A 44341-nucleotide genomic window follows, 5' to 3' on the forward strand; every position below is an offset into this window, starting at 1 on the left:
GCCCTTGCCCGCCCACCATCGCGGGACACGCTGCAAGTACGTCCATGTAGCTCCGTGGCGGCATCCATGCCGCCAAGAGTCCCGCGACGGTGGGCGGGCAAGGGCCAGTGGAGATGGTCGGTGCGCGCAGGTTTCAACAAGCAGTCTGCAAGCTGTCGACGCGACATTTTTTTCAACAAAACCACCAGCCGACACTCGTTGATAGTAGCGCCCCACCTACTTCCACGTAAGACTGCCTTAGCAAAGACACTGCCACCCGTTTGCTCGCAGCCCTCACCCCAACGAACGCGCGGTATTGATCACGTTGATGCCATCGAAGCGTGCGGTGGACGATCCATGCGAGACTGCCGAGACCTGGCTCGGTTGGCCCTTGCCATCGAAGAACGAGCCGCCCAGGCGGAAATCGCGTTGGTCGCACACCGCACTGCAGGCATTCCAGAACTCCGGCGTGCGAATCTGGTAGGCACCGTCTTCCACCAACCGCGTGACCTGGCCATTTTCGATTTCGTAGAACAGTTGCCCGCCGAACTGCGCGTTGTAGCGCTGCTGATCGATCGAGTACGAACCGCGCCCGTGAATGTACAAGCCGCGCTCGACGTTCTTGATCATCTCGGCAACACCAAGCGGTTGCTTGCCTGCCGCCAGCGCGACATTGGGCATGCGCTGGAATTGCACGTTGGACCACGAGTCGGCGTAACTGCAGCCATCGGAGGCCGTCTTGCCGAGCAGGTGCGCCTGATCGCGCGTGCATTGGTAGTCGACCAGGATACCGTCGCGCACCAGATCCCACTGTTTGGTCTTGACGCCTTCATCGTCGTACCCCACCGCGCCCAGGCTACCCGGCTGGGTGCGGTCGGCGACGAAGGTCACCGCGTCGCTGCCCCAACGGAACTTGGCATCGCGCTTGTCCAGCGTAGCGAAGCTGGTGCCGGCGTAATTGGCCTCGTAACCCAGCACGCGGTCGAGCTCCAGTGGGTGGCCAACCGATTCGTGGATGGTGAGGAACAGATTGCTCGGGTCGATCACCAGATCGTACTTGCCGGCTTTCACCGACGGCGCGGTGAGTTTGGCGCGCGCCTGCCTGGCCGCGGCAATCGCATCTTCGCGCGCGTCGTAGCTGTGGCCGTAGCCGATCAGCCCACCTGGCAGGTGATGCTTCTGGCTGGCATCGCCATCAAGGTATTCGTAACCCATGCCCATCGGCGAAGACAGCCCGTCGCGGGTGCGGAAGGTGCCGCTGGCCTTGTCCACTGCGGTAACAGTGAAAGGGAGCCACAAACGATGCACGTCCTGATCGATGTAGGAGCCATCGCTGCTGGCAAAATATTTTTGCTCGTTAATCGCAAACATGCGCGAGGCCACAAAGGTGGCACCAGCGTTGAGCGCCGCGGCATTGACGTCCATCAACAGCGCCACCTTGTCCTGCAGCGGCACTTCCATGGCGTTCTTCCGGATCGGCGTCTTCCAGCTGACCTGCCCGGCCGGCGTCACCGGCGCCAGTTGCACCGGCGTGCCGCCCAAGCGCGCATTCGCCTTGGCGATGGCCACCGCCTGCCGCGTAGCCGTGGCCACGCCGTCGCTGGTCAACGTGTTGGTGGCCGCGAAGCCCCAGGCGCCATCGGCCAGCACGCGCACGCCCACGCCACTGGATTCGGCATTGACCACGTTCTCCACCTGCGCCTCACGTGTGATCACGAACTGGCGCAGATAGCGCCCCACGCGCACATCGCAGTAGCTGGCACCGGCGGCCTTGGCGGTGGTGAGCGCGGTGTCGGACAAGCGCCGGTTGCGGGCCGCATCGTTCGGCGCCAGCAGCTGCTCGGCAGCGATCAGGCGCGTATGCGGCAGCAGCAGCCCGGCAGCACCGATGCCGGACAGGGTGAGGAAGGTACGACGGTCCACGGCGGTTCTCCGTTGAAGGCCAGCGGCACGACTCCCCGCCGCGCCAGCCCCCGAGACTGGCCCGTGCAGGCGACGGCGGTCAAGGGGGCAATGCCGGCTTGGCGTCCGGCAGCTCCACCTGCAATGCGGAGACGTTGGCGCCGTCGGCAGGGCCGTGGCCCGAAGGCAATGCGGGCATGCCAGGCTCGATCGCCGTCACCGAAGAGACCGAAAGGTCGCTCGCAGATGATCCACAAAGACCGACGGGTTCTCCATCGCCGCAAAATGTCCACCCCGCTCCGCTTCGCCGAAAAAGCGGAGGTCGGCGAAGCGTCGTTGTGCCCAGCGCTGGGAAACGCGCACCTGCTCCCCAGGAAACATGCTAATGCCGGTTGGCGTGGGCATTGGATGCGAAGGCAGCTCCGCCTTGGCCTCATGCGCGGCTTCCCAGTACAGGCGTGCAGAGCTGGGCCCTGCGTTCGTGAGCCAGTACAGCATGATGTCATCGATGAGGTGGTCCAAGGCGAACACGTTCTCCGGGTCGCCGTCGCTTTGTGAGACATCCTGAAAGAGTGCATAGATCCATGCAGCCAGGCCCACCGGGGAGTCAGCCAAACTGAAGCCCACCGACTGCGGACGTGTGCTTTGCAGCTTCATATAGCCGGAAAATTCGGTGTGGTAGCGCTGGGCGTCTTCCAGCATCTTCTGCTCGGTCGGTGTGGCTTCGGCGATTTCCTGCGTGGTGGGTTCGAACATCACCATGTTCAGATGGATGCCCACCAGGCCCGGTGGCTGCATGAATCCAAGCGCGGTGGTGATCGCACTGCCCCAATCGCCGCCCTGTGCGGCCCAACGCTCGCCATACCCCAAGCGGCGCATCAGTTCGACCCATGCGGCAGCCGTGCGCCCGACGCCCCAGCCACGGGCGGTTGGCTTTGCAGAGAAGCCAAAACCAGGCAAGGATGGGATGATGAGATGAAACGCGTCCGACGCCTGCCCGCCATGGGCCACCGGGTCGCTCAACGGGCCGATCACCTCGCGGAATTCGAGCACTGATCCGGGCCACCCGTGCGTCAGCAGTAAAGGAAGCGCATCGGGCTCCGGCGAGCGTACATGCAGGAACTGGATTTTCAGTCCATCGATCGTGGTGCGACTGCTGTTCCAGCCATTCAACAACCGCTCGGTCGCACGCCAGTCGTAGCCAGATTGCCAGCGGTCCACCAGGCGCCGGATGCGCTCGCTCTGCGGGCCTTGGCTGTGGTCCTCCACGGTTTCCCTACTCGGCCAACGGGTTTGCCCAAGCCGTTGTGCGAGGTCATCCAGCTCCGCTTGTGCAACCTGGATGTGGAACGCTGCAATGCCATCGCGCATCTCAAGACTCCCGTGCATACGTGTTGGCCAGTGTCTGGCGGGCTGTTTGCCAGGAGCGCGCACCGTAGCGATCGTTATCCAGTGGGGCCAGTTTGCCGCGCCCGCTCATCATGTCGCGCAGATATTGCATGCCCTGCCAGGGAGGGAAGGGATCATCGCTTGCGGGCGTGAGTGCACGTACCGCACTGATGATTGCCGACATCGTCCCGAGCCCGCCGGGCCTGAGCGTGCGATAGCGCTGCCCGGTGAGTTGGGTGAGCAGTTGCGCGATGTCGTTGGGTGAAATGCTGTTGCCGGCAATGCGCAGGTCCCTTGGGGCCTTGGAATCCAGTGCGGCCGCCGCCGTGTAGCGGGCAACGTCATCTTTGGCGGTGAAATCGAGCCGCTGGTGTGCGTCGCCAAAATGCATGACACGACGGCCCGGCACCACGAGGCGCGCACTGCCCTCAAGAAGCTCCAGAAAACCACCGCACAGAACCGAGGTGGCCGCGATCGGCGCGGTATCCAGTTGATCTCTGAACCAGCGCCGGAGATCCAGGTTTCGATTGTCGCCCGGCCGTGTCTTCGTATAGTCCAGAGAGAAATCAGACGGGATGAAGCGAGGCACGCCGGCGCTGACCGCTGCATGCAACAGCTTTCCCTGTTGACCCAGCATGACGTTTTCCAAACCGTTGAGCGCAGACACGACACATGCCGCATTCTCGACCGCTTCACGCAATGATTTGGCGTCTTCCATCTCGACGTAGTGAACCTCGATCTTCCTGCGTTGCAAGGCCGCAACACGGTCCTTCCCGGCGCCTTGGCGAACAAGGGCAACGACAGCGGCTCCCTGGTCCTTCAGCGCAAAGGCGATCCGGCCACCCAGGTCGCCGGTGGCGCCTGCAACGACGATTTGGGATCTCACATCTGGCGTCACGACTTACCTCTCGCTTGGGTCTTTTGCGCCAACGACGGCAACGGGAGCTGCAACAGAAGATGCAAACTGTCTGTCACGCAGCATCCAGGTCATTCGCCGGCTTGGCAGACCATGCAGCGAATAACTGAACGATAACGTTCAGTTGATGGGGATGCAAGCGGCGTGTAACTTTTCGCGCATGAAAGCGGGCAAGCAAAAATCAAAAGGCGGACGGCCGCCACTCGATAAGGTGGGTGATGTCGAACGCCGCTTACTCGATGCGGCACTGCAACTTTTCCTGGAACGCGGGTTCGAGAACACCTCGTGCGAGGACATCGCGCGGCTGGCAGGCGCGGGCAAGGCAAGCCTTTACGCGCGCTATGGCAACAAAGACGCCATTTTTGAGGCGGTGGTCCGTCGTGATGTCGACACCCAGCCGCTGCCTGCTGCAGCCAACGTCCCCATGGATCTGGAGGGGCGCCTGAGACACGCAGGACAGGCGATGCTTGCGCATGCATTACAGCCCCAGACGGTGGCCATGATGCGCCTGGTCGTCGGCACCTCCATTCGTGCGCCAGCGCTTGCCGCTGAAGTCAACCGCATCGGCTGGGAAGGCGGGCTGCGGCGCGTGCAGCTGACGATCCTGGACGGCCCGGATCAACCGGCCAATCCGTCTGCGTTGGCAAGCCACTTCGTCGACCTGGTCTTTGCCCCGCATCAACTGCGCGCGCTGCTGGGCGAGCACCCGGACGACCTGATCGCCACCGCATCGGCCCGCGTGGAGTGGGCGCTTGCACTTCTCAAGGATGCTGGCCAGCTGGAGACCGGAACTGCGCAGTGATACCCTTCACTTGCAGGAATCCTTGAACAACGCAACGGAACAACGCAACTTGATGGCGTATTCGGCGGGTAGCGGACATGCGCATGTTGTCCTTACTCGCAGCGGAGAAGTGGAACTTCCCAGTGCTGTGGCATCGTGAGGTGGCTGATTACTTTCTGAAGTCGGTAGGACGTTCCAGTTGGTAGATCGCCTCACCCAGGTCGTCCAGCTTGCTGGCAACGATAGCCTGCGCATCGTAGACGCCCCGATTTTAGAAATAGGCTCCCACCTCCTCGGCGAAGAAATCCAGCAGAAACTCCGCATCGAAGCGGCCGATCTGCTGCTTCAGTTCCTCACTGAAATACCGTTGGATCTTGCGCGTGATCGCCGCCCGCTCGCCTTCGGTGAATTTGATGTCGGTCATGGGCACTCTGGTCTGCTCAACTACGTATCCGGGCGATTGACGTTACGACACAGCAAGCTCAGGCGGATCCGTGCTGTTGAACCCGAACGCTTGCCCGGCCGGCATCGAGATTGAGCATCAGCTGACAACGGGCCAACAGGAAGGCCTGCCTGCCTGAATGTAGTCAAGGTAGTCGGACTCGGCAATTCCGACGTTGGTCCAGCGATCGGGATACGCCGCCAGGTGTGTACGGGCATACGCGACGGCGGCGGCTGCGTCCGGAACAACGGCAGCAGGGGCATGCTGCTCATCCGGTTCGAATGCGGGAAATCATACAGATCGAAGTAGCCTTCGCTGCCAACGTCCTCAACGCCATGAATCCACAGCTCGATCGAATCGTTTGCTGGTCGTAACTCGATATGGCGAATGTACGTCGGGTCGACTGGACGTCTCCCGAGGAACTGCTCGACTGGCTTGCTGCGCCGTAATGTGGCTGAAATATCGATCGATAAAAGATGTCGCATACAGGCTCCTTGCCTTCAAGCCGCTGCTGCTCCACAGACACGTCGAGCCGCGCCGTAATGTGGCGCGGCTCGACGTCGCTTACTTGGTTTGACGTTGCGCGCGCTTGAAGTACGCCGTGCGCATCATCGGGTTGCCGTCCTTGAAGTAGGCTTCAATCTCGGTCATGACCTTGCCATCGGCGCTGACCGTATAGGTGCGTGTGGATGCCGGGACGCCTTGATACATCAACTGCATCACCAGCACGCCGGGCTCAGGCATTTTGACGGCGGCACGATCGACCAGGTATGTACCCGAGGCCTCACCCGGCGTACCGTCCAGCAACAGCGTGGAGTGTGCCTCTAGCCTCTTGTTGTCGTGTTCGGTGATCTCGGCGCTGGTTGCCCACTTGTTGCCTGGAACCTGTTTGAACTCCAGGACGACACGTTTGGGGCGTACCGCCGCCGGCATCGGTAGGCTGGTGGTATCCAGCAGCCAGGTTCCGACCAGTGGCGATGGCGCGGTTGATGCGGAGAAGGCGGGTGTGGCTTGCAACATGACGGCAGCCACCAGTGCGACGCATGCGGTCTTCATGTGAACTCCCTGATCGATAAGTGATCCCTGCGGGCAGTCATGCGACTGGTTGCAAGGCACTATGAGTAGATCAACTTCCCGTAGACCGTCCCACTCCGGCCTGAGCGCGGTATACATCTCTGCCCGGAGCGGAGTCAATTGAGGGCAAGAAATGACGGTTGGCGCGATGCTCTCCGGTCGCCACGTCATCGTGTGCTGCGCCGTCGGTGATTGCCACACATAAAGACACCCGCACTGGGCGGGTGTCCTGGGTGAATCAGTGCTGCGTGTGGCTTGCGCCGAAAATCAGTCTTACGCCTTATCCGCCTCCAGGTGATATCGCGTCGCCTCAGCCACCTCATTCTTCGAGCCCAAAAATACCGGCACGCGCTGATGCAGCTGCGTCGGTTGAATATCCAGGATGCGCTCGCGCCCGGTGGTTGCGGCGCCGCCGGCCTGTTCCACCAGCATGCTCATCGGGTTGGCTTCGTACATCAGGCGCAGCTTGCCGGGCTTGGACGCGTCCTTCTTGTCCCACGGGTAGATGAAGATGCCGCCGCGAGTGAGGATGCGGTGCACGTCGGCCACCATGCTGGCGATCCAGCGCATGTTGAAGTCCTTGCCGCGCGCGCCGTCCTTGCCGGCCAGCAGGTCGCCCACATAGGCCTGCATCGCCGGTTCCCAGTGCCGCTGGTTGGACATGTTGATGGCGTATTCGGCGGTGTCGTCGGGCACGCGCATGTTGGCCTGGGTCAGCAAGAAGCTGCCTTCCTCGCGCTCCAGGGTGAAGGCGTGGGTACCGTGGCCGAGCGTAAGCACCAGCATGGTGCTGGGGCCATAGATGCAGTAGCCGGCGGCGACCTGTTGGGTGCCGGGCTGCAGGAAGTGTTCGTCGCCGGGCTTTTCGGTGCCCTTGGGCGCACGCAGTACCGAGAAGATGGTGCCGACTGAAACGTTGACGTCGATGTTGGAGCTGCCATCCAGCGGGTCGAACAGCAGCAGGAAATCGCCGCTGGGGTACTGGTCGGGCACCGGCTGGCTGTGGTCCATTTCTTCGGAGGCGCACGCGGCCAGATGGCCGCCCCAGGCATTGGCTTCGAGCAGGATGTCGTTGCTCAGCACATCGAGCTTTTTCTGCGCCTCGCCCTGCACGTTGCCGGTGCCGGCATCGCCGAGCACGCCGCCCAGGGCGCCCTTGCTCACGGCAATGGAGATGCGCTTGCAGGCGCGCGAGACGATGGTGATGAGCTGGCGCAGTTCCGCATCGATACGGCCGGCATGTTGCTCTTCGATCAGGAAGCGGGTCAGCGAGGGACGCGACATGGAGCGGGCAGCCTGTTGTAGGAAGTGGGCCGCCATTGTCGCCATTGCGCCGTTAGATTTCGATCACTTGCTGCGCGGTTTGTAGCGTGGCTGATCGAATTTGTGCGAATGGCGCCGGTGATGGCGATGCTTGCCCTCATCCGCCCTTCGGGCACCTTCCCCCGCGGGCGGGGGAAGGGAGCGGCGTCTGCGGGCATAAGAAAACCGGGAGGCTGGCGCGCTCCCGGTCTGCAGTACGTCGATGCGGCTGCGCGCCGCGTCGGCGCCGCTTACACCCGGCTGACGGTCGCCACGGCCTGGGCCACGTAGTCCAGGTTGCGCTGGCTCAGGGCGGCCACGCAGATGCGGCCAGTGCCCACGGCGTAGATCGCAAACTCGTCGCGCAGGCGGTCCACCTGGGTCTTGGTCAGGCCCGAGTACGAGAACATGCCGGCCTGGCGCTGGATGAAGTCGAACTCCGGCGCGCCCAGCGTGGCGAGTTTGTCCACCAGCCCTGCGCGCAGGGCGTGGATGCGTTCACGCATTTCGGTGAGTTCCTGCTCCCACAGATCGCGCAGCTCCGGGCTGGTCAGCACGCCGGCGACGAGTGCGGCGCCGTGCGTGGACGGGCTGGAGTAGATCGTGCGGATGATGCGCTTGACCTGCGACTGCACGGCCTTGGCTTCGGCGGCGGTGGCCGAGACCACCGACAGCGCGCCCACGCGCTCGCCATACAGCGAGAACGACTTGGAATACGAGCTGGCGACCACGTAGCTGTCGATGCCTTCGGCGGCCAGCAGACGTACCGCATACGCATCGGCCTCGATGCCCTTGTCGAAGCCCTGGTAGGCAATGTCGACGAACGGGAACAGGTTGCGTTCCTTCAACAGCCCGGCCACCTGCTTCCACTGCTCGCGGGTCAGGTCGGCGCCGGTGGGGTTGTGGCAGCAGGCGTGCAGCAGCACCACCGTGCCCGGCTCCAACTTGGCCAGGTCGGCGAGCATGCCGTCGAAGTTCAGGCCATGGCTGGCGGCATCGAAATAGGTGTAGTCCACCACCTCGAAGCCGGCCGCGCCGAACACCGCGCGGTGGTTTTCCCAGCTGGGGTTGCTGATGGCGATGGTGGCCGTGGGCAGCAGCTTCTTGAGCAGGTCTGCGCCAACGCGCAATGCGCCGCTGCCGCCGACGGTCTGCGAGGTCGCCACGCGCCCGGACGCCACCAGCGCCGACTCGGCGCCGAACAGCAGTTCCTGGGTGGCCTTGTCGTAGGCGGCCAGGCCGTCGATGGGCAGGTAGCCACGCGGTTTGGCCTCCTGCGCAAGCTGCTGCTCGATCTTGTGCACGGCGCGCAACAGCGGGATGCGTCCGTTTTCGTCGTAATAGATGCCCACGCCCAGGTTGACCTTGGTGGGGCGGCTGTCGGCGTTGTAGGCCTCGGTCAGGCCCAGGATGGGGTCGCCTGGAACCTGTTCCACGTTTGCAAAGAAGGACACGGCATGACTCGCTGAAGGACGAAAGAGTGGGGTACTTCCGGGGTGCTCGGCCGCGGCTGGGCCAAACCACTTCATCGTAGCAGCCCATGGCGGGCGTAGCATGCTTCGTTCCGTACGCAACGATGCGGCCACAGTACGGATAAGGGACACTATCCCCATGCCCAGACTCACCCTGTTGGCCGCCGCCTGCGGCCTGTTCGCCACGAGCGCCACGCCGCTCGTCCTGGCCGCCGATCCGGCGCCTTTGCAGGTCCTTCCCACCGTGCAGGTGGACGCCGCCCGCGTGCACGGGGTGGACGACTTCGACCTGCCGGCCTCGTTCACCGTGGTGTCGGCCGACGACGACAACCGCCGCGGCGCGCAGGTGTCCGAGCTGCTGGACGGCATCCCCGGGCTGGTGGCGCGCGACCGCCAGAACTACGCGCAGGACACCCAGCTGTCGATCCGCGGCTTCGGCGCGCGCTCCACCTTCGGCGTGCGCGGCGTGCGGCTGCTGGTGGATGGCATCCCGGCCAGCATGCCCGACGGGCAGGGCCAGCTCTCGCACTTCAACGTGCTGGGCGCGCAGCGTGTGGAAGTGCTGCGCGGGCCGTTTTCGGCGTTGTACGGCAACTCCTCCGGCGGCGTGCTGCAGCTGTGGAGCGCTGACGGCGCCCCAAACGACCCGTGGCGGCTGCGCGCCACCTATGGCAGCAATGCCACCGTCAATGTGGGCGCGCAATTGCTCGGCCAGCAGGGCGCGGTGCACTACAACCTGGCGGCCAATCATTTCGACACCGACGGCTTCCGCTCCCATAGCCGCGCAAAGCGCGATTCGGTGAACGCCAAGCTGGGTTTCGACCTGGCGCCCGGCCGCCGGCTGGATCTGGTGCTCAACTATCTGGATGCGCCCGACGCGCAGGATCCGCTGGGCCTGAGCCGCGACCAGTTCAACGCCGACCCGCGCCAGGCCACGGCGGTGGCCACCCAGTTCAACACCCGCAAGTCGGTACGCCAGAGCCAGGCCGGGGCCATCTTCACCCAGCAGGTCGACAGCCAGACGCTGCGGCTGATGGCCTATGGCGGCACGCGCAGCGTGGAGCAATTCCTGTCGGTGCCGGTGGCGGTGCAGCGCAACCCGCTGCACGCTGGTGGGGTAATCGATCTGGACAGCAATTATGAAGGTGCCGACGCGCGCTGGGCCTGGCAGGGGCAGGCGCTCGGCCGGCCCCTGCAGCTCACCGTGGGCGCCAACGTCGATCGCCAGCGGCAGCACCGCACCGGCTACGAGAACTTCGTCGGCGATACGCTGGGCGTCAAGGGCGCGTTGCGCCGCAACCAGCGTGACCAGGTGGAAAACATCGACCAGTTCGCGCAGGCGTGGTGGCAGTGGAGCGAGCGCTGGTCCGCGCTGCTGGGCGTGCGCCATAGCCAGGTGCGCTTCGATTCGGACGACCACTACATCGTCGGGCGCAATCCCGACGACAGCGGCCAACGCGATTATTCGGCCACCACACCGGTGGCCGGCATCGTGTTCCGTGCCACCGACGATCTGCGCTTTTACGCCTCGGCCGGGCGCGGCTTCGAAACGCCCACCTTCAACGAGCTGGGCTACCGCAACGACGGCGGCGCCGGCCTGGCGCTGGACCTGGGTGCGGCGACCAGCCGCAATTATGAGATCGGCAGCAAGTGGCGCGCGCAAAGCGGCGCGGCGTTGCAGGTGGCACTGTTCCGCGCCGACACCGACAACGAACTGGCAGTGGCCAGCAACACCAATGGCCGCAGCACCTTCCGCAATATCGGCGCGACCCGCCGCCAGGGCGCGGAACTGAGCTGGCAGCAGCCGGTGGGCGCCACCCAGCAGCTGCAGCTGGCCTACACCTTTGTCGACGCCACAGTGCGCGATGGCTACCTCACCTGCGCCAGCAGCGGCTGCGCGGTGCCCACCGCGCCGGTGGCCAGCGGGTCGCGCCTGCCGGGCGTGCCGCGGCAGCAGCTGTTTGCGCGTTGGCAGTGGCAGCCGATGCAGTGGCAGTTCGCCGCCGAAACGGTGGCCTCCGGCGCCACCGTGGTCAACGACCTGGCCACCGAACGCGCACCCGGCTATGCCCTGGTCAATCTGGAAGCCTCGCGGCGCTGGATTACCTCGCTGGGCGCACTGCGCATCTTCGCGCGCATCGACAACGCGCTGGAACGCCAGTACGTCGGCTCGGTGATCGTCAACGACGGCAATGGGCGCTATTACGAGCCAGGTCCTGACCGCACCTATACGGTGGGACTGCAGTGGGATTTTGGTGGGTGAGCAAACAACCGACGCCCCGCACGACAACACGCACCCTGCTGTTGTAGGAGCGCCCCCGGGCGCGCATCGCTCTGCGCTGCTGGAGATCATCCTGTTCCGGTCCGAGTCGATCCGCAGCGAGTCCAGCGATGCCAGAGCGCGTGCTAGCCTCTGCCACTCATTCTCGGCATGGAGTGCACTGATGATGACCTGGAAGCGAATGGTGAACGTGTCGGCAATGGTCGCCGGCCTTCTGCTGTGCAGCGCAGCGTGGGCAGACCACGTGGATATGCGCATCGTGCGTGACTATCCAGCCGGCTCCCCCGCCATCGCAAACATACACGCCTGGCTGCAACAGCAATCCGGGCTGAGCACGCAGCCCAGGCAGACACCGCCGCCGGCCGATGCCGCCGCGCTGGGGCCTGTACGCATCAGCACCGCCCTGTTCAATCGTCCGCTGAGCACGCGCGCCGACACCGCGAGTGACGCGGCCCCGCTGCCGGTGCGTGGCCAACCGCGCGACGAGATCACCATCGACGCCTGCAATGGCGATCAGCAGTACCACTGGGTCTACGTGTGGGCAAAGACCGCTGCCACCACTGCGTGGCAGTTGCGCTCCTATCAGCAAAAAACCGTGGCCGATTGCAAGGCATCGCCGGATGCAGCGCCGGCCACGGCACATGCCGCTGCACCGTGATCGTGCGCCCGTCACCGCCGCGTACCGGCGGTGACGGGCTTGGACCGATTGCGTCATAGCCATCGCATCGTTGCGGCGTCGTCGCGTTGCCCACGCATCGGCGCGATGACGCGCTGCAGCGCATTCGGGTGACCGCACCCCGCTCTGCGCCGGCTGCGTGGTGACGCAGCGCAACAGCCCGCGCGCGGGGATTGCACTGGCACCTGGCTGGGTATACACGTGGCTTCGCCTTTCCTGCCGGAGACCATGATGAACGCGCAACCCGTCACCAAGCCGCTCAACACCGACCCCCAATCGATCTTCAAGCCGCGTTACGACAACTTCATCGGTGGCAAGTGGGTTGCGCCGAACAATGGTCAGTACTTCGACAACACCACGCCGATCAATGGCAAGGTGTTTACCTCCATTGCGCGTTCCACCGCGCCGGATATCGAAGCCGCACTCGACGCCGCGCACGCGGCCAAGGACGCGTGGGGCAAGACATCCACTACCGAGCGTTCCAACGTATTGCTCAAGATCGCCGACCGCATCGAGCAGAATCTGGAACTGCTCGCCTACGCCGAGACCTGGGACAACGGCAAGCCGGTGCGCGAAACGCTCAATGCCGACGTGCCGCTGTGCGTGGACCACTTCCGGTATTTTGCCGGTGCCATCCGCGCGCAGGAAGGCGGCATTTCCGAGATCGACAGCGACACCATTGCCTACCATTTCCACGAGCCGCTGGGCGTGGTGGGGCAGATCATTCCGTGGAATTTCCCGCTGTTGATGGCCTGCTGGAAACTCGCACCGGCTCTGGCCGCCGGCAACTGCGTGGTGATGAAGCCGGCCGAGCAGACACCGGCCTCGATCCTGGTGTTGATGGAAGTCATCGGCGACCTGCTGCCGCCCGGCGTGCTCAACGTGGTCAACGGCTTTGGTCTGGAAGCCGGCAAGCCGCTGGCCAGCAACCCGCGCATCGCCAAGATTGCCTTCACCGGCGAAACCACCACCGGCCGGTTGATCATGCAATACGCCAGCCAGAATCTGATCCCGGTAACGCTGGAGCTGGGCGGCAAATCGCCCAACATCTTTTTTGCCGATGTCATGGCCGAAGACGACGATTTTCTCGACAAGGCGGTGGAAGGCTTTGTCATGTTCGCCTTCAACCAGGGCGAAGTGTGCACCTGCCCGTCGCGCGCGCTGATCCAGGAATCCATCTACGACAAGTTCATGGAAAAGGCGCTCAAGCGGGTGGCCGCGATCACGCAGGGCAACCCGCTCGACCCCAACACCATGGTGGGTGCGCAGGCGTCCAGCGAGCAGCTGGAAAAGATTTTGTCCTACATCGACATCGGCAAGCAGGAAGGCGCCGACGTGTTGATCGGTGGCGAGCGCAACACGCTCGATGGCGAGTTGGCCGAGGGCTTCTACGTCAAGCCCACCGTGTTCAAGGGTCACAACGCGATGCGCGTGTTCCAGGAGGAAATCTTCGGGCCGGTGGTGTCGGTCACCACCTTCAAGGATGAAGCCGAGGCGCTGGCGATCGCCAACGACACGCTGTACGGCCTGGGCGCCGGTGTGTGGAGCCGCGATGCCTCGCGGCTGTACCGCATGGGCCGCGCAATCCAGGCCGGCCGCGTGTGGACCAACTGCTATCACGCCTATCCGGCGCACGCTGCGTTCGGCGGCTACAAGCAGTCGGGCATCGGGCGCGAAAACCACAAGATGATGCTCGACCACTACCAGCAGACCAAGAACCTGCTGGTGAGTTATTCGCCAAAGGCGCTGGGGTTCTTCTGATCGCATCCCGCCGCGTCACCCGGCAAGCGCCGGTGCGGTAGCGGCGGTCCGTGCACATTGCCCGCGTGGGGGGCGCTTGCGCCCTCGATGGAGCGCGTGCGGGTCGGGCCATTTGACTTCGATCAAGGCCACGCCTGGGCGAGGCGCCTAAGGTGGCTGCAATCTCGGTGCGGAGCGTGGCGATGGACATGACAATGCAGGCGGCGGTGGTGCGGCAGTTCGGGGCGCCGTTGGTGATCGAGGAGGTGGCGGTGCCGCGGCCGCAGGCCGGCGATCTGCTGGTGAAGATCCAGGCCTGCGGGGTCTGCCATACCGATCTGCATGCCGCGCAGGGCGACTGGCCGGTGAAGCCGAATCCGCCGTTCATTCCCGGCCACGAGGGGGTGGGGTACGTGGCTGCGGTGGGCGCGGGCGTGCGTCACATCAAGGAGGGCGACCGGGTCGGCATTCCGTGGCTGTATTCGGCGTGCGGGCATTGCACGCATTGCCTGGGTGGCTGGGAGACGCTGTGCGAGGCGCAGCAGAACAGCGGCTATTCGGTCAACGGCGGCTTTGCCGGCTACGCCCTTGCCAATGCCGAGTATGTCGGGCACCTGCCCGCCGAGCTGGGCTTTGTCGAGGTTGCGCCGATCCTGTGTGCGGGAGTCACCGTGTACAAGGGACTGAAGATGACCGATACCAAGCCGGGACAGTGGGTGGTGATTTCCGGCATTGGCGGGCTGGGCCACCTGGCGGTGCAGTACGCCTGTGCAATGGGCCTGCAGGTGGCCGCGGTGGATGTGGACGATGCCAAGCTGGCGCTGGCACGACGTCTTGGCGCGACGGTGACGGTCAATGCGCGCACCACCGACCCGGTGGCGTTCGTGAAACAGCACATCGGCGGCGCCCATGGCGCGCTGGTCACTGCGGTCTCGCCCAAAGCGTTCGAGCAGGCCATCGGCATGGTGCGGCGCGGCGGTACGGTCGCGCTCAACGGCTTGCCGCCGGGCGACTTTCCGCTGGATATCTTCGGCATGGTGCTCAATGGCATCACCGTGCGGGGCTCCATCGTCGGCACGCGCCTGGACCTGCAGGAATCGCTGGAGTTTGCGGCGCACGGCAAGGTGGCGGCCACGGTGTCGACCGACCGGCTGGAGAACATCAACGCTGTCTTCGCGCGCATGCACGCAGGGACGATCGAGGGGCGTATCGTGCTCGACATGGCGGCCTGAGGTGGCCGCAGGAGACAGCCGATGCACCACACCACTCCGCGCGTTGAGGTGCCGCCACAGGTAATGGCCACCCTGGCGGCGTCGCAGTTGATCGACACGCTGCGCGCGCGGCACGGCGATGTGCTGTTCCATCAGTCCGGTGGCTGCTGCGATGGGTCTTCGCCGATGTGCTTTGCGGTGGGCGAATTCATCGTGGGCGACCGCGATGTCCTGCTGGGCGAAATTGCCGGCGCACCGTTCTATATCAGCGCGCCGCAATTCGCCTACTGGAAGCACACCCAGCTGATCATCGATGTGGTGCCAGGACGCGGCGGCATGTTTTCGCTGGAGAACGGCGAGGGAGTGCGCTTCCTGGTGCGGTCGCGTCTGTTCAGCGATGAGGAGATGGCGCAGCTGCAGGCGGCCGGGCGCGTGTGAGGTTAGGCGTGTGGATCGTCACCACGGTCTTGATGTGACGGTCCGGCGGTCATGGCCGCCGATGTTTCGACGAACGCCTGTTACCGCACCTGCAGATGAGAGAAAGCCGGCAGCACTGGGCGCGTTGCGCTGCCACGGACAGGTGGCGCGTCAACTCAGGGGATGCCAGCGCCAGGTTGCGCCATGTCACGCGCGCCCCGCGCCTCGATGCCCCGCGCCACGGCCGGTGCTGCGCATGCCGGGCGCACACACCCGGCCATGACGGCGAGCGGTTACGGCGCAGTGCCGGGTTTCTTGGCCGGGGTGGTGTCGTCGGCCGGAATCAGCGTCTCTGGCGCGTCGCCGGCGCCGCGGTCTTCGTGATGCTCGGCATCGCGCTTGCCGTGCTGTTCGCCCGGGTGAGCGGGTTGGTCGCGCAAGGGGTCACGGGACATGCAGGGCTCCTGTTTCGATGAGGGGCGCCAGTTCACCGCGCGCGCAGTGAAGGTCACGCAAATCGCAGACCATGCGGATTTCTCACGCATGGATCACGTCAGCGGCGTTACTGATGTGACCCCCCAATGCCGCACCGTGGAGCAGACCATGCGCCCCCTGGACCGTCGTCCCGATCGTCGCCTGTTCAGTGCGCCTGCCGACCCCACGTTGCCCAAGCGAACGCATCGCACACGGGCTGGGGTGGACGCCGATGGCGTGGCGCAGGACTTCCGGTGTTACAGCCGTGCCGATTATCACCGTCGTCGCCGACGCGGCGGGCCGACCTGGGGCGATCTCGCGCCGGCCTACGCGTTTGCGCGCGTCACCCACGCCGCAGACTGGCCGCGTGGCGCCGATGCGCAGTGCGAGCAGGCATTGGCTGCGCACTGGGACAGCATGCGCGGCGGATCGCGTCTGGACTGGCCGCACGTGCGCGCCATCGTCGAAGACGCGTGGTTGGCGCTGGACCACATTCCCGATGCTGCCGTCCATGGAGTGGCGCACTGATGGCCCGACCGATCTGGACCGGAACATTATCGTTTGGCCTGCTCAATGTGCCGGTGTCGCTGATGTCGGGCGAGCGCAAGGTGGACCTGCACTTTCGCATGCTCGATTCGCGCGACAAGAAGCCGATCCGCTTCGAGCGTGTCAATGCCGACACCGGCGATGAAGTGCCGTGGAAGGAGATCGTCAAGGCATTCGAGTACGACAAGGGCAGCTACGTCATTGTCGAAGAGCAGGACATCCGCTCGGCCGCGCCGGAAAGCCACGAGACCGTGGAGGTGGAAACCTTCGTCGACGCGGCCGATATCGACCCGCGGTATTTCGAAAAGCCCTACATCCTGGTGCCGGGCAAGAAGGCGGAAAAGGGCTATGTGCTGCTGCGGGAAACCTTGCGCGACACTGGCAAGGTCGGCATCGCCAAGGTGGTCATCCGCACCCGCGAATATCTGGCCGCCGTCATGCCGCAGGGCGATGCATTGATCCTGTTGCTGCTGCGCTACCAGCAGGAGGTGGTGGACCCGCAGGACTTCAAGCTGCCGGCCGGCGCGGTGGGCGAGTACCGCATTACGCCCAAGGAGCAGGAGATGGCCAGGCAGCTGATCGAGTCGATGTCTGGCACCTGGCAGCCGGAGGACTATCACGACGAGTTCCGCGGCAAGCTCGAGCAGATCCTGCGCAAACGAATCAAAGAGAAGGCCGGCACCACGCAGGTGGACATCGAGCCCACCCAGCATGAAGACGCCACCACCAACGTGGTGGATTTCATGTCCTTGCTGCAGAAGAGCCTGCAGGCCAACACGCGCACGCCGGCAAAGAAGACCGGCGCGGCAGCGGCGGAGCAGCCGCCGGCCAAGAAGGCCGCCACCAAGAAAGTGGCCAAGAAGGCCGCCAAGAAAACCGCGGCAAAGGCCACCAAGAAGACCGCCGCCAAGGCTGCGCCGCGGCGCAAGGCCGGCTAAGCGATGGGCCTGCGCGATTACACGGCCAAGCGCCGCTTCGACCAGACCCCAGAGCCGGCGGCAGATGCGCCGGTGCCTGCCAGCGCCCAGCCGGTCTTTGTGGTGCAGCTCCACCATGCCAGTGCGCGCCACTACGATTTCCGTCTGGAAGCCGATGGCGTGCTCAAGAGCTGGGCCGTACCCAGGGGGCCGTCGCTGCGGGCCGGAGAAAAGCGCCTGGCCGTGCAGGTGGAAGATCACCCGTTGTCCTACGCCGGCTTCGAAGGCGACATCCCGCAAGGCCAGTACGGCGGCGGGCATGTGCAGATCTTCGACCACGGCCACTGGCACTGCGATGGCGACGTGCTCGCTGCACTGGACGCAGGCAAGCTGGAATTCACCTTGCAGGGCGAGCACCTGCAGGGCGGTTTTGCGCTGGTGCGCACCCGCATGCGCGGCGGCAAGCCGCAGTGGCTGTTGTTCAAACGCACCGATGTGTTTGCGGCAGACCTGGATGCCGATGCCATCGTGGAACGGACTGGCGACAGTGCTGCCGCAGTACCTGGCAGGCGCGACAGGCCCAGCCGTGCACAGCGGCAGCCGGCCAGGGCGGTGGCACAGCAAGCACCCAGGCCCGCACGCAAGCAGGCACCCGCGCCGCGCGCTGGCGCGGAGGCCGATGCCGCATGGCGCCGCCGCGCGCTGGCGCTGGATGGCGCACGTGATGGCGCGTGCCCCATCGGCCTGCGCGCGCAGCTGACCTTGCTGCGCGACCAGGCGCCGGATGGCGAGGCCTGGCTGCACGAGATCAAATGGGACGGCTACCGACTGCTTGCCGATCTGGTCGACGGCAGCGCGCAGCTGCGCTCGCGCAACGACCAGGCGTGGACGGAGCGCTTTCCCGACGTGGTCGCCGCATTGCAGGCGCTGCCGGTGCGCGACGCGCGGCTGGATGGCGAGCTGGTGGTGCTGGACGCGCACGGGCGCACCGATTTCTCTGCACTGCAGCGGGCCATCGATGGCAGTGCCCGCCAACCGCTGCGCTATCTCGCGTTCGACCTGCTCGGCGTGGCCGGGGTGGACCTGCGCGACACGCCACTGCTGCAACGCAAGCAGCTGCTGCGCGCGCTGCTCGGTGAGAAGCCGGGCACGCTGGCCTACAGCGAGCATGTCATCGGGCGCGGCCCCGAAGTGTTTGCGGCAAGCGCGGGCAAGGGCTGGGAGGGCATCGTGAGCAAGCGTGCCGACGCTGTGTACCGCGGCGGGCGCAGTGCCGACTGGGTCAAGACCAAGCACGAAGACAGCGACGACTTTGTGGTGGTGGGGTACACCGACCCCAAGGGCGCACGCAGCGGCTTTGGTGCCTTGCTGCTGGCGCAGCCGGACGGCGACACGTTGCGCTACGTCGGCCGGGTGGGCACCGGTTTCGACGGCGCGCTGCTTGGGCAGATTGCCGCGCAGCTGCAGGCCTTGCAGAGCGACACCGCCACGCTGGAGCTGCCTGCGCATATCCCCGGCCGCCCGCGCGATGTGCATTGGGTGCGCCCGCAGCTGATCGCCGAGATCGCATTCCGCGGCTGGGCCAAGCAGGGCTTGCTGCGGCAGGCCGCCTTCAAGCGTCTACGCGAGGACAAACCGATGACCGATCTGGGCGGCGACCGCGCAGCGCCCGGCACGCCTGCGGCCGGCAAGCGCGTGACCCCGGCAAAAACACGCACTGCCACCCGCAAGACCGTGACCAAGACGGTTGCAAAGACGGTGAGCAAGGTGGCCACCAGGACCGCACAAAAACGCGCGGGCAAGCGCGCTGCGGCAGCTGGCGCGAAGTCTTCAACCGTGGCTGCGTCTGCGGTGTCCACCGCATCGGCCACCCTGTCCGTGGACGCGGTGAGCATCACCCATCCCGAGCGCGTGGTCTTTCCCGCATCGGGCATCAGCAAGGGCGATGTGGCGGCGTACTGCCGTGCGGTGGTGTCGCTGGTGGTGCCGGAGGTGGCGCGTCGTCCGCTGTCGTTGTTGCGCTGCCCGGACGGCGTGGGCGGCGACTGCTTCTTCCAGAAGCACCAGGGCCGCCAGTTGGGCGCACACATCAAGGCGATTCCGCTCGAACAGAAGAGTGGCACCGAGGACTACCTGTATATCGAAGACGCCGCCGGGCTGCTCGAGCTGGTGCAGATGAATACCCTGGAGCTGCACCCCTGGGGCGCACGGGTCGACGACCCGGAGCACCCGGACCGCCTGGTGTTCGATCTGGATCCGGGCGATGCCGTCGCCTGGCCGGAGGTGGTGGCCGCCGCTCGCGAGATCCGCGCCAAGCTACGCGCCGTGGGGCTGGAAAGCGCGGTGCGGCTGTCCGGCGGCAAGGGGCTGCATGTGGTGGTGCCCATCGTGCCCGACGCGAGCTGGGACCGGGCGCGCGACTTCTGCGAGGCGTTCGCGCAGGCCCTGGCCACGCAGGCACCGGAGCGCTACGTGGCCACCATGAGCAAGGCCAAGCGCCACGGCGTGATCTTTGTGGATTGGTTACGCAACGGGCGCGGCAATACCAGCGTGTGTTCGTGGTCGCTGCGCGCGCGCGAAAAGGCCACCGTCGCGGTACCGCTGCGCTGGGAAGAGCTCGGCAAGATCAGCGGCCCGGATGCCTTCCCGATGGACAAGGCCATGCAGCGCGCCAAGCGTCAACGCGCAGATCCTTGGCAATCGGTGCTGGCGTTGCAGCAATACTTGCCCACCGCCGACGACAACCACTAAGAGCAGGCGACGGGACGACTGCGCAGCCACCAGGCGGGCGAGGGCCCTGCAGCAAAGCCGCAGATCGTCCGCTCTGCTACCAACGAATCCCGAATCCCGAATCCCGTCAAGGCGAGACCACGTTCTCCCGCGTCACCCGGCTCAACGCATCGCCGCTGATTTCGGCAATCGAATGGGTGCCGGTCAGCGTCATCGCCACGCGCATTTCCTTTTCGATCAAGCTCAGCAGGTTTTCCACGCCAGCCTGGCCACCGGCCGCCAGCGCATAGACGAACGCGCGCCCCAGCAACACTGCATCGGCACCAAGCGCGAGCATGCGCACCACGTCCAGCCCGCTGCGGATACCCGAGTCGGCCAGGATCTTGAGCTGCCCCTTCACTGCATCGGCAATCGCCGGCAACGCGCGCGCGCTGGACAGCACACCGTCCAGCTGGCGCCCGCCATGGTTGGAGACCACGATGCCGTCGGCGCCGAAGCGCACCGCATCGCGCGCATCGTCCGGGTCCAGGATGCCCTTGATCACCATCGGCCCGGTCCAGAACTCGCGGATCCATTCCAGGTCCTTCCACGAGATGGAGGGGTCGAAATTGGCCGCCAGCCAGCCGATGTAGTCCTGCAGGCCGGTCGGGCTGCCGCGGTAGGCGGAAATATTGCCTAAATCATGCGGCTTGCCGAGCAGGCCCACATCCCACGCCCAGCGCGGGTGCGTCACCGCCTGCAGCATGCGCCGCAGCGACGCATTGGGCCCGCTCATGCCAGAGTGCGCATCGCGGTAGCGCGCGCCCGGCGTGGGCATGTCCACGGTGAACACCAGCGTGGTCACCCCGGCGGCCTTGGCGCGCTCCAGCGCATTGCGCATGAAGCCGCGGTCCTTGAGCACGTACAGCTGGAACCACATCGGCCGGCTGATGGCCGGCGCCACTTCTTCGATCGGGCACACCGACACCGTGGACAAGGTAAACGGAATCCCGCGCGCCGCCGCGGCGCGCGCGGCCTGCACTTCGCCGCGCCGCGCGTACATGCCGGTCAGCCCCACCGGTGCCAGCGCCACCGGCATGGCCAGGGTTTCGCCGAACAGCTCGGTGCTCAGGCTCAGGTCCGACATATTGCGCAGCACCCGCTGGCGCAGCGCGATATCGGCCAGGTCGGAGACATTGCGCCGCAGCGTGTGCTCGGCGTACGCCCCACCATCGATGTAATGGAACAGGAAGGGCGGCAAACGCGCCTGCGCGGCGGCACGGTAGTCGGAAGCGGCGGAAATGATCATCGGACGGACAGCGGCGGCGGGGGAGCCCCGGAGTGTAAGGCGATCGGTGCGGCGCAGGGACGGGGCTGCAGGAGTGGCCGGCGCAAGGACGAGGGTTGCGAGCCGTCTGGCAAGCAGCATGTGATCGCTGCACGCCAGCGTTCCGCTCACCACACCAGCGGCAGCAATCGCCGGCTCTGCGCCGCATACGCCGGGTAGGCCACCGGAAACGCGCGCTGCAACGCGGCTTCTTCGATGCGGATGCGGTGCAGGAAGACCAGGGTCACCGGCACCACGATCGCCGCCACCGACAACGCGTTGCCCATGCCCAGGGCCAGCCCGTAAAAGGCCAGCAGTGCGCCGGTGTAGGACGGATGCCGGAGCCAGCGATACGGGCCGCGGCGCACCAACTGGTGATCCGGCTGGATGGTCACATCCACCGTGAACCAGCGTGCCAGCACCTGGATGGCCCACACGCGCAACGCCAGCCCGCTGCCGATCAAGGCGCAGCCGGCCCATTGCAGCGAGGCATCCCAGCCCTGCGGCCAATGCGCCAGGCCGCTGTAGGCCAGCGCCACTGCAACCGCCACCGCCGCAGACAGCACCCGCCATAGATGCTTCAAGGTGCCCTGGTCGTGCGCGCCACCATCGTTGGCGCGGCGGCGACGGCTGAGCAGCAGCTCATAGCCGCCCCAGGCCAGGTTGAGGACGAGAAACAGACTGGAAGCAGACATGGCGTAACTCCGTGGCGATGGGGTGGTTGGTGATGCCAGTGTGCGCACGCGCCGCATCGACGACAGGGGCCGCAGGTCATCGATCCCACCTGCCGGAAGTCACTTTCTGCAGGCACAGCATTGCCGAGCGGCCGCAGGGCGGTCAGCATCGCCGCATGCATTCGTCCTTCTCCCATCTATTGCACCCCCTGCGTCTGGCCGGTGGGTTCACCATTGCCGCAGTGGCGCTGTCGTTCATGCCCGACGCCTCGCCCCACGGCGTCTGGCGTTGGGGCCTGCTGGCCGGCTTCACCGCGTTGTTTGTATTGCATACCGTGCTGCCGCAGGCGCTTGCGTTACGGACTGTGGCAACGCTGTTGCAGGCGGTCCTGGCATTGTTGCTGGTCTGGATGGAGCCGCGTGCCGGCACGGCGCCGGTATTGCTGGTGATGCTGGTGGCGCAGGCAGGGATGGCCTGGCCGCCGTTGCGCGTGCTGCTGCTGGCACTGGTGTTGAACGCGGGCATGTATGCAGTGTTGGTGCAGGCCGGGTTCGAGCGGGCGTTGTTGATCGTCAGCATCTACGCCGGCTTCCAGGCCTTTGCCGCGCTCACTGCGCACTATGCGCGCAGTGCCGAGCGCGCACGCGACGCGCTGGCCTACGTCAATGCCGACCTGCTGGCCACCCGCGCGCTGCTGGCCGACAGCGCCCGCGATGCCGAGCGCCTGCGCCTGGCGCGCGAGCTGCACGACGTGGCCGGGCACAAGCTCACCGCCATGCGCATCAACCTGCGCCTGCTCGGTGCCGACCCGGCCTTGGGGCAGCGCGACGACATCCGGGTGCTGGAACAGCTCTCGGCGGAACTGCTGGCGGACATCCGCAACGTCGTGCAGTCCATGCGCGACGACCAGGGCCTGGACCTGCAGACCGCGCTACGCGCGCTGGCCGCCCCGTTCCCGCGTCCGGCGCTGCGGCTGCAGATCGATGCCGACGTGCGCATCACCGACGCGCGCGTGGCCGAGCTGCTGCTGCGGCTGGTGCAGGAGGCGCTGACCAATGCCGTGCGGCATGCCGATGCCGACGAGGTGGCCGTGCATCTGCACTATCGGGATGCCCAGCTGCACGTGGACATCTGCGACGACGGCCGCCGCGCCGAGCGCATCCGCGAAGGCAATGGCATCACCGGCATGCGCGAGCGACTGGCCGCCCTGCACGGCCATCTCGACCTTGGCCGCACCCCCAATGGCGGCATGCACCTGACCGCGAGACTTCCGCAATGAGTTCACTTCGAATCGCCCTGGCCGACGACCAGGTCCTGGTCCGCGCCGGCCTGCGCGCGCTGTTGCAACAGCAGGGCGTGGCCGTGGTCTGCGAGGCCGACGACGGGCAGGGCCTGCTGGATGCGCTGGCCACCTACACGGTGGACGTGGTGCTCAGCGACATCCGCATGCCTGGCATCGATGGCATCCAGGCGCTGGAGCAGCTGCGCGCCCGCGGCGACCGCACCCCCGTGCTGCTGCTCACCACCTTCGACGACAGCGACCTGCTGCTGCGCGCCAGCGACGCCGGCGCACAAGGTTTCCTGCTCAAGGACGCCGCCCCGGAAGACCTGCGCGACGCGATCGAGCGAGTGGCCGCCGGCGACACCCTGCTGCAGCCGGTCAGCACCGACCCGGTGCGCGCCCGCTACCAGTTCCGCGACCAGCAGGCCCCGCGCGAAACCTTCAGCGAACGCGAGGTGGCCATCCTGCGCCTGCTGGCCGGCGGCTACTCCAACAAGGAGATCGCCCGCACCCTGTTCCTGGCCGAAGGCACGGTGAAGAACTACGTCTCCACCATCCTGGAAAAACTCGGCACCCGCGACCGCACGCGCGCAGTGTTGAAGGCGATTACGTTGCGGGTGATTTGATTGCCGGGATTCGGGATTCGGGATTCGGGAGTCGAGACGAGCCAAAGCCCCTCTCCTGCGGGAGAGGGGTTGGGGTGAGGGTACGGGGCGACGCCATACGTCGACTCAGATGACACGAATGCTTCGCCCGTACCCTCATCCGCCCCTACGGGGCACCTTCTCCCGAAGGGAGAAGGAACAGCTGTGGTCGTCTGGATCGGTCAGGGCGCGCCAGAAAGCCCCTCTCCCGGCGTGGCGAGAAGGCACCGCTTGCGCGCCACTGGCGCGCGTGCCTTGGAGCGCCCGCGCTGCTAGCGCGGGCTGGGGCGCGGAGCGGGGGTTGGGGTGAGGGGACGGGCGAAGCCACTCGGGGTTTAGCCAGCAAACGAAGCTCGCCTGTGCACCAAGTCTATGCACCTGTTCTGTAAAGGATTTCGCGCATCCGTCATTCATGACCAGCAACCGTAAGGTTGCCGTCAGGTCAGACGCGACGCCGCGCACGAAGGTCGCCCGGCGGCTCGAAAGCCGTCCGGAAACGCGCCGCGCTCCGGTCTGCTGCGGAGCCCCTCATGCGCCACTCCCATCCCATTGTCCTGCGCGCCGTTCTGCTCGCCATGGTGGTCTGGGCGGGTCCCACCCAGGCCGAACTGCCTGCGCCCTGGGTCCAGGCCGCGTTGCTGGCCGAGCCGTCGGCCGTTGACCCTGTGCTGAGGAGGGTTGTCCGGCCCGGCGCGCCGCAGCTACAACGCGCCGCTGCCCGTACATGCGATCGGCATCCATGCGTCTCGCCCGGCCCCGATGCGCCTGCGGACTGGCTGTGACCGTCCCGCTCGGGCGAGCACGTATCCGCAGGCGGCAGCAGTGCCAGCATTGCCGGGGACATCTGGAGCGATGACCAAAACCTGGTGAGCAGTCGTCAGGTGAGTGCGGCCGGCGCACAGGCATCGCAATGGACGCGTGGTGCATGCCGTACCGGGCGCCGGCCGCGCCCGCCTGACGATGAGCGCAGTCGCTTGTTATCTGCTCTTGTTGATTGGCGGTACTTCCTGCGGGTTGATCTTCGGGTCGTTACCCACCTGGGGATCACAACTGAACCAGACTTTGTTGCCCTTCTTGTCCGTGCGGGTTGGGTCTTCGACGATGATGGTCAGAAAAATCAGGGTAGGGACGCTGTTGGCGTTGACGACTTCGACGCTGCGGCCGTCAGGGGCAATGACGGGGTCACCGATTTGTTTGAATGCATCGGTCGTCAGCAGGCTCTTGATGATGAAATGCTTGGGGACCACGTCTTCTTCGAAGTGATACGTCAACGTCGAGACACCGTCGTCCTTGTCGACAATCAGCAGGTCCGGAGCAAAGCTGTAGAAATATTCGCCGGCGCCTGTATTTCCTCCAAATCCCACCCGCGCCACCGTGAGCTTGATGCTGAAATCCGTCATGACTTGTCCTGTTCCTTGAGAGGCGGGCCATAGAAGGAGACAAACCCCGGGTGGTGGTAGCCCGCCTGGTACAGCCATCCGAGCTGTTGCGTAACGGCAGAGCGCTGGCCCAGATGCACGTGGGCGCGAATCCAGGGGTCGAGCAGGTTCTTGTCGCGGCTGTTGCCGCCATCCTTGCCGAGCAGCGTCACCACGTGCTGCCACGCTGCACGCGCGCCCTCGTGATTGCCGGTTGCCGCGCGATGTTCGCCCTGCCAGACCAGTGCCAGGGCCAACGTCGAGATGGCCGACAGATCGTCGGGCTTGGCGTGATGCAACGCATCCACACGCGCAACGATTCGATCGAGATCGCCTGCGTTGGCAGCGTGAATGCGGTGCAGGCGCATCTCGACGATGGCGTCCAGCAACTGCCAGTCGGGCAGCGGCTGCGACTGTTGCAGCAGGCGGGTCATGGTGTAGTGCGCCTGGCCAAGTTGCTGCCTGGCTTGCTCGGAATGCCCGTCCAGCGCCGCGATCCAGCCGGCCTGCGCGTAGGCATGCCCCAGATCGCTGCGCCAGGTCTGGTTGTCCGGCTGCAGTGCGACCAACGGCTGCAGCATGCGCACGCTGTCCTGTGCGTCGCGCTGCGCCTGTCGCAGGTGGCCTTGTACCAATGCCAGGTTGGAGACGCGGATCAGCGACACCGCCAGACGCCGTTGCCAGGCATGGGCATCCGGATCTGTCTCCACCAACACGCGTAGCATCGCGATCTGGTCGCGGTAGCCCTGCTCGGCAGGCGCCAACAAGCCTTGGTTCTCCTGCGCCAGGCTCAGCCCCGACAAACTGTCGATCAACTCGTAGCGCAGCGATGCGTTGTCCGGACTCCGTGCGATCAGCACACGCTTGAGCGCAATGTCGCGCGCAAAAAAACCGATTGCCGTCCGGGAATCGCCCTGTGCCATGGCAAGCATGCCGAGATTGTTGAGTGCGTACGACAGCTCCAGCTGCCAGCGAGCGTCATCCGGGGCGGTGCGCACCAGCCATTCACTGGCGGCCAGATAGCGCGACCAATGCGTCCTGGCCAACGAAAACTGCTTGCTGCGATAGGCCATGCTCCCCAGCCAGAACGCCGCCTGCCCCATTTCCGCACGTGCCTCCAGCACGTCGGGCGCATGCAGACGCGCCTGTTCGGCGGTGGCGGCGGCACGCGTGAAAGCGGCGTGCGCCTCTTTCAGCTTGCCCTGATTCATCAACACCTCGCCGGTGGTGCGCAGGGCGCGGGCGTGGTTGATCAGGTCGCCGGTGTGCATGCTCGCGCTAGGCAAACCTTCCAGATACTGCAGCGAACGGCTGCCCACGCTATCGAGCAATGTCAGGTTGCCCACGGTGCGCAACTGCTCGGCCAGGTCGCCCAGCATGTAGCCCACCAGCTGCTGCGCCTGGTCGCGGCGCTGTTCGGCCACCTGCTGGGCCTGGCGTGCCTGCCAGCCGAGCAGCAGCGAGGCGCTGGCTAGCATCACCAGCAATGCGGCGGCGGCGGCGTACAGGCCGCGGCGCTGGCGTTGCGAGCGTTCGCAGGCGCGCAGAAACGCCAGCTCCGACACATCCAGGTCCTGCGGCATGCGCCGCGCCGCTTCGCGCGCCTCGCTCAATGGGCGGCCGCTGTTGAGTAGGTGATCGGTGCGCCGGCCCTCGGCAGCCCAGCGTTGCGCCGCCTGCTGCAGGCGTTTGCGTGCCTGCAGCAGGCGGCGGTTTTCATGGGTCCACTCGGCCGCGCGCGGCCATTGCCGCAACAGCGCTTCGTGCGCCACCGCAAAGCCCGGCTCGCCGGCCACCAGTTCGCTGACGAACAGCCGCGCATGCACGAACGCATCGACCAACACGCGTGCGCCGCTGCCGTGAGGCAATGCGGCCCACAGTGCACGCCGCGCGGTCACCGCATCGCTGTCGGGGTGGATCACGCTCAGCAACGTCAGCACTTCGCTGAGCGCGGCCTGCGCATCGGCCGGCAGTGCGCCGAAGGTGTGTTCGGCATGATGCGCCAGCGCGCCTTCCAGTCCGCCCAGGGCGCGGTACGCCGCAAAGGTCAGCAGGCCATCGGCGCTGCGTTGCGCGTGCAAGGCCTGCAGCAGGTGTTGCAGCAGTGGCAAGGCATCGGGCTGGCGCGCGGTGGCATCGCGCAGCACATCGTCCAGGTGGCTGGCACTGTCGTGGTCTTCTTCGAAGCGCAGCCCCGCCATCGCGGCCGGCACGCGGATGATCTGGCCGATCTCGCCGTCGCGCGGCGGCAACAGATCCACATGCCCGTCGCCGCGTTTGAGCTCGACGATGTCCGGCAATGCATCGATCAGGCGCGGATAGAAATCGCTGCGGGTGCCCATCAGCACGGCCACGTGCACACTGGCGCACAGTGCCTGCAAGGCCATGGCCAGCGCAGCACGATCGGCGTCGGTGATGCCGGGTGTGGCCACCATCGCTTCAGCGTGGTCGATCACCAGCAGCAGATGCCGCTGGCTCGGCAGGCTGTCGCGCGCCGGGGCGCAGTGGCGCATGGCCTCCTCGATGGCCGCATGCAACGGGGCGGGCTGCTGCAGCCACCCGGGCAGGTGTGCCACCTGCGCCGGCGAAAACACCGCACGGTCGCCCGGCGCCCATTCGCCCAGTGCGCGCGCGAGCGTGTCCAGCACGTCGCCGCCGCGGCACTGCGCCAGGTTGCAATACGCCACCGCCACCGCTTCCAGCCCATCCAGCCCGCCGGGCTGGCACAGCAACGGCACCACGCCTGCCCGCAGCAACGAGGTCTTGCCGCAGCCGCTGGCGCCGCTCACCAGCACCAGCCCGCGCCGGCTGTGCAATTGCGCGCGCACCGCGGCCGCCACCTGCGCAATGGCATGGCTACGCCCGAAAAACACCTGCGCATGTGCCGGGTCGAAGGCCTGCAGCCCTACGTACGGGCTGCCGTGGGCCCAGTGCTGGCTGCCCAGCACTGCGCCGCGATAATCCTGCGGAAACACCACCGTGGGCAGCAGGCGATAGCCGCGTTTGCGGATGGTTTCGATAAAACGCGGCTGGCGGCTGTCGTCGCCCAGCTTGCGGCGCAGCTGGGCGATGGTCTTGTGCACCGGGTTGTCGCCGTAGAAGCTGCCGTGCCACACCTCGATCAGCAACTGCTCGGCACTGACCACCTCGCCGGCGCGCTCGGCCAGCGCGATCAGCACTTCCATCATGCGCGGTTCCAGCGTGATGGTCCGGCCGTCGTCGATCAGCGCCAGGCGCTCGGGTTCGATAAGCAACGGGCCCAGGCGGAACCGCGGAACGGAGCCCAGCTGCGTGACGCGCTCGCTACGAAGGGACATGCACTCGGACACCGGTCGCACAACTGGAAGGGGCCTTGACGATCGCCAACAGGCGCGGCCAGGCACGGCACGGCAGGGCCGAAAATACCACAGCCATGACGGTCGCAATTGCCCAACGTCGCGCTTTATGCACTCTGTGGGCACGCAGCGCGCCGCCGGTGCAGCGCGGTCGGTGCAAATGGCCAGAAGCCGCTGGCATCGGCGCCAGGTGCGTCTCCATACAGCAGCGTGTGTTGTGCATCAGGCTGTTTCGCGCGCGTCACACGCACTAAGATGCCGCCAGCATCTTGCTGACCAGGAGTCCACGTTGATCATCCATCCCAAAGTGCGCGGTTTCATCTGCACCACCACGCATCCGCTTGGCTGCGAGCGCAATGTGCTCGAGCAGATCGCCGCCACGCGCGCGCGCGGCGTGCGTCACGACGGCCCAAAGAAGGTGCTGGTGATCGGCGCGTCCAGCGGTTACGGCCTGGCCTCGCGCATCACCGCCGCGTTCGGCTTCGGCGCCGACACGCTGGGCGTGTTCTTCGAAAAGCCCGGCACCGCCACCAAGGCCGGTACCGCCGGCTGGTACAACTCGGCCGCGTTCGACAAGCATGCCAAGGCCGCCGGGCTGTATAGCAAGTCGATCAATGGCGATGCGTTTTCCGACGCGGCGCGCGCGCAGGTGATCGAACTGATCAAGACCGAAATGGGCGGCCAGGTCGATCTGGTGGTGTATTCGCTGGCCTCGCCGGTGCGCAAGCTGCCGGGCAGCGGCGAAGTCAAGCGCTCGGCGCTCAAGCCGATCGGCCAGACCTATACCGCCACCGCCATCGACACCAACAAGGACAGCATCATCCAGGCCTCGATCGAGCCGGCCAGCGCGCAGGAGATCGAAGACACCATCACCGTGATGGGTGGGCAGGATTGGGAACTGTGGATCGACGCGCTGGACGGCGCCGGCGTGCTCGCCGACGGCGCACGCAGCGTGGCCTTCAGCTATATCGGCACCGAGATCACCTGGCCGATCTACTGGCATGGCGCACTCGGCAAGGCCAAGGTGGATCTGGACCACACCGCGCAGCGCTTGAACGCGCGCCTGGCCCAGCGTGGTGGCGGCGCCAATGTGGCGGTGCTCAAGTCGGTGGTCACCCAGGCCAGCGCGGCGATCCCGGTGATGCCGCTGTACATCTCCATGGTCTACAAGATCATGAAGGAAAAGGGCCTGCACGAAGGCACCATCGAACAGCTCGACCGCCTGTTCCGCGAGCGCCTGTACCGCGAAGACGGCCGGCCGGCCGAGGTGGACGACGAAAACCGCCTGCGCCTGGACGACTGGGAACTGCGCGACGACGTGCAGGACGCCTGCAAGGCGCTGTGGCCGCAGGTCACCACCGAGAACCTGTTCCAGCTCACCGACTACGCCGGTTACAAGCACGAGTTCCTCAAGCTGTTCGGCTTCGAGCGCGACGACGTGGACTACGACGCCGATGTGGCGACGGATGTCACCTTCGATTGCATCGAGTTGGGGTGAGGAATCGGGAATCGGAAATCGGAAATCGGGAATCGGGAATCGGGAATCGCAAGAGCGTGGTTCCCTGATTCTTTGAGTTTCCCGGCGCATAGCGAGATGAAAAACGGCCGGCAGTGATGTCGGCTGTTTTTTATTGGGGCCGGCAGTGGTGGTCGGCTCCGCGGCGCGATGTGGTATCGACGCGCGCTGATATGAGGCGCTGCTGCAGTGTTTGCGTCGCGGCGTCCGGTGAGTTGGTCGACGAACCTGTAACGCCGGCATGGGGTCAACGCGGCAGATGGCGCAACGTCGAGCGGCCGTACCCTCATCCGCCCTTCGGGCAGCTTCTCCCCCATAAAGGGGGACAATGTCCCGAGGGGGAGAAGGGAGAAACACGCGCAGCACGCGCCGCTTTCCGATTCCCGATTCCCGATTCCCGGCGCATCAGCGCCGCACATCAAACCGCGCATCCCCCACGCACGCCTGCACATCGGCCACCGACAACGGATTGAAATCGCCGGGGATCGAATGCTTCAAACAACCGGCGGCCAAGCCGAAGCGCACCGTGTCCTCCAGCGGCCAGCCTTCGATCAAACCGTGCAGCACGCCGGCCGCAAACGCGTCGCCACCGCCGATGCGGTCGATGATGGGGGTCAGTTCCTCGCTGGGCGCACGCGCCACCGCGCCTTCGCGCGGCACCAGCATCGCGCCCAGGCTGTGGTGGTCCACGTTGTGCGCCACGCGCTGGGTGCAGGCCATCAACTGCAGCTGTGGGAATGCGGCAAATGCCTGTTGCGCGGCCGCTTCCACGCGCGCCTCCAGGGTGTCCTGCGGGAACTCGCCGCCCAGCACCACGCCGATGTCGCGGTAGTCGGCAAACACCACATCCGCACATGCGAAGAGCTGGTGCAGGATGCCGCGCGCATCGCCCTGCCAGCGCTGCCACAGCTTGGGCCGGTAATTGCCGTCGAACGACACCTTGACCCCGGCCGCACGTGCGGCACGCGCCGCCGCCAGCGTGGCCTGCGCCACGTCCGCGCCCAGCGCCGGGCTCACCCCGGACAGGTGCAGCCACTGCACGCCCTGCAGCAGCGCAGGCCAGTCGTAGGCATCGGCCGGCGCCAGCGCAAACGCCGAATCGGCGCGGTCGTAGACCACTTCGCTGGGGCGGTGGATCGCGCCGGTGGTCAGGAAGTACAAGCCCATGCGGCCGTCCACCCGCCGCACGTGGCGCGTGTCCACGTCGTGGCGGCGCAGCTCGCCCAGCACCGCCGCGCCCAGCGGGTTGTCCGCCACCGTGCTGACCAAGGCCACGTCATGGCCAAAATGCGCCAGCGAGACGCCGACATTGGCCTCCGCACCACCGCAGTGCACGTCCAGCCGGGGCTGCTGCAGCAGCAGCGCGTGACCAGGCGCCCCCAGGCGCAGCAACAACTCTCCAAAACACAGGATGCGGGTTCGACTCATGCGGCAATACCTCGGCTGTGTGGTGCGTCACGGGGTGGGGAACCCGCAGCGCGTTACGATGACCATCGGTGTCATTCTAGCCCTCCCGGAACACGGCGGGTGAGACCCACTATGCGACACGGCGTGACGGCTTGCGCCCCATTTAGGCGAAATCCGGACGCATTTCTGCTGCGCTGCAAGATGTTGAACGACGATTCAGCTGGTAACGTCGTTTTGACCAGCGGTGTCATTGCCGCTCACACCCCCGCATTTCACATTGTTCATGGACCCTTGGGAGGGGAGGACATGCAATTTCGGACCACCAGCCGGAAGACACCGGTTACCTTGCTGGCATTGTCGATCGGCCTGGCGCTGAGCGGCCACGCCGCCGCGCAAGACGCCGCCACCCCACCTGCCGAGCCCGCCGTGGACCTGGACACCGTCACGGTGACCGGCTACCGCGCCAGCGTGGAAAAGGCCCTGGACATCAAGCGTGGCGAAGCCGGCGTGGTCGATGCCATCGTCGCCGAGGACATCGGCAAGTTCCCCGACCTCAACCTGGCCGAGTCGCTGCAGCGCATCCCCGGCGTGGTGATCACCCGTGAGGCCGGCGAAGGCCGCGCCATTTCGGTGCGTGGCCTGGGCCCGGAGTTCACCCGCGTGCGCATCAACGGCATGGAAGCGCTCACCACCGTGGGCGCCGGCGACCAGAGCGGCGGCACCAACCGCGGCCGCGGCTTCGACTTCAACGTGTTCGCCTCGGACCTGTTCTCGCAGCTGATCGCGCGCAAGACCGCCTCGGCCGACGTGGAAGAAGGCTCGCTGGGCGCCACCGTCGACCTGCGCACCGCGCGTCCGTTCGACTACAACGGCTTCACCTTCGCCGCCAGCAGCCAGGCGGCCTATAACGCCATGGCCGAGAAGGCCAACCCGCGCGTGGCCGGGTTGATCGCCAACACCTGGGCCGACAACACCTTCGGCGCCTTGCTGTCGGTGGCCTACACCGAGCGCGAAGTGCTGGAAGAAGGCGCCAACACCGGCCGCTGGGCCAATGGCCCCAGCAATGGCGGCTTCAGCGCCACCTCGCCGTTCGCCGCCGCGCGCTCGGCCGATGTCTACCACCCGCGCTTCCCGCGCTACACCCAGCAGATCCACGACCAGCAGCGTCTGGGCGTCACCGGCTCGCTGCAGTGGAAGCCCACCGATCGCACCACGCTGTCGCTGGATGCGCTGTATTCCAAGATCGACGCCAAGCGCGACGAGCACTACATCGAGGCGATTTCCTTCAGCCGCGGCGGCAATGCGCGCCCCGTGCTCGTCGGCAAGCCGGCCACCGTCGTGCGCAACGGCGAGATCCGCAACAACGCACTGGTCTACGGCGAATTCGACAACGTCGACATCCGCTCGGAAAACCGCCACGACGAGTGGAACACCGAGTTCAAGCAGATCAGCTTCGATGTGGAGCACCGCTTCAACGATGCCTTCAGCGTCAATGCCCGCGTTGGTACCTCGCGCTCTGCGCACGAGAACCCGGTGCAGACCACCATCATCATGGACAAGTACGACGTCGACGGGTACAGCTACGACTACCGTGGCAACAGCCGCGCGCCGGTGCTGAACTACGGCATCGACCCGACCAATCCCAATGGCTGGGAGCTGGCCGAAATCCGCCTGCGTCCGCAGTCGGTGGACAACGACTTCGACACCGGCCAGATCGACTTCAACTGGAACATCAGCCCCGGCTTCCGCCTCAAGGGCGGCGTGCTGGCCAAGAACTACAGTTTCAGCACCGTCGAACTGCGCCGCGCCAACGAACTGGCCGTGCCCACCTTCGCCAATGGCACGCGCATCGTGCCGGCCGACCTCAACGAACAGGCCGGGCTCAAGGGCATCAACGGCAGCCCGGCGGCGTGGGTGGTGCCCAACCTGGATGCGGTAGCCAACCAGTTCGGCATCTACAGCAACAGCGGCACCTTCGCCGTGGCCCCGCGCGTCAACAACAGCCGCAGCGTGGAAGAAAAGGACCGCGGCGTGTGGTTGATGGGCGAGTTCTCCACCGACCTGGGCTCCATCCCGCTGTCGGGTAATTTCGGTGTGCGCTACGTGGAGACCGAGCAGGAATCCACTGGCTACGCGCTGATCAACAACGCACCGGCGCTGACCACGGTGGGCCGCAAGTACAGCAACACACTGCCCTCGTTCAACCTGGTGGCCGAGCTGGCCCCGGACCTGCTGCTGCGGCTTGGCGCGGCCAAGGTGATGTCGCGTCCCGGCCTGGGCAGCCTCACCCCCGGCGTGACCGTGGCGGTGGCCGGCGGTGCGCGCACCGTGGCCGGCGGCAACCCGGACCTGGACCCGATCGAAGCCACCAACGTCGACCTCGGCCTGGAGTGGTACTTCAACGAAGGTGCCATGCTCGGTGTCGGCGTGTTCTACAAGGACATCGAGAGCTTCATCCAGACCGCGCGCGAAGTGCGCCCGTATTCCAGCAGCGGCCTGCCGGCCGAATTGCTGGAAGGCACCGGCGCCACCGTCAACGACGACTTCGCCTTCAGCATCCCGCTCAACACCCCGGGCGGCGAACTGAAGGGCGTGGAAGCCAACTACACCCAGCCCTTCACCTTCCTGCCGGGCAAGTGGGCCAACCTGGGCGTGCAGCTCAACTACACCTGGGTCGATTCGCAGATCCAGTACCTGGCCAGCAGCGGCGCGCCGGTGATGAAGAACGACCTGCTCGGCCTGTCGCGCTCGTCGTGGAACGCCACGCTGTTCTACGAAGGCGACATGTTCGCCGGCCGCGTCTCGGCCACCAACCGCGACGACTACCTCACCCAGGCACCGGGTGCGGAAGCCGGCTTCAACGTCGATGGCGTGCACGGCATGACCGGCACCACCATGCTCGACGCCTCGCTGCGCTACAAGATCAGCAAGCAGCTGGAGCTGAGCCTGGAAGGCATCAACCTCACCAACGAAGCCTCCGACGAGTGGGTGTCGTCGCCGCGCACCGGCCAGTTGCCGCTGCAATACGCCGAAACCGGCCGGCAGTACCTGCTGGGCCTGCGCTACAAGTTCTAAGTGTCGCCCGCCCGCTGCGCACATGCGCAGCGGGCCTTCTTCCAACGCCTGATCGCGCTTGCGTCTGCGCCCACCCGAGGTGGGCGTCTGCAACGCGGTGGGCGTGCTGTTTCTAGCCGCTGCCGCACCACCGCGCACGCCATCGCATGAGGCCTGCCGTGTTGCCGGTGGCGCATCTCGATTCGACGCCGCGGGCCTGTGGGGAGGCTGCATGCGTCTTTGCAGCAGTGCCACCGGAGTGAGTGCATCATGCAAGTCCGTTCGCGTCGTACCGCCGCATTGGCGGCCGCCCGCCTGCCCACCGCGCGTCTGTCGGTGGCCATTGTCCTGGCACTGCACGCAGCCGCAGCCGTGGCGCAGACCGCCCCCGCGCCAACCACCGACGCGGTGGACTTGGACCGCGTGCAGGTCAAGGCCACCTACCGCGAAAGCCTGCAGCAATCGCTGGACGCCAAGCGCTACAGCGTGGAGCAGGTGGACGCCATCTACGCCGAAGACATCGGCAAGTTTCCCGATCTGAACCTGGCCGAATCGATGCAGCGCATCGCCGGCGTGTCCATCGACCGCGAAGGCGGCGAGGGCAAGCAGATCTCCGTGCGCGGCCTGGGTTCGGACTTCACCCGCGTGCGCATCAACGGGCTGGAAGCCCTGGCCACCGCCGGCAGTGGCAGCGATGGCGTCAACCGCAGCCGCGGTTTCGACTTCAACACCTTTGCTTCCGAACTCTTCAGCCGCGTCACCATCAGCAAGACCCAGTCGGCGCAGATGGACGAAGGCTCATTGGGCGCCACGGTCGACCTGCGCGGCTCGCGCCCGTTCGACTTCGACGGCTTCGAAGCGGCCGCGTCCACGCAGTACGGCTACAACGATCTCTCGCGCGAAAAGGATCCGCGTTTTTCCGGCCTGATCAGCAACATCTGGGCCGATGGCCGCGTCGGCGCGCTGATGTCGGTGTCCTACAGCGAGCGCCACCTGCGCGAAGAAGGCTACAACCCGGTGCGCTGGGAGCACGGCAACTACCGCAACTCCAACCAGAGCACCGCCACCAACAACGGCACCTACGGCTTCTGTTCGCCGGTGGGCTACAACCCGCAGACCCCGCGCAACCCGCTGGCCAATGAAACCCCTGCCGGGGTCGGCTCGCAGGCCAACCAGGACCGCAACAACGGCTGGGGCAGCTACGGCATCAGCGCCGCCAACTGCGGCACCGGCATCGCGCGCCCGGCCAATACGCCGGAGAACATCCAGGCCTACGAAACCGCTACCAACGCCTGGATTCCGCGCTACCCGCGCTACATCCGCACCGATCACGAGATCAAGCGCCTGGGCGTCACCGGCGCGCTGCAGTTCAAGGTCAGCGACGACACCCTGCTGAACTTCGACATGCTGTATTCCAAGCTGGACAAGGACCAGCGCGAAGACTCGGTCGGTGCCAACCTGCACCGCACCGCCAACTTCGGCGGCAAGACCCAGATTGCCGTGCGCGAGGCGCAGGTGGACGACCAGAACCGCCTCACCTATGGCGTGTTCGACAACGTCGACTTCCGCACCGAATCCAGCAACATCGAAGAATCCACCGAGTTCAAGCAGTTCAGCCTGGACCTGGCGCACCGCTTCAACGACCAGGTGCGCCTCAATGCCTTGGTCGGCCACTCGACCTCGGACTACGAACGCCCCGAGTTTTCGATGGTGAGTTTCGACAACACCAATCTGGACGGCTTTGTGCTCGACCGCCGCGGTGGCGGCGATTACCCGAGCATGAGCTTCCCGTTCGACGCGGGTAACCCCAACAACTGGCAGTGGCTGGGCTATGGCGCGGTGCCGGTCAACAGCAACGGCACCGCGCGCGGCACCAACATCAGCGAGGTGCGGCTCAACCCGCAGTCGGTGGACAACACCTTCGACACCGCCAAGGTGGACCTGGAATTCAACATCAGCCCCACCTTCACCTTCCGCACCGGGCTGGCCTACAAGAACTACGACATGGACACGTCGGAGTCGCGCAACATCTCCTACGGCCGCCTGGCGCAGGCCTTGCCCGCCGGCGTGGGCGTGGGTGACCTGAGCACCAACCTGGATGGCTTCGGCCGCAGCTTGAACGGCAGCTTCCCCACCACCTGGGTGATTCCGGATTTCCAGAAGGTCGCCGACCTGCTCAACATCAATTGCAACTGCGACACCGGCGTGCCCGGTGGCGACTACCGCCTGGCCGATGTCGGCCACTTCGGCTCGTCCAACAACAACTTCGCCGTCAACGAAAAGAGCCTGGGCACCTACCTGCAGCTGGACTTCAACACGGACCTGTGGGGCCGCGCGCTGCGCGGCAACCTGGGCGTGCGCTATGTGCAGACGCAGATCGCCGCCAGCGGCTATGCACCGTGCACGGCGACTGCCGCCGGCGCCATCTCGCCCAACTGCGAAGCGTTCTTCGGCGTGGCCAGCGCCACCGCCAGCCCCGGCGAGCGCCTGCTGGTGCCCACCACCGTCAACCACAACTACCGCGACATCCTGCCCTCGTTGAATCTCTCGTGGGACGTCAGCGATGAAGTGGTGCTGCGCTTCGGTGCGGCCAAGACCATGGCACGCCCCACGCTGGCCTACCTGTCGCCCAGCGTCAGCGGCGGCCCCACCCAGTTCTTCGACGATGGGCGCTTCTTCTCGATCAACCTGGGTAACCCCAAGCTCGACCCGTTCCGCTCCACCAACTACGACCTCAGCGCCGAGTGGTATTTCCGCGAAGGCTCGCTGCTGTCGGCGGCGGTGTTCTACAAGGACATCGACAGCTACGTGCAGCGCACCCGCGTGCTCAGCACCTGGGAAGCGATGGGCTATTCGCTGGACCTGCTCCCGGCAGGTTTTACGCCGGACACCATCTTCAATGTGCAGAGCTACTTCAACACCCCCGGCGGCCCGCTCAAGGGCTTCGAGCTGACCTACCAGCAGGCCTTCGACTTCCTGCCCGGCTTCTGGCGCAACTTCGGCATCCAGCTCAACTACACCCAGGTCGATTCCAAGATCAATTACCTGTTCAGTACCGCCGGCAACAGCAACACCAGCATCACCACCACCGCCACCGAGCGCGACCTGCTCAACCTCTCGCCGCAGTCCTACAACGCCACCGTCTATTACGACGACGGCCGCTTCAGTGCGCGCGTGTCCACCAGTTATCGCGATGGCTACATCAACAACATCCTCGCCCAGGAAGACGTCTACGACCTGGACGGCAAGCGCCTGGCCACGGCCGACGTGACCGGCAAATACAGCGTGGAAAACGTGGATTTCAACATGTCCTACAAGCTCAACGACCAGCTGTCGCTGACCTTCGAGGCCATCAACCTGCTCGACACCCCCGACCGCCGCTACGTCGATTCCACGCTGGAACTGCCCGACAAGTACACCGTCACCGGGCGTCAGTACTACGTCGGCGCGCGCTACAAGTTCTGACAGGAGCAACGCATGCAACCGCATCGCAGGAACGTGTTACGCACCTTCGTCGCCACCGCCGTGCTGGCCGGGCTCTCGCTGGGCAGCAATGCTGCCTTTGCCGCCGACCCGGTCTACACCGTGGCCAAGCAGGGCAGCGCCGGCTACCGCACCGTGCAGGCCGCCATCGACGCCGCCGTACAGGGCGGCAAGCGCGCGCAGATCAACATCGGCGCCGGTACCTACCAGGAACTGATCGTGGTGCCGTCCAACGCACCGGCGCTCAAGCTCACCGGCGCCGGTGCCACCCAAACCGTCATCACCTACGACAACTACGCTTCGCGCATCAATCCGGCCACCGGCACCGAATACGGCACCTCCGGCTCGTCCAGCGTCATCATTGCCGGCAACGACTTCACTGCGGAAAAACTGGCCTTCGGCAATCACGCCGGCCCGGTTGGCCAGGCGGTGGCAGTGCGCGTGGATGGCGACCGCGCCGCGTTCCGCAACGTGCGTTTCCTCGGTTACCAAGACACGCTCTATTTGCGTGGCGCCAAGCTGTCGTATTTCCTCGATTGCTACGTCGAAGGCACCGTGGACTTCGTGTTCGGCGCCGGCACCGCCTTGTTCGAAAACGTGCAGCTGCATTCGCTGGGCGATGGCTATCTCACCGCCGCCTCCACCCCGCAGGAAGCCGCACGCGGCTTCGTGTTCCGCAATGCCCGCGTCACCGCTGCCAGCGGCGTGAGCCGCGTGCACCTGGGCCGCCCGTGGCGCCCCTATGCCAGCGTCAGCTTCATCAGCAGCCAGCTCGGCGCGCACATCCTGCCCGAAGGCTGGAACAACTGGGGCAACGCCGCCAACGAGGCCACCGCCCGCTACAGCGAATACCAGAGCAGCGGTGCCGGCGCCAACCCGTCGCGCCGCGTGAAATGGTCGCGCCAGCTCACCGCTGCGCAGGCCGCCGCGCAAGACCGCACCGCCATCCTCGGCACCTGGAGGCCGTTCTGATGATCAAGCTCTCAACCTTCGCGTTGACCGGCGCGCTGCTGCTGGCCCCGCTCTCGGCCATGGCCGACACCATCGCCGACAACATGCTGCTGCTGCAGACCGCCTCCGGTGGCTGGTCCAAGCAGTACAAGGGCGTGGCGGTGGATTACACGCGCACCTTCACCGCCGCAGAAATTGCCGAACTGCAGCAGCCCGGCCGCAAAGACGATGCCACCATCGACAACAAGGCCACCACGTACGAAATCGCGTACCTGGCCACTGCCTTCAAGAACGAGAAGAACGCCAAGTACATCGCCGCCGCCCGCCGCGGCGTTGACTACCTGCTCAAGGCGCAATACGCCAATGGCGGCTGGCCGCAGTTCTACCCGGACCTGTCGTCCTACCACCACCAGATCACCTACAACGACGACGCCATGGTGCGTGTGCTCAACCTGTTGCAGGACATCGGAGAAGGCAAGGGCGACACCGGCGCGCAACTACGCAGCAGCCATGGCGCCAAGTCCACCCAGGCGGTGGCCAAGGGCCTGGAATGCGTGCTCGCCACCCAGGTCAAGATCGGCGGCACGCTCACCATCTGGGGCGCGCAATACGATGAGGTCACCCTCAAGCCGGCCAAGGCGCGCGCGTATGAGCTGGCCTCGTTGTCGTCCAGCGAATCGGTCAGCATCGTGCGCTTTCTGATGCGCCAGCCCAACCCCTCGGCCAAGATCAAGACGGCGGTGCAAGCGGCCGCTGTCTGGTTCGACACCCATCGCATGCGCGACCTGGCCACCAAGAAGATCGACGACCCCACCCAGGAAACCGGCAAGGACGTGATCCTGGTCGCGCAACCGGGTGCGTCCTTGTGGGCACGCTTCTACGACCTGCAGAATCAACGCCCGCTCTATGCCAACCGCGACGGCGTTGCATTGACCGACTACATGAAAGTGCCCAACGAACGCCGCGTCGGCTACGCCTGGCACGGCACCTGGCCAGACAAGCTGTTGAAGGAAGACATCCCGAAGTGGCGTACTGCCAACGGTCTGTGAGGAAATCCCGCCGCGCGGCACCCCCGCGCGGCGACGTCTTTTGAAGTGAGGTAAGCGTGCTGAAGCTTTTGATGGGTGTGGTGTGTCTGATCGCGTTGCCGGCAAGCGCGGCCTCCGTTGCGGCACCGGAACTGCTGTTTCGCGTGTCCGCCGATCGCAGCCTGGACGCGGATGTCGCCCGCGGCGATGGCGTGCCCAACTTCCGCGACAAGATCGCCCTGGTGCCCACCGGCAAGCGCGGCAACGCCATCGAATGGGCCGACGACGGCGTGCTGTCGTGGAATGCGCCCGGCAACCTCTACACCCAGCGCGGCACGCTCGGCTTCTTCTGGCGTTCGCGCTACCCGGTGGGCGAAGCACCGTTCGTGATCTTCCGCGTCGGCTACGCCGACCACACCAGCTGGGACATGGCCTGGCTGCGCATCGACTGGAACGGCCACGGCTTCGATGCCTTTGTCACCGATGCCAACCTCGCGCGCACCCGCGTCTCGTTCAAGCTCGACAAACTCCCCAGCGCCAGCGACTGGACCCACATTGCGTTTGGCTGGGACGAAACCCAGGGCGTGCGCCTGTATGTGGACGGCAAGGAAGCCGCACGCGTGGACTGCGGCGCACCCTGCGCCAACGGCGGCGCGCTCGATTACGACGCCGCGCTGGACCAGTTCGGCTTGGCCGGCCGCGTGATGTCGCCGCACCAGGTGCAGAGCCGCTACAACTTCCTGCGCGGCAGCGACTTCGACGAGATTCGCATCTACGACCGCATGCTCGACGGCGCAGGCGCCAGCGCGCTCGCCCGCCTGCAGGAACCCACAAGCGCCGAGGCACCCACAGGCAACACGCAGCACACCGCCTTCCTGCACCGCTACGGCTGGGACAACGGCCACGCACCGCCCGCACTCACCGCACCGGTCACCCGCATCCGCAAGGTGGAATTCACCGACGCGCGCGATCTCAAGCAATGGATGTGGAAGGCCACCGACGGCATTGCCGAAACCACCTGGCCCGGCGTCTACAACCGCTCGCGCCTGCCCGGCCGCAACGATTACTTCCAGCTGCCGGACTGGAACACCTACGTCGAAGGCGGCAAGGCGCTGGACCTCACCCTGCCGGACGAGCCGGTCAACCGCATCGAGCTGCGCGGCGCCGCCTATGGCCAGGCCAGCTACACCGCGCCCGCTGCCGCTGGTGCCACCACTGCGCAGGCGCAACCGCTGTTCGCACGCGCACAAGGCGTGGTGCGCAGCGTGGACCAGTTCCCCGAGCGCCGTGGCGGCACCCTGCGCTTTGCCAACACCGCGCAGGAAACCCCCATCCAGGAAATCTGGGCCTACAACGTGCAACCGGGCGATGTGCCCAAAGGCAGCGCGCAACTCAGCTACACCGTGCGCAGCGACATCCAGCCCGACTACGACAACCTCGCCCCCTTGCGCGATGTCATCGCCGGACGCTACCCGCCGGGCGAGCGCCAGACCGTGATCGCGCTGCCCACCAAGGCACCGGCGCGCAAGCGCCCCAGCGACAAGGCCGCAGCAAGCGCGCAGCAGCCCATCGTGCACATCCTGGTGCCATCCAGCCTGGGCAACCCGCCGCCGGACCAGGCGCTGATGCGCAGCTGGTCCTACGGCTGGGAAAACATGCACGACGGCCTGGACGGCATCGCCATCACGCTGCCGGCGCTCACCCTGCCGGCCACCCACAGCGGCAGCATCCCGCTCAACATCCGCATCAAGGACCCCATCTGGCCCGCACGCGACATGATCGACGTCTCGGTCGCCGTCACCCCCGGCCAGCCGCGCACGCTGTGGCTGGACCTGCGCGACCGCATCCTCAGCAACGACAGCCTGATGCTCAGCATCGCCGCCGCCGCGCCCGGCTTCAACGCCAACGCGCTCGACGGCACCCAGCTGCAACTGGTGTTCAAACCGCGCAACGAGGCCATCAAAGAGCACGTGGCCGACCGCTTCAATCAGGTCAAGGACAACTGGGGCTTTCTGGTGGAAGAGCACACCACCTCCAAGCGCCAGCTGCTCTACAAGCGCCTGGACGCCGACATCACCGACCTGCTGCGCGTCGACCCGGACCACGCCCTCGGCCGCCAGTACTGGAACGACATCAGCTACGCCAACCAGGGCGAGTTGCCTGTCGAACTGCCCACCGTGCCCAAGGGCGTGCCGGCCTGGGCGTTCTGGCAGCTGCAGGACCTCAGCGCCACCCGCCGCTACATCCGCTGGTGGATCGAGCAGCGCCAGGTGGCCTACGGCGATTTCGGTGGCGGCATCTCGGATGATTCGGACCTGGTGCAGCAATGGCCCGGCGTCGCGCTGATGGGCGTGGACCCGGACATGCTCAACGCCTCCATGCTCGCGCTGTCCGATGCCAACTACCGCAACGGCATGTTCACCAACGGCCTGTCCACCATCGAAACCGACGAGCTGCATTCCTACGAGGAGGGCATCAACCTCAACAGCGCCCTGCTGTACCTCAACTGGGGCGACCCGCGCACCGTCGAGCGCCTGATGGAAACGGTGAAAGCCTTCGACACCATCATCCAGGTCAACCCGCAAGGCCACCTGCTGTTCGCCAGCAACTGGTTCGGTGGCCGCAAGGTCTACCGCGAGCCCAATTGGCAATGGCAAAAACCCTACTCCTTCCCCATCGTGCACCCGGCCATCCTGCTGGGCGGCTATAACGCCGACCCCAACAGCCGCCGCATCGTCACCGGTCTGGCAGATGGCTATCTCGCCCACGCCTACACCAACGCCAAGGGCAACTGGGCCCTGCCCAACGAGATCAACTGGCAAACCGGCAAAACCCGCGGCGGCGAACTGTTCGAAGGCAGCGGCGGCGCCGACACCTTGCACACCTTCTGGGCCGCCTACCGCTTCACCGGCGAAGATCGCTATCTCAAGCCGATTAACTACCGCGTCGCCAACAGCGGCCCCAATGGCCTCTCGCTGCTCAACGAAAACTTCCTCGACATCATGGGCAAGCGCAGCGACTGGAGCGGCAAGCTCATCGACGCCGCAAACAAGGACGACGGCAGCGCCCCGGACTTCCCGCACCATGTGGCCTGGGAGCAGACCGGCAATCTCGAGTATCTCGCCGCCATTTACCGCAGCGAGGCACGCGAGAAACTGCAGAACTTCTACATGAACACCGAAGGCCACTGGTGGAGCGACCGCGTGGAGTCCCCCACAGTCAACCTGCAACGCGCACGCTTAGGCGGCGTGGCCCTCAAGCGCAACCAGACCTACCCCGGCCACACCGTCAGCTGGCGCTTCGCCGATCCAGAGGCTGCCACGCAAGTGGCCATCGCCATCCCCGCACCCCGGCAAGACCGCTTCACCGTCATCGCCTACAACACCTCCAGCAAGGCGCAGCGCGCCAGCATGACCGGCTGGAACGTCGCCCCAGGCCAGTGGCGCATCACCCAGGGCGTGAGCAAAGCCAATGACGGCAAGCTCGACAGCACCGCCAAAACGCAAGAGCTCGCTTTCGAAAAAAGCGCGGCCATCGACATCGACTTCCCCGCAGGCCGCACCACCGTTCTGCAACTCGAACGCATTGCAGCTACCACCCCGGTCGAACTACGCCCGGACCTGGGCATCGGCAATGGCGATGTGCGCGTGACTGCCGATGCCATTGAAGTGACCGTGCACAGCCTCGGCCACGCCGATGCGCCGGCTGGGTTTGTGGTGCTGGAGGATGCGCGTGGCAAGGAGCTGGCGCGGGGCGCGTTTCCGGCGCTTGCCGCACCACGCAATCTGCAGCCAATCACTGCCCAGGTACGCCTGCCACTAACCAACGCGGCAAATCTAAAAACCGCGCAGGTGCGTGTGGTGACCGAAAGCAACGCGCCAGAGATTACCGATCTCAACAATAATCTCGCTCTACCCGACGTCCCCCCAATTTTGAGTAGCACGCCAGTTTGGAGTCCAATTCCCTAACCGAAGGAGATTGGACGTGAAGAAG

General features: G+C 65.8%; 30 protein-coding genes and 1 other RNA gene. 17 read left to right on the forward strand and 14 right to left on the reverse strand.

What is annotated here, in order from left to right:
• Nucleotides 1–273 precede the first annotated feature (273 nt).
• From ABQZ09_RS19440 to ABQZ09_RS19450, 3 genes are all read right to left on the reverse strand, one after another.
• Nucleotides 274–1902 carry a TldD/PmbA family protein gene (locus ABQZ09_RS19440; protein ID WP_349777682.1) on the reverse strand — a complete coding sequence of 543 codons (1629 nt, stop codon included), beginning with the start codon at nt 1900–1902 and terminating at the stop codon, nt 274–276.
• 195 nt (nt 1903–2097) lie between these two features.
• On the reverse strand, nt 2098–3252 hold the full coding sequence (locus ABQZ09_RS19445) for an epoxide hydrolase family protein (protein ID WP_349777683.1): 1155 nt from the start codon (nt 3250–3252) through the stop codon (nt 2098–2100).
• 1 nt (nt 3253) lies between these two features.
• Nucleotides 3254–4168: an NmrA family NAD(P)-binding protein gene (locus ABQZ09_RS19450; protein ID WP_228313197.1), complete on the reverse strand. Its 915-nt coding sequence runs from the start codon at nt 4166–4168 to the stop codon at nt 3254–3256.
• A gap of 178 nt (nt 4169–4346) precedes the next feature.
• Between ABQZ09_RS19450 and ABQZ09_RS19455 the strand changes: the two genes are divergently transcribed.
• Entirely contained in the window at nt 4347–4988 is a 642-nt protein-coding gene (locus ABQZ09_RS19455; protein ID WP_228313198.1) for a TetR/AcrR family transcriptional regulator, read from the forward strand.
• Between the two features lie 250 nt (nt 4989–5238).
• On the opposite strand, the gene ABQZ09_RS19460 is transcribed toward ABQZ09_RS19455, so the two are convergent.
• The 4 genes from ABQZ09_RS19460 to ABQZ09_RS19475 all read right to left on the reverse strand — a co-directional run bounded on the left by ABQZ09_RS19460 (nt 5239) and on the right by ABQZ09_RS19475 (nt 9239).
• Complete coding sequence (locus tag ABQZ09_RS19460) at nt 5239–5391, reverse strand: DUF2164 family protein (protein ID WP_228313199.1); 153 nt, start codon at nt 5389–5391, stop codon at nt 5239–5241.
• Between the two features lie 582 nt (nt 5392–5973).
• Complete coding sequence (locus tag ABQZ09_RS19465; RefSeq protein WP_349777692.1) at nt 5974–6441, reverse strand: LuxR family transcriptional regulator; 468 nt, start codon at nt 6439–6441, stop codon at nt 5974–5976.
• A 315-nt stretch (nt 6442–6756) separates the two neighbouring features.
• Nucleotides 6757–7767 carry a class 1 fructose-bisphosphatase gene (locus tag ABQZ09_RS19470; RefSeq protein ID WP_166749901.1) on the reverse strand — a complete coding sequence of 337 codons (1011 nt, stop codon included), beginning with the start codon at nt 7765–7767 and terminating at the stop codon, nt 6757–6759.
• 269 nt (nt 7768–8036) lie between these two features.
• Nucleotides 8037–9239 carry an amino acid aminotransferase gene (locus tag ABQZ09_RS19475; RefSeq protein ID WP_228313201.1) on the reverse strand — a complete coding sequence of 401 codons (1203 nt, stop codon included), beginning with the start codon at nt 9237–9239 and terminating at the stop codon, nt 8037–8039.
• 157 nt (nt 9240–9396) lie between these two features.
• Between ABQZ09_RS19475 and ABQZ09_RS19480 the strand changes: the two genes are divergently transcribed.
• The 5 genes from ABQZ09_RS19480 (at nt 9397) to ABQZ09_RS19500 (ending at nt 15603) form a co-directional block, all read left to right on the forward strand.
• Nucleotides 9397–11520, forward strand: a complete 2124-nt coding sequence (locus ABQZ09_RS19480) for a TonB-dependent receptor family protein (protein WP_349777684.1) — start codon at nt 9397–9399, stop codon at nt 11518–11520.
• Between the two features lie 268 nt (nt 11521–11788).
• Nucleotides 11789–12196: a hypothetical protein gene (locus tag ABQZ09_RS19485; protein WP_349777693.1), complete on the forward strand. Its 408-nt coding sequence runs from the start codon at nt 11789–11791 to the stop codon at nt 12194–12196.
• A gap of 249 nt (nt 12197–12445) precedes the next feature.
• On the forward strand, nt 12446–13975 hold the full coding sequence (adh, locus tag ABQZ09_RS19490; protein WP_228313204.1) for an aldehyde dehydrogenase: 1530 nt from the start codon (nt 12446–12448) through the stop codon (nt 13973–13975).
• Nucleotides 13976–14157: 182 nt separating this feature from the next.
• Nucleotides 14158–15186 carry an alcohol dehydrogenase AdhP gene (gene adhP / locus ABQZ09_RS19495; RefSeq protein ID WP_039406924.1) on the forward strand — a complete coding sequence of 343 codons (1029 nt, stop codon included), beginning with the start codon at nt 14158–14160 and terminating at the stop codon, nt 15184–15186.
• 21 nt (nt 15187–15207) lie between these two features.
• Entirely contained in the window at nt 15208–15603 is a 396-nt protein-coding gene (locus ABQZ09_RS19500; RefSeq protein ID WP_039406926.1) for a DUF779 domain-containing protein, read from the forward strand.
• Nucleotides 15604–15875: 272 nt separating this feature from the next.
• On the opposite strand, the gene ABQZ09_RS19505 is transcribed toward ABQZ09_RS19500, so the two are convergent.
• Nucleotides 15876–16037 carry a hypothetical protein gene (locus ABQZ09_RS19505; protein ID WP_068835635.1) on the reverse strand — a complete coding sequence of 54 codons (162 nt, stop codon included), beginning with the start codon at nt 16035–16037 and terminating at the stop codon, nt 15876–15878.
• Nucleotides 16038–16185: 148 nt separating this feature from the next.
• Between ABQZ09_RS19505 and ABQZ09_RS19510 the strand changes: the two genes are divergently transcribed.
• From ABQZ09_RS19510 to ligD, 3 genes are read left to right on the forward strand one after another with little or no spacing between them, the layout of a single operon-like run.
• Nucleotides 16186–16584, forward strand: a complete 399-nt coding sequence (locus ABQZ09_RS19510) for a hypothetical protein (RefSeq protein ID WP_349777694.1) — start codon at nt 16186–16188, stop codon at nt 16582–16584.
• Nucleotides 16584–17540 carry a non-homologous end joining protein Ku gene (ku, locus tag ABQZ09_RS19515; protein ID WP_349777685.1) on the forward strand — a complete coding sequence of 319 codons (957 nt, stop codon included), beginning with the start codon at nt 16584–16586 and terminating at the stop codon, nt 17538–17540. Before ABQZ09_RS19510 ends, ku begins: the two co-directional genes overlap by 1 nt.
• A 3-nt stretch (nt 17541–17543) precedes the next feature.
• Nucleotides 17544–20270, forward strand: a complete 2727-nt coding sequence (gene ligD, locus ABQZ09_RS19520) for a DNA ligase D (RefSeq protein ID WP_349777686.1) — start codon at nt 17544–17546, stop codon at nt 20268–20270.
• A 106-nt stretch (nt 20271–20376) separates the two neighbouring features.
• On the opposite strand, the gene lldD is transcribed toward ligD, so the two are convergent.
• Nucleotides 20377–21537: an FMN-dependent L-lactate dehydrogenase LldD gene (gene lldD, locus ABQZ09_RS19525; RefSeq protein ID WP_039563665.1), complete on the reverse strand. Its 1161-nt coding sequence runs from the start codon at nt 21535–21537 to the stop codon at nt 20377–20379.
• Nucleotides 21538–21683: 146 nt separating this feature from the next.
• Nucleotides 21684–22250, reverse strand: coding sequence for a methyltransferase family protein (locus ABQZ09_RS19530; protein ID WP_184553707.1), 567 nt, complete (start codon nt 22248–22250; stop codon nt 21684–21686).
• Between the two features lie 32 nt (nt 22251–22282).
• Between ABQZ09_RS19530 and ABQZ09_RS19535 the strand changes: the two genes are divergently transcribed.
• Both ABQZ09_RS19535 and ABQZ09_RS19540 read left to right on the forward strand, forming a co-directional pair.
• Nucleotides 22283–23509, forward strand: a complete 1227-nt coding sequence (locus ABQZ09_RS19535; RefSeq protein WP_349777695.1) for a sensor histidine kinase — start codon at nt 22283–22285, stop codon at nt 23507–23509.
• Entirely contained in the window at nt 23506–24138 is a 633-nt protein-coding gene (locus ABQZ09_RS19540; protein WP_349777687.1) for a response regulator transcription factor, read from the forward strand. The genes ABQZ09_RS19535 and ABQZ09_RS19540 overlap by 4 nt, the downstream gene beginning before the upstream one ends.
• Before the next feature lie 868 nt (nt 24139–25006).
• Here ABQZ09_RS19540 and ABQZ09_RS19545 read toward each other — a convergent pair.
• The 3 genes from ABQZ09_RS19545 to ABQZ09_RS19555 all read right to left on the reverse strand — a co-directional run bounded on the left by ABQZ09_RS19545 (nt 25007) and on the right by ABQZ09_RS19555 (nt 28891).
• Nucleotides 25007–25083, reverse strand: a non-coding RNA gene (locus tag ABQZ09_RS19545) — sX9 sRNA.
• Nucleotides 25084–25133: 50 nt separating this feature from the next.
• Nucleotides 25134–25556: a hypothetical protein gene (locus ABQZ09_RS19550; protein WP_039406945.1), complete on the reverse strand. Its 423-nt coding sequence runs from the start codon at nt 25554–25556 to the stop codon at nt 25134–25136.
• Entirely contained in the window at nt 25553–28891 is a 3339-nt protein-coding gene (locus ABQZ09_RS19555; protein ID WP_349777688.1) for an nSTAND1 domain-containing NTPase, read from the reverse strand. The genes ABQZ09_RS19550 and ABQZ09_RS19555 overlap by 4 nt, the downstream gene beginning before the upstream one ends.
• A 307-nt stretch (nt 28892–29198) precedes the next feature.
• On the opposite strand from ABQZ09_RS19555, the gene fabV reads away from it, so the two are divergent.
• Nucleotides 29199–30407: an enoyl-ACP reductase FabV gene (gene fabV / locus ABQZ09_RS19560; protein WP_349777689.1), complete on the forward strand. Its 1209-nt coding sequence runs from the start codon at nt 29199–29201 to the stop codon at nt 30405–30407.
• Nucleotides 30408–30830: 423 nt separating this feature from the next.
• Here fabV and ABQZ09_RS19565 read toward each other — a convergent pair whose 3' ends face one another.
• Nucleotides 30831–31853, reverse strand: coding sequence for a PfkB family carbohydrate kinase (locus ABQZ09_RS19565; protein ID WP_184553697.1), 1023 nt, complete (start codon nt 31851–31853; stop codon nt 30831–30833).
• A gap of 285 nt (nt 31854–32138) precedes the next feature.
• Here ABQZ09_RS19565 and ABQZ09_RS19570 point away from each other — a divergent pair, with 285 nt between their 5' ends.
• The 5 genes from ABQZ09_RS19570 (at nt 32139) to ABQZ09_RS19590 (ending at nt 44316) form a co-directional block, all read left to right on the forward strand.
• Nucleotides 32139–34907 carry a TonB-dependent receptor gene (locus ABQZ09_RS19570; RefSeq protein WP_228313212.1) on the forward strand — a complete coding sequence of 923 codons (2769 nt, stop codon included), beginning with the start codon at nt 32139–32141 and terminating at the stop codon, nt 34905–34907.
• 249 nt (nt 34908–35156) lie between these two features.
• Nucleotides 35157–38351 (forward strand): TonB-dependent receptor, encoded by a 3195-nt coding sequence (locus ABQZ09_RS19575; protein ID WP_349777690.1) that lies wholly within the window; start codon nt 35157–35159, stop codon nt 38349–38351.
• 12 nt (nt 38352–38363) lie between these two features.
• Nucleotides 38364–39341, forward strand: a complete 978-nt coding sequence (locus tag ABQZ09_RS19580) for a pectinesterase family protein (RefSeq protein ID WP_349777691.1) — start codon at nt 38364–38366, stop codon at nt 39339–39341.
• Nucleotides 39341–40369: a pectate lyase gene (gene pelA, locus ABQZ09_RS19585; protein WP_228313215.1), complete on the forward strand. Its 1029-nt coding sequence runs from the start codon at nt 39341–39343 to the stop codon at nt 40367–40369. Before ABQZ09_RS19580 ends, pelA begins: the two co-directional genes overlap by 1 nt.
• Before the next feature lie 71 nt (nt 40370–40440).
• The gene (locus tag ABQZ09_RS19590; RefSeq protein ID WP_349777696.1) at nt 40441–44316 is read left to right on the forward strand and encodes a LamG-like jellyroll fold domain-containing protein; all 3876 of its coding nucleotides are present in this window, start codon (nt 40441–40443) and stop codon (nt 44314–44316) included.
• The last annotated feature ends 25 nt before the right edge of the window (nt 44317–44341 follow it).

It is taken from the genome of Xanthomonas sp. WHRI 6106 (assembly GCF_040202405.1).
In the GTDB taxonomy this organism is placed as follows: Bacteria; Pseudomonadota; Gammaproteobacteria; order Xanthomonadales; family Xanthomonadaceae; genus Xanthomonas; species Xanthomonas cannabis.

Coding starts and splice junctions, on each gene's coding strand:
- ABQZ09_RS19565 (WP_184553697.1), bottom strand. CDS start 31,853: ATGAGTCGAACCCGCATCCTGTGTTTTGGAGAGTTGTTGCTGCGCCTG.
- ABQZ09_RS19555 (WP_349777688.1), bottom strand. CDS start 28,891: ATGTCCCTTCGTAGCGAGCGCGTCACGCAGCTGGGCTCCGTTCCGCGG.
- ABQZ09_RS19460 (WP_228313199.1), bottom strand. CDS start 5,391: ATGACCGACATCAAATTCACCGAAGGCGAGCGGGCGGCGATCACGCGC.
- lldD (WP_039563665.1), bottom strand. CDS start 21,537: ATGATCATTTCCGCCGCTTCCGACTACCGTGCCGCCGCGCAGGCGCGT.
- ABQZ09_RS19550 (WP_039406945.1), bottom strand. CDS start 25,556: ATGACGGATTTCAGCATCAAGCTCACGGTGGCGCGGGTGGGATTTGGA.
- ABQZ09_RS19445 (WP_349777683.1), bottom strand. CDS start 3,252: ATGCGCGATGGCATTGCAGCGTTCCACATCCAGGTTGCACAAGCGGAG.
- ABQZ09_RS19575 (WP_349777690.1), top strand. CDS start 35,157: ATGCAAGTCCGTTCGCGTCGTACCGCCGCATTGGCGGCCGCCCGCCTG.
- ABQZ09_RS19535 (WP_349777695.1), top strand. CDS start 22,283: ATGCCAGTGTGCGCACGCGCCGCATCGACGACAGGGGCCGCAGGTCAT.
- pelA (WP_228313215.1), top strand. CDS start 39,341: ATGATCAAGCTCTCAACCTTCGCGTTGACCGGCGCGCTGCTGCTGGCC.
- ABQZ09_RS19470 (WP_166749901.1), bottom strand. CDS start 7,767: ATGTCGCGTCCCTCGCTGACCCGCTTCCTGATCGAAGAGCAACATGCC.
- ABQZ09_RS19530 (WP_184553707.1), bottom strand. CDS start 22,250: ATGTCTGCTTCCAGTCTGTTTCTCGTCCTCAACCTGGCCTGGGGCGGC.
- ABQZ09_RS19510 (WP_349777694.1), top strand. CDS start 16,186: ATGCGCCCCCTGGACCGTCGTCCCGATCGTCGCCTGTTCAGTGCGCCT.
- ABQZ09_RS19500 (WP_039406926.1), top strand. CDS start 15,208: ATGCACCACACCACTCCGCGCGTTGAGGTGCCGCCACAGGTAATGGCC.
- adh (WP_228313204.1), top strand. CDS start 12,446: ATGAACGCGCAACCCGTCACCAAGCCGCTCAACACCGACCCCCAATCG.
- ABQZ09_RS19455 (WP_228313198.1), top strand. CDS start 4,347: ATGAAAGCGGGCAAGCAAAAATCAAAAGGCGGACGGCCGCCACTCGAT.
- adhP (WP_039406924.1), top strand. CDS start 14,158: ATGGACATGACAATGCAGGCGGCGGTGGTGCGGCAGTTCGGGGCGCCG.
- ku (WP_349777685.1), top strand. CDS start 16,584: ATGGCCCGACCGATCTGGACCGGAACATTATCGTTTGGCCTGCTCAAT.
- ABQZ09_RS19590 (WP_349777696.1), top strand. CDS start 40,441: ATGGGTGTGGTGTGTCTGATCGCGTTGCCGGCAAGCGCGGCCTCCGTT.
- ABQZ09_RS19580 (WP_349777691.1), top strand. CDS start 38,364: ATGCAACCGCATCGCAGGAACGTGTTACGCACCTTCGTCGCCACCGCC.
- ABQZ09_RS19505 (WP_068835635.1), bottom strand. CDS start 16,037: ATGTCCCGTGACCCCTTGCGCGACCAACCCGCTCACCCGGGCGAACAG.
- ligD (WP_349777686.1), top strand. CDS start 17,544: ATGGGCCTGCGCGATTACACGGCCAAGCGCCGCTTCGACCAGACCCCA.
- ABQZ09_RS19570 (WP_228313212.1), top strand. CDS start 32,139: ATGCAATTTCGGACCACCAGCCGGAAGACACCGGTTACCTTGCTGGCA.
- ABQZ09_RS19480 (WP_349777684.1), top strand. CDS start 9,397: ATGCCCAGACTCACCCTGTTGGCCGCCGCCTGCGGCCTGTTCGCCACG.
- ABQZ09_RS19485 (WP_349777693.1), top strand. CDS start 11,789: ATGCGCATCGTGCGTGACTATCCAGCCGGCTCCCCCGCCATCGCAAAC.
- ABQZ09_RS19540 (WP_349777687.1), top strand. CDS start 23,506: ATGAGTTCACTTCGAATCGCCCTGGCCGACGACCAGGTCCTGGTCCGC.